The 55,768-nt window shown below is 68.8% G+C and carries 53 protein-coding genes, 1 tRNA gene, 1 other RNA gene and 1 riboswitch (1 of these 56 running past the window's edge); of the genes, 27 read left to right on the forward strand and 28 right to left on the reverse strand.

All coding sequences use genetic code 11. The features are described 5' to 3' along the window. Nucleotides 1–56 precede the first annotated feature (56 nt). Complete coding sequence (locus U1F38_RS06295; protein WP_409986203.1) at nt 57–326, forward strand: DUF4212 domain-containing protein; 270 nt, start codon at nt 57–59, stop codon at nt 324–326. Next, nucleotides 307–2,394 (forward strand): VC_2705 family sodium/solute symporter, encoded by a 2,088-nt coding sequence (locus tag U1F38_RS06300; RefSeq protein ID WP_409986204.1) that lies wholly within the window; start codon nt 307–309, stop codon nt 2,392–2,394. Before U1F38_RS06295 ends, U1F38_RS06300 begins: the two co-directional genes overlap by 20 nt. On the opposite strand, the gene U1F38_RS06305 is transcribed toward U1F38_RS06300, so the two are convergent. Both U1F38_RS06305 and U1F38_RS06310 read right to left on the reverse strand, forming a co-directional pair. Next, nucleotides 2,368–2,937: a DNA-3-methyladenine glycosylase gene (locus U1F38_RS06305; protein ID WP_409986205.1), complete on the reverse strand. Its 570-nt coding sequence runs from the start codon at nt 2,935–2,937 to the stop codon at nt 2,368–2,370. The two genes, U1F38_RS06300 and U1F38_RS06305, sit on opposite strands and share 27 nt — an antisense overlap. Before the next feature lie 28 nt (nt 2,938–2,965). Continuing rightward, nucleotides 2,966–3,886, reverse strand: coding sequence for a YicC/YloC family endoribonuclease (locus tag U1F38_RS06310; protein WP_409986206.1), 921 nt, complete (start codon nt 3,884–3,886; stop codon nt 2,966–2,968). A gap of 89 nt (nt 3,887–3,975) precedes the next feature. Between U1F38_RS06310 and U1F38_RS06315 the strand changes: the two genes are divergently transcribed. From U1F38_RS06315 to hemW, 5 genes are all read left to right on the forward strand, one after another. Then, the gene (locus tag U1F38_RS06315) at nt 3,976–4,983 is read left to right on the forward strand and encodes a serine/threonine protein kinase (protein WP_409986207.1); all 1,008 of its coding nucleotides are present in this window, start codon (nt 3,976–3,978) and stop codon (nt 4,981–4,983) included. A gap of 170 nt (nt 4,984–5,153) precedes the next feature. Continuing rightward, nucleotides 5,154–6,059 carry a PP2C family protein-serine/threonine phosphatase gene (locus U1F38_RS06320; RefSeq protein ID WP_409986208.1) on the forward strand — a complete coding sequence of 302 codons (906 nt, stop codon included), beginning with the start codon at nt 5,154–5,156 and terminating at the stop codon, nt 6,057–6,059. Between the two features lie 66 nt (nt 6,060–6,125). Then, on the forward strand, nt 6,126–6,860 hold the full coding sequence (gene rph, locus U1F38_RS06325; protein WP_409986209.1) for a ribonuclease PH: 735 nt from the start codon (nt 6,126–6,128) through the stop codon (nt 6,858–6,860). 45 nt (nt 6,861–6,905) lie between these two features. Then, on the forward strand, nt 6,906–7,508 hold the full coding sequence (rdgB, locus tag U1F38_RS06330; RefSeq protein WP_409986210.1) for an RdgB/HAM1 family non-canonical purine NTP pyrophosphatase: 603 nt from the start codon (nt 6,906–6,908) through the stop codon (nt 7,506–7,508). 162 nt (nt 7,509–7,670) lie between these two features. Next, a complete protein-coding gene (gene hemW / locus U1F38_RS06335) occupies nt 7,671–8,867 on the forward strand; it encodes a radical SAM family heme chaperone HemW (protein ID WP_409986211.1) in 1,197 nt (398 codons plus the stop codon). Nucleotides 8,868–8,951: 84 nt separating this feature from the next. Here the strand turns inward: hemW and U1F38_RS06340 are convergent, their stop codons facing one another. The 6 genes from U1F38_RS06340 to U1F38_RS06365 all read right to left on the reverse strand — a co-directional run bounded on the left by U1F38_RS06340 (nt 8,952) and on the right by U1F38_RS06365 (nt 12,247). Beyond that, a complete protein-coding gene (locus tag U1F38_RS06340) occupies nt 8,952–9,554 on the reverse strand; it encodes a TIGR00730 family Rossman fold protein (RefSeq protein WP_409986212.1) in 603 nt (200 codons plus the stop codon). Between the two features lie 8 nt (nt 9,555–9,562). After that, entirely contained in the window at nt 9,563–9,970 is a 408-nt protein-coding gene (locus tag U1F38_RS06345; protein WP_409986213.1) for a diacylglycerol kinase, read from the reverse strand. After that, the gene (locus U1F38_RS06350) at nt 9,970–10,437 is read right to left on the reverse strand and encodes an RDD family protein (RefSeq protein WP_409986478.1); all 468 of its coding nucleotides are present in this window, start codon (nt 10,435–10,437) and stop codon (nt 9,970–9,972) included. The genes U1F38_RS06345 and U1F38_RS06350 overlap by 1 nt, the downstream gene beginning before the upstream one ends. Nucleotides 10,438–10,572: 135 nt before the next feature. Next, on the reverse strand, nt 10,573–11,193 hold the full coding sequence (locus tag U1F38_RS06355) for a DUF3106 domain-containing protein (RefSeq protein ID WP_409986214.1): 621 nt from the start codon (nt 11,191–11,193) through the stop codon (nt 10,573–10,575). Further along, entirely contained in the window at nt 11,193–11,684 is a 492-nt protein-coding gene (locus U1F38_RS06360) for a DUF3619 family protein (protein ID WP_409986215.1), read from the reverse strand. Before U1F38_RS06360 ends, U1F38_RS06355 begins: the two co-directional genes overlap by 1 nt. Beyond that, complete coding sequence (locus tag U1F38_RS06365) at nt 11,681–12,247, reverse strand: RNA polymerase sigma factor (protein WP_409986216.1); 567 nt, start codon at nt 12,245–12,247, stop codon at nt 11,681–11,683. The genes U1F38_RS06360 and U1F38_RS06365 overlap by 4 nt, the downstream gene beginning before the upstream one ends. A 299-nt stretch (nt 12,248–12,546) precedes the next feature. On the opposite strand from U1F38_RS06365, the gene U1F38_RS06370 reads away from it, so the two are divergent. From U1F38_RS06370 to U1F38_RS06395, 6 genes are all read left to right on the forward strand, one after another. Beyond that, nucleotides 12,547–14,337 (forward strand): acetolactate synthase 3 catalytic subunit, encoded by a 1,791-nt coding sequence (locus tag U1F38_RS06370; RefSeq protein WP_409986217.1) that lies wholly within the window; start codon nt 12,547–12,549, stop codon nt 14,335–14,337. A gap of 258 nt (nt 14,338–14,595) precedes the next feature. Then, nucleotides 14,596–15,087 carry an acetolactate synthase small subunit gene (gene ilvN / locus U1F38_RS06375; RefSeq protein WP_409986218.1) on the forward strand — a complete coding sequence of 164 codons (492 nt, stop codon included), beginning with the start codon at nt 14,596–14,598 and terminating at the stop codon, nt 15,085–15,087. Nucleotides 15,088–15,162: 75 nt separating this feature from the next. Beyond that, nucleotides 15,163–16,179, forward strand: a complete 1,017-nt coding sequence (gene ilvC, locus U1F38_RS06380) for a ketol-acid reductoisomerase (protein WP_409986219.1) — start codon at nt 15,163–15,165, stop codon at nt 16,177–16,179. A gap of 143 nt (nt 16,180–16,322) precedes the next feature. Next, nucleotides 16,323–18,326, forward strand: coding sequence for a molybdopterin oxidoreductase family protein (locus tag U1F38_RS06385; protein WP_409986220.1), 2,004 nt, complete (start codon nt 16,323–16,325; stop codon nt 18,324–18,326). A 3-nt stretch (nt 18,327–18,329) separates the two neighbouring features. Further along, nucleotides 18,330–20,186: an NAD(P)H-dependent oxidoreductase subunit E gene (locus tag U1F38_RS06390; RefSeq protein ID WP_409986221.1), complete on the forward strand. Its 1,857-nt coding sequence runs from the start codon at nt 18,330–18,332 to the stop codon at nt 20,184–20,186. After that, nucleotides 20,183–21,142, forward strand: a complete 960-nt coding sequence (locus U1F38_RS06395) for a 2Fe-2S iron-sulfur cluster-binding protein (RefSeq protein ID WP_409986222.1) — start codon at nt 20,183–20,185, stop codon at nt 21,140–21,142. The genes U1F38_RS06390 and U1F38_RS06395 overlap by 4 nt, the downstream gene beginning before the upstream one ends. 26 nt (nt 21,143–21,168) lie before the next feature. On the opposite strand, the gene selB is transcribed toward U1F38_RS06395, so the two are convergent. From selB to U1F38_RS06440, 9 genes are all read right to left on the reverse strand, one after another. After that, nucleotides 21,169–22,968, reverse strand: a complete 1,800-nt coding sequence (selB, locus tag U1F38_RS06400; protein ID WP_409986223.1) for a selenocysteine-specific translation elongation factor — start codon at nt 22,966–22,968, stop codon at nt 21,169–21,171. Then, a complete protein-coding gene (locus U1F38_RS06405) occupies nt 22,965–23,234 on the reverse strand; it encodes a hypothetical protein (protein WP_409986224.1) in 270 nt (89 codons plus the stop codon). Before U1F38_RS06405 ends, selB begins: the two co-directional genes overlap by 4 nt. A gap of 36 nt (nt 23,235–23,270) precedes the next feature. Continuing rightward, nucleotides 23,271–23,363 (reverse strand) — tRNA-Sec (locus U1F38_RS06410). Nucleotides 23,364–24,007: 644 nt separating this feature from the next. Then, nucleotides 24,008–24,832 (reverse strand): sulfite exporter TauE/SafE family protein, encoded by an 825-nt coding sequence (locus U1F38_RS06415; protein WP_409986225.1) that lies wholly within the window; start codon nt 24,830–24,832, stop codon nt 24,008–24,010. A gap of 166 nt (nt 24,833–24,998) precedes the next feature. Next, nucleotides 24,999–25,181: non-coding RNA, 6S RNA (ssrS, locus tag U1F38_RS06420), on the reverse strand. A gap of 24 nt (nt 25,182–25,205) precedes the next feature. After that, a complete protein-coding gene (locus tag U1F38_RS06425; protein WP_409986226.1) occupies nt 25,206–25,541 on the reverse strand; it encodes a cell division protein ZapA in 336 nt (111 codons plus the stop codon). Beyond that, nucleotides 25,538–25,798, reverse strand: coding sequence for a DUF904 domain-containing protein (locus tag U1F38_RS06430; RefSeq protein WP_409986227.1), 261 nt, complete (start codon nt 25,796–25,798; stop codon nt 25,538–25,540). Before U1F38_RS06430 ends, U1F38_RS06425 begins: the two co-directional genes overlap by 4 nt. A 158-nt stretch (nt 25,799–25,956) precedes the next feature. After that, entirely contained in the window at nt 25,957–27,279 is a 1,323-nt protein-coding gene (locus U1F38_RS06435; RefSeq protein ID WP_409986228.1) for a lipase family protein, read from the reverse strand. 126 nt (nt 27,280–27,405) lie between these two features. Continuing rightward, nucleotides 27,406–28,635: an MFS transporter gene (locus U1F38_RS06440; protein ID WP_409986229.1), complete on the reverse strand. Its 1,230-nt coding sequence runs from the start codon at nt 28,633–28,635 to the stop codon at nt 27,406–27,408. Between the two features lie 121 nt (nt 28,636–28,756). Here U1F38_RS06440 and U1F38_RS06445 point away from each other — a divergent pair, with 121 nt between their 5' ends. After that, complete coding sequence (locus tag U1F38_RS06445) at nt 28,757–29,818, forward strand: LysR family transcriptional regulator (RefSeq protein WP_409986230.1); 1,062 nt, start codon at nt 28,757–28,759, stop codon at nt 29,816–29,818. Between the two features lie 174 nt (nt 29,819–29,992). On the opposite strand, the gene U1F38_RS06450 is transcribed toward U1F38_RS06445, so the two are convergent. After that, a complete protein-coding gene (locus U1F38_RS06450) occupies nt 29,993–30,325 on the reverse strand; it encodes a thioredoxin family protein (RefSeq protein WP_409986231.1) in 333 nt (110 codons plus the stop codon). Nucleotides 30,326–30,457: 132 nt separating this feature from the next. On the opposite strand from U1F38_RS06450, the gene U1F38_RS06455 reads away from it, so the two are divergent. Continuing rightward, on the forward strand, nt 30,458–30,871 hold the full coding sequence (locus U1F38_RS06455; protein ID WP_409986232.1) for a group III truncated hemoglobin: 414 nt from the start codon (nt 30,458–30,460) through the stop codon (nt 30,869–30,871). Here U1F38_RS06455 and mobA read toward each other — a convergent pair. Beyond that, nucleotides 30,841–31,524 carry a molybdenum cofactor guanylyltransferase MobA gene (mobA, locus tag U1F38_RS06460; protein WP_409986233.1) on the reverse strand — a complete coding sequence of 228 codons (684 nt, stop codon included), beginning with the start codon at nt 31,522–31,524 and terminating at the stop codon, nt 30,841–30,843. The two genes, U1F38_RS06455 and mobA, sit on opposite strands and share 31 nt — an antisense overlap. Before the next feature lie 3 nt (nt 31,525–31,527). Next, complete coding sequence (gene moaA / locus U1F38_RS06465; protein ID WP_409986234.1) at nt 31,528–32,676, reverse strand: GTP 3',8-cyclase MoaA; 1,149 nt, start codon at nt 32,674–32,676, stop codon at nt 31,528–31,530. A gap of 132 nt (nt 32,677–32,808) precedes the next feature. Here moaA and U1F38_RS06470 point away from each other — a divergent pair, with 132 nt between their 5' ends. The 10 genes from U1F38_RS06470 (at nt 32,809) to U1F38_RS06515 (ending at nt 43,082) form a co-directional block, all read left to right on the forward strand. Beyond that, nucleotides 32,809–33,336, forward strand: a complete 528-nt coding sequence (locus U1F38_RS06470; RefSeq protein WP_409986235.1) for a TlpA disulfide reductase family protein — start codon at nt 32,809–32,811, stop codon at nt 33,334–33,336. 133 nt (nt 33,337–33,469) lie between these two features. Beyond that, nucleotides 33,470–33,734: riboswitch (cobalamin riboswitch) on the forward strand. Between the two features lie 93 nt (nt 33,735–33,827). Next, nucleotides 33,828–35,678: a TonB-dependent receptor domain-containing protein gene (locus U1F38_RS06475; protein WP_409986236.1), complete on the forward strand. Its 1,851-nt coding sequence runs from the start codon at nt 33,828–33,830 to the stop codon at nt 35,676–35,678. 234 nt (nt 35,679–35,912) lie between these two features. Then, nucleotides 35,913–37,331: a cobyrinate a,c-diamide synthase gene (locus U1F38_RS06480; RefSeq protein ID WP_409986237.1), complete on the forward strand. Its 1,419-nt coding sequence runs from the start codon at nt 35,913–35,915 to the stop codon at nt 37,329–37,331. Then, on the forward strand, nt 37,328–38,170 hold the full coding sequence (locus U1F38_RS06485) for an ABC transporter substrate-binding protein (protein WP_409986238.1): 843 nt from the start codon (nt 37,328–37,330) through the stop codon (nt 38,168–38,170). Before U1F38_RS06480 ends, U1F38_RS06485 begins: the two co-directional genes overlap by 4 nt. Next, on the forward strand, nt 38,163–38,753 hold the full coding sequence (locus tag U1F38_RS06490; protein WP_409986239.1) for a bifunctional adenosylcobinamide kinase/adenosylcobinamide-phosphate guanylyltransferase: 591 nt from the start codon (nt 38,163–38,165) through the stop codon (nt 38,751–38,753). Before U1F38_RS06485 ends, U1F38_RS06490 begins: the two co-directional genes overlap by 8 nt. A 137-nt stretch (nt 38,754–38,890) precedes the next feature. Then, nucleotides 38,891–39,745, forward strand: a complete 855-nt coding sequence (locus U1F38_RS06495; RefSeq protein ID WP_409986479.1) for an ABC transporter substrate-binding protein — start codon at nt 38,891–38,893, stop codon at nt 39,743–39,745. 161 nt (nt 39,746–39,906) lie between these two features. Further along, nucleotides 39,907–40,980, forward strand: a complete 1,074-nt coding sequence (locus U1F38_RS06500; RefSeq protein WP_409986240.1) for a FecCD family ABC transporter permease — start codon at nt 39,907–39,909, stop codon at nt 40,978–40,980. Nucleotides 40,981–41,172: 192 nt separating this feature from the next. Beyond that, nucleotides 41,173–41,955, forward strand: a complete 783-nt coding sequence (locus U1F38_RS06505; RefSeq protein WP_409986241.1) for an ABC transporter ATP-binding protein — start codon at nt 41,173–41,175, stop codon at nt 41,953–41,955. Further along, nucleotides 41,945–42,526, forward strand: a complete 582-nt coding sequence (gene cobO, locus U1F38_RS06510) for a cob(I)yrinic acid a,c-diamide adenosyltransferase (RefSeq protein WP_409986242.1) — start codon at nt 41,945–41,947, stop codon at nt 42,524–42,526. Before U1F38_RS06505 ends, cobO begins: the two co-directional genes overlap by 11 nt. A gap of 22 nt (nt 42,527–42,548) precedes the next feature. Then, on the forward strand, nt 42,549–43,082 hold the full coding sequence (locus U1F38_RS06515) for a methylated-DNA--[protein]-cysteine S-methyltransferase (RefSeq protein WP_409986243.1): 534 nt from the start codon (nt 42,549–42,551) through the stop codon (nt 43,080–43,082). 44 nt (nt 43,083–43,126) lie between these two features. On the opposite strand, the gene U1F38_RS06520 is transcribed toward U1F38_RS06515, so the two are convergent. Genes U1F38_RS06520 through U1F38_RS06530 form a run of 3 tightly spaced genes read right to left on the reverse strand, consistent with a single transcriptional unit; the run spans nt 43,127 to nt 49,004 of the window. Further along, nucleotides 43,127–46,210 carry an efflux RND transporter permease subunit gene (locus U1F38_RS06520; protein WP_409986244.1) on the reverse strand — a complete coding sequence of 1,028 codons (3,084 nt, stop codon included), beginning with the start codon at nt 46,208–46,210 and terminating at the stop codon, nt 43,127–43,129. Between the two features lie 10 nt (nt 46,211–46,220). Then, nucleotides 46,221–47,426, reverse strand: coding sequence for an efflux RND transporter periplasmic adaptor subunit (locus tag U1F38_RS06525; RefSeq protein WP_409986245.1), 1,206 nt, complete (start codon nt 47,424–47,426; stop codon nt 46,221–46,223). 30 nt (nt 47,427–47,456) lie between these two features. After that, nucleotides 47,457–49,004 carry an efflux transporter outer membrane subunit gene (locus U1F38_RS06530; protein WP_409986246.1) on the reverse strand — a complete coding sequence of 516 codons (1,548 nt, stop codon included), beginning with the start codon at nt 49,002–49,004 and terminating at the stop codon, nt 47,457–47,459. A 354-nt stretch (nt 49,005–49,358) separates the two neighbouring features. Between U1F38_RS06530 and U1F38_RS06535 the strand changes: the two genes are divergently transcribed. After that, nucleotides 49,359–50,735 (forward strand): chloride channel protein, encoded by a 1,377-nt coding sequence (locus tag U1F38_RS06535; RefSeq protein ID WP_409986247.1) that lies wholly within the window; start codon nt 49,359–49,361, stop codon nt 50,733–50,735. A 10-nt stretch (nt 50,736–50,745) separates the two neighbouring features. Here the strand turns inward: U1F38_RS06535 and U1F38_RS06540 are convergent, their stop codons facing one another. From U1F38_RS06540 to U1F38_RS06560, 5 genes are all read right to left on the reverse strand, one after another. Then, the gene (locus U1F38_RS06540; protein WP_409986248.1) at nt 50,746–51,768 is read right to left on the reverse strand and encodes an amidohydrolase family protein; all 1,023 of its coding nucleotides are present in this window, start codon (nt 51,766–51,768) and stop codon (nt 50,746–50,748) included. After that, nucleotides 51,738–52,301 (reverse strand): 3-hydroxyanthranilate 3,4-dioxygenase, encoded by a 564-nt coding sequence (locus tag U1F38_RS06545; RefSeq protein WP_409986249.1) that lies wholly within the window; start codon nt 52,299–52,301, stop codon nt 51,738–51,740. The genes U1F38_RS06540 and U1F38_RS06545 overlap by 31 nt, the downstream gene beginning before the upstream one ends. Before the next feature lie 34 nt (nt 52,302–52,335). Next, on the reverse strand, nt 52,336–52,767 hold the full coding sequence (locus U1F38_RS06550) for a RidA family protein (protein WP_409986250.1): 432 nt from the start codon (nt 52,765–52,767) through the stop codon (nt 52,336–52,338). A gap of 11 nt (nt 52,768–52,778) precedes the next feature. Continuing rightward, nucleotides 52,779–54,266: a 2-hydroxymuconic semialdehyde dehydrogenase gene (locus tag U1F38_RS06555; protein ID WP_409986251.1), complete on the reverse strand. Its 1,488-nt coding sequence runs from the start codon at nt 54,264–54,266 to the stop codon at nt 52,779–52,781. Nucleotides 54,267–54,343: 77 nt separating this feature from the next. Then, a complete protein-coding gene (locus U1F38_RS06560) occupies nt 54,344–55,342 on the reverse strand; it encodes a LysR substrate-binding domain-containing protein (RefSeq protein WP_409986252.1) in 999 nt (332 codons plus the stop codon). A 68-nt stretch (nt 55,343–55,410) separates the two neighbouring features. Here U1F38_RS06560 and U1F38_RS06565 point away from each other — a divergent pair, with 68 nt between their 5' ends. Next, a protein-coding gene (locus tag U1F38_RS06565) for a DNA methyltransferase (protein ID WP_409986253.1) crosses the window boundary here: on the forward strand, nt 55,411–55,768 show its 5' end (the start). 2,720 nt of this gene lie beyond the right edge of the window; the window shows 358 of its 3,078 coding nt (coding positions 1–358); its start codon is at nt 55,411–55,413; its stop codon lies off the right edge, out of view.

The following is a 55,768-nucleotide window of genomic DNA, read 5'->3' on the forward strand; positions in this document are numbered from 1 at the left end:
TGGGGTCTTTGGGTTCCAGCCGCTGCGGGTGGCGGGCAGCGCTCTCGGTAGCTGACATGTCGGCTCCGCGCCCTGCACCCACGCATCGCGCCCGCGCGGCGTGGTGGCGTGGCGGGCTGCTGGTGGTGTGGGCGCTGGCGTCATTTGGGGTGGCGTTTTTTGCGCGCGACCTGACGCAGGTGGTGGCCGGCTGGCCGATCAACTACTGGTGGATGGCGCAGGGCGGCGTGCTGGTGTTCATCGCCATCGTGGCGGGCTATGCGTGGGCGATGAACCGCCGCCCCGACGCGGAGGACGAGGACCTTCATGAGCCGGCGGGCGAGTAACCCGACCGCGTCGGGCGATGGGCGCTATCACCGCCTGATGGCGCTGTTCATCGTCGGCTTTTTGGCGTTTCTGGCGCTCATGGCCTGGGCCGAGCGCAAGGGCCTGTCGCGTGACTGGATCGGACCGATCTTTCTGTTTCTGTCGGTGATGTCGTATGCCGGCGTCGGCATCTACGCGCGCACCACCGATCCGCAGGAGTTCTACGTCGCCGGCCGGCGCATTCCGGCCATGTACAACGGCATGGCGACGGCAGCCGACTGGATGAGCGCGGCTTCGTTCATCAGCCTGTCGGGCGCCATTTATCTGCAAGGGATGTCGGGCACGGCCGCGCAGCCGGGTGGACTGGCCTATGTGCTGGGCTGGACGGGCGGCTTTTGCCTGGTGGGCCTGCTGATCGCGCCGCGCCTGCGGGCGATGGAGCTCTACACCGTGCCCGACTTCTTTGCCGCGCGCTTTGGCCAGGGGTCGCGCCTGGTCGCCGCTCTGGGGGCGGTGGCGTGCTCGTTCATGTACGTGGTCGCGCAGATCTACGGCATCGGCTTGATCGCCTCGCGCCTGACGGGCGTTCAGTTCGAGATCGGCATCCTGCTGGGCCTGGGCGGCGTGCTGCTGTGCTCGTTTCTGGGCGGCATGCGTGCCATCACCTGGACGCAGACGGTGCAGTACGTGGTGCTGCTGCTGGCCTTTCTGATCCCGGTGTCCTGGCTGGCCTACAAGCAGCTGGGCACGCCGCTGGCGCCCGTGGTGTACGGCGAGCAACTGCCCAAGATCGCGCAACTGGAGAACGAGCTGATCGCATCGGCTGCCGAGCTGGAGGTGCGCGAGGTGTTCGCGGCGCGTGCGCAGGAGTATGCGCAGCGCCTGCAAGACCCGGCCACCGCGCTGATGCGTGAACGCGCCCGGCTCGACGCCCGCCTGCGCCAGCTCAAGGCGCAAGGCGCCGATCTGTCGCAACTGATGCAGGTGCGGCGCGAGCAGGCCGCGTTGCCGCAGGGCGCCGAGCAGGCGCGCGAGACGTGGACGCGCGCCATGCAGGAGGCGCAGGAGCGCGCCAGGCCCCTGGGCGGATTGCCGCGCCAGGGCCAGGCCTTTGTGGGCAACCCCGACGGCACGGCGGCCGAGCGGGCCGAGTTCAATGCCTCGCGGCTCAATTTTCTGGCCCTCATGTTCTGCCTGATGGTGGGCACGGCCAGCCTGCCGCACCTGCTCACGCGCTTCTACACCACGCGCAGCGTGGCCGACACGCGCCGCTCGGTGGCCTGGTCGCTGGTGTTCATCGCGCTGCTGTACCTCAGCACGCCGGCGCTGGCGGTGCTGGTCAAGTACGAGGTGATGCAGCACCTGGTGGGCAGTCAGTTCGGCGAGCTGCCCAACTGGATCGCCCAATGGGCGCGCGTGGATCCGGCGCTGATTTCGGTGCAGGACGTCAATGGCGACGGCATCCTGCAGTTTGGCGAAATCCGCCTGGGCGCCGACATGATCATGCTGGCCACACCCGAGCTGGGCGGCTTGCCCTATGTGGTGTCGGGTCTGGTGGCCGCGGGTGGCCTGGCGGCGGCGCTGTCCACCGCCGACGGCCTGCTGCTGACGATCAGCAACGCGCTGGTGCACGACACCTCGCCCATCCGCGACAAGGTGGTCGTGGTGTCCGAAAACCGCGTCATCCTGTCCAAGTTCGCGCTGCTGGCCGCGGCCATGGTGGCGACCTTTGTCGCGGTGCTCAAGCCAGCCGAGATCCTGTCGCTGGTGACGGTGTCGTTCTCGCTGGCGGCGGCCACCTTCTTTCCGGGGCTGGTCACCGGCCTGTTCTGGCGGCGCGCCAGCGCGCGCGCGGCCACGCTGGGCATGCTGGCCGGCGCCGGCGTGACGGTGGGCTACATGCTGTGGGCCCACCCCGGCCTGCGCGCCTGGTGGGGCCTGGCGCCGGGCGGGCTGTGGTGGGGCATTCACCCGATTTCAGCGGGCGTCTTCGGCGTGCCGGTGGGCTTTGCGGTGATCGTGGCCGGCTCGTTGTGGCAGCGGCGCGCGGCCAGGTCGGGCTCAGAAGCGGCGGCTGAGGTAGCGTGACCCCGCCAGGCCAAAACGCCAGGGCAGCTCCTGCGCCTTGCTGATGCCGACGCGCGGGCCAGCGATCACTTCGATGGCGCCTGCCGCATCGGGCGCGCGCAGGGCAAACGGCGGTTCGTCCAGCGGCAGCCCGTAGAGCGCCTTGGTGATGCCCAGCGCCTGCCCCACGCGGCCCGGGCCGGCGCACAGCAGGCGCTCGTCATCCAGACCCCGCCGCTGGCGCATGCGCTCGAGCCCCTCCGTGGGTTGCAGCGCGCGAATCAGCACGCCGGCACCGTGCCCGCTTTCGCGGCAGACAAAGTTCAGGCACCAGTGCAGCCCGTAGTTGAAGTACACATAGGCATGGCCGGGCGGGCCGAACATGGCGCGGTTGCGTTCGGTCGGGCCGCGGTGGGTGTGCGCGGCCGCGTCCGCCATGTCATAGGCCTCGACCTCGACGATGAGGCCGCCCACGCCATCGACCAGCAGCGTGGCGCCGATCAGCGATCGCGCCACGTCCACCGCGTCACCGGCAAAGTCCTGGCGTTGGAGAGCCCGTGTCATGAAACTGAAACTGCGGCGACGGGTGCGCTCACTCGATGTTCTGCACCTGCTCGCGCATCTGCTCGATCAGCACCTTCATGTCCACGCTGATGCGCGACAGATCGAGTGCAGCGGATTTGGAGCCCAGGGTGTTGGCCTCGCGGTGCAGCTCCTGGATCAGGAAGTCCAGCCGTTTGCCGACTTCGCCGCCCTGGGTCAGCACGGCTTCGATTTCATCCAGGTGCGCGCCCAGGCGCTCCAGCTCTTCGGCCACGTCGATGCGGATCGCGAAGGCGGCGGCTTCGGACAGGGCGCGCTCCTGCGCCGCCGTGCCGGCGATTTGCGCGCCGGCGTCGGCCAGGGCTTCGTTCCAGCGCGCGATGAAGCGCTGCTTCTGCGCTTGCACGGCTTGCGGCACCAGGGGCTCGGCCTGGCGGGCGAGCTGGCGCAGTTCGCGCACGCGATCTTGCAGCAACTGGCTCAGGCGTTCGCCTTCGCGGGCGCGGGCCGCCATGAAATCGTCCAGCACGGTTCGCGTCAGCGCCAGCACGGCCTTGGCCGGCCAGTCGCGCGGCACGTCGGCCGCGGCGCCGGCCAGGCGCTGCACGTCGGCCACGCCCAGCGGCGCGGCGTCGGGCAGCCAGGCGCGCACCTTGTCTTGCAGGCTCGACAACTGCTGGAGCAGGGCGGCGGACGGGTCGCCCACCAGGCTTGCGGCGCGCCCCTCGAACGTGGCGCGCAGCTCGATCTTGCCGCGCTTGACGCGCTGGCCCAGCAGCTCGCGCAGCGGCATTTCGTGCTGGCGCAGCTCGTCGGGCAGTCGAAAGGCGAGGTCGAGGAATCGGCTGTTGACCGAACGCAGCTCGATCGTCAGGCCGGCGGACCGCGGCATTTGCAACGCGGAATCGCCGGCGGCCTCGGTGGCGCCGAGCCGGCCGCTGGCGAAGCCCGTCATACTGTAAACTGGCATGTAACATTCCTTGGGTTGCAGGGCGGCTTTGGGCCTCGCGGTTGGCGGGTTCCAGTGCGCAACGTCGATGCAACCGAAGCCCTCAAATTATGGCAAAGCCCAAGCCCGCCCCCTTGCCGCCCGACACCATGATCGGCGGTTATCGCGTCCTGCGCAAGCTGGCAGGCGGCGGTTTCGGGCTGGTGTATCTGGCCGTCGATGCGTCGGGCCAGCAGGTGGCCATCAAGGAATACTTGCCCACGGCGCTGACGCTGCGCGCGCCGGGCGAGTTGGTGCCCCAGGTGGCGCCCGAGAAGCTCTCGCTGTATCGCCTGGGGCTGAAGAGCTTTTTCGAGGAAGGCCGCTCGCTGGCGCAGATCTCGCACGCCTCGGTGGTCAGCGTGCTCAACTTCTTTCGCCAGAACGAGACCGTGTACATGGTGATGAACTACCTGGAGGGCGCCACCCTGCAGGACTTCATCGTGACGGCGCGCGAGCTGAAGAAGGACAAGGTGTTTCGCGAATCCACCATTCGCTCGCTGTTCGACGAAATCCTGCGCGGCCTGCGCGTGGTGCACCAGCACAAGATGCTGCACCTGGACCTGAAGCCGGCCAACATCTTCATCACCGACGACAACCGCCCGGTGATGCTGGACTTTGGCGCGGCGCGCGAGGTGCTGAACAAGGAAGGCAGCTTCACGCGGCCGATGTACACGCCCGGTTTTGCCGCGCCCGAGATGTACCGGCGCGACGCCACCATGGGGCCCTGGACCGACGTGTACGCGATCGGCGCGTGCATCTACTCGTGCATGCACGGCTACCCCCCCAACGAGGCGCCGCAGCGGCTGGAGAAAGACCGCCTGGCGCTGTCGCTCACGCGCATGCGAGGGCTGTATTCGGACAGTCTGATCGAGATGGTCGAGTGGTGCATGGCGCTGGACCCGCTGTCGCGCCCGCAGTCGGTGTTTGCGCTGCAAAAGGAGCTCTCGCGCGAGGGCGAGCGGCGCTATACCAAGCTGTCGGTGACCGAGAAAGTCCGCCTGGGGCTGGACAACGTGCTGACCGACACCAAGAAGAACATCAAGCGCGCCACCCATTTCGCCACGCGGATGAGATAAATGGCCCACCCCCAGGCTTCACACGCGGCGCGTTGTTGCGCATCCCCCGTGCGCGGGGGCATCGCCGGCGGCCGCGCCAAGCCGGCTCACGGTGATTGCCCGGCCGGCCGGTCCCGCGGCCATGGGCTTTGTGCCGCTGCGGTCGGCATTCAGCGGCATGGACGGCAGGAATGAAGTTTTCCATTTTTCAGCTCAGCCGCATCGGTGGGCGCGAGAAGAACGAAGACCGCATGGGCTATTGCTACACGCGCGACGCGGGCCTGTTCGTGCTGGCCGACGGCATGGGCGGGCACCCGGACGGCGAGGTGGCGGCGCAGATTGCCTTGCAGACGTTTTCCGCCCAATTTCAGCGGCGTGCGCATGCGCGCCTGGCCGTGGTGCCCGATTTCCTGTCGATCGGGGTCATGGCCGCGCACCACGAGATCATCCGTTACGCCAGCGCGCAGGCCCTGCTGGACACGCCGCGCACCACGGTGGTGGCCGCGGTGGTGCAGGACGGCGTGCTGCATTGGGTGCACTGCGGCGATTCGCGCCTGTACGTGCTGCGCGAGGGCAAGCTGCTCGCTCGCACGCGTGACCATTCCTACGCCGAGACGCAGCAGGCCCATGCCGGCGCCGCGCCCGAGATTCTCAACCGCAATGTGCTGTTCACCTGCCTGGGCTCGGTCGCGCGGCCCATGTATGACTTGGGCGGGCCGATTCCGCTGCGCGAGGGCGACAAGCTGATGCTGTGCTCGGACGGCCTGTGGGACAGCGTGGACGAGGCCGACATCATCGAAACCCTGGCGACGCTGCCCGTGGCCCAGGCCGTGCCGGCGCTGGTCGAGCAGGCGCTGGTGGAGGCCGGCGAGCGCTCGGACAACGTCACCGCGCTGGCACTCGAATGGGAAACGGCCCAGCCGGCCTTTGCCGACAGCGGCTTCACGCAGACCGAGATGATGGACCGCGACAGCTTTGCCTCCACCATCCAGGCCGCCGAGATCGATCCGCTGCTCGACGAGTTGGACGAGCAGGCCATCGAGCGCTCGATCGCCGAGATCAACGACGCCATCCAGCGCAGCGCCGCGCGGCGCTGAGTGCGCCGCCCAAGGCGCGTGCCGCGACCCGCCGGCACCTGTTTCTTTTTTTGCACCCCCACATTCATGACGGAAACCACTGCCCATCACCGCGAAGGCCGCGCCTTCGACGCCCTGCGCCCGGTGCGCATCACGCGCCACTACACCGCTTATGCCGAGGGCTCGGTGCTGATCGAGTTCGGCGGCACGCGCGTGCTGTGCACCGCCTCGGTCGAAGAAAAAGTGCCCCCGCACAAGCGCGGCAGCGGCGAGGGCTGGCTGACGGCCGAATACGGCATGCTGCCGCGTGCCACCCACACGCGCGGTGACCGCGAGGCTGCGCGCGGCAAGCAAAGCGGGCGCACGCAGGAGATTCAGCGCCTGATCGGGCGCAGCCTGCGCGCCGTGTTCGACCTGAAGAAACTGGGCGAGCGCACCATTCACCTGGACTGCGACGTGATCCAGGCCGACGGCGGCACGCGCACCGCCAGCATCACCGGCGCCTTCGTGGCCGCGCAGGACGCGGTGAGCTGGCTGCTGGCGCAAGGGCGCATCGCGGCCTCGCCCATCATCGGTCCGGTCGCCGCCATCTCGGTGGGCATCGTCGCCGGCGTGCCGCTGCTGGATCTGGACTATGGCGAGGACTCGGCCTGCGACACCGACATGAACGTGGTGATGACCGGCGCCGGCCATTTCGTGGAGGTGCAGGGCACGGCCGAGGGCGCGGCGTTTTCGCGTGCCGAGATGGACCGGCTGCTGCAACTGGCCGACAAGGGCATTGGCGAGCTGATCGAGCTGCAACGCCAGTCACTCTTGAATTGATAGCTGCTTGCGCTTGCTGGTCAAGCGCTGGGTTTGGATTTGACCATGAAAATCGTGCTGGCCTCCAACAACGCCGGCAAGCTGGCCGAGCTGCAAGAGCTGCTGGCGCCGCTGGGCATGAGCCTGGTGCGCCAGTCGGACTTGGGCGTGGGCGAAGCCGAGGAGCCGTATCGCACCTTTGTCGAAAACGCGCTGGCCAAGGCGCGCCATGCGAGCGCGGCCACCGGCCTGCCGGCGCTGGCCGACGACGCCGGCCTGTGCGTTGATGCCTTTGGCGGCCAGCCGGGCGTGGACACGGCCTTCTACGCCACGCGCTTTGGCTATCCCAAGGGTGATGCCAGCAACGTGCGCGCGTTGCTGGAGCAGATGCAGGGCGTCCCGCAACGCCGCGCCGCCCTGGTCAGCACCCTGGTCGCGCTGAGGAGCCCCGATGACCCCGAGCCCTTGATCGCCGTCGGCCGCGCGATCGGCGAGATCACGCGCGAGCCGCGCGGGGCCGGCGGCTTCGGCTTCGATCCGGTGATGTTCATCCCCGCCCTGGGCAAGACCTTTGCCGAGCTGCCGGCCGAGCTGAAGAACGCCCACAGCCACCGCGGCCAGGCGGCGCGCGCGATGCTCGAATTGATCAAAGAGCGATGGATGACGTGAAACAACCCCCTGCGTCGCTTCGCGCCTTCCCCCTTCTCTCGCGCTGCGCGCGGGAAGGGGGACGCAGCCAGCGCTACGGGGCGGCCCTTGCGCGGCTGCCCGCGCAAGGGCCGCGCCGCTTTCATTCGCTGCGAGTGGCGCGCAGTGCCATGAACCGCTGAAATGGACGTTGCTGGCTTGATGGGCCCGGGGCTGTTGCAGTTGCCCGCGCTGCCGCCGCTGTCGCTGTACGTGCATCTGCCCTGGTGCATTCGCAAGTGCCCATACTGCGACTTCAACTCGCACGCGCTGCGCCCAGAGGTGGACGCCGATGCGCAGGAGCGGCGCTACGTGGATGCGCTGCTGGCCGACCTGGAGGCCAGCCTGCCGCTGATTTGGGGCCGGCCGGTGGTCAGCGTGTTCTTCGGCGGCGGCACGCCCAGCCTGTTTGCGCCCGAGAGCATCGAGCGCCTGATCGAGGGCATTCGCGCGCGCCTGCCGCTGGCGCCCGCGTGCGAGATCACGCTGGAGGCCAACCCCGGCACCTTCGAGCGCGCGCGCTTTGCCGCCTTTCGCTCTGCCGGCGTCACGCGCCTGTCGGTGGGGGTGCAAAGCTTCAACGACGCGCACCTCAAGGCCCTGGGCCGCGTGCACGACGGCGCGCAGGCGCGCGCGGCCCTGGAAGAGGCGGCCCGCGCCTTCGACACCTTCAACCTCGACCTGATGTACGCGCTGCCGGGCCAGAGCCTGGCCGAGCTGGAGCAGGACGTGCGCAGCGCGCTGGCCTTTGCGCCGCCGCACCTGTCGATCTATCACCTGACGATCGAACCCAACACCGTGTTCGCCAAGCACCCGCCGCGCCTGCCCGAGGAGGACGTGGCCTGGGACATGCTGGATCGCATCACCGAGCTGACCGGCCACGCGGGCATGACGCGCTACGAAGTGTCGGCCTACGCGCGGGCCGGCCACCGCTGCGTGCACAACCTCAACTACTGGAGCTTTGGCGACTATCTGGGCATTGGCGCGGGGGCGCACGGCAAGCTCAGTTTTGCCCATCGCATCGTGCGCCAGGAGCGCTATCGCCTGCCCGAGCGCTACATGCAGCAGGCGCTGGCGGGCGACGCGGTGGCACGCACGCACGAGGTGGCGCCCAGTGAGCTGCCGTTCGAGTTCATGCTCAACGCCTTGCGCCTGAAGGGTGGTTTTGCCTTGCAGGACTTTGGTGACCGCACCGGCCTGCCCATCGACCGCCTGACCGAGTCCCTGCGGCAGGCCGAAAGCAAGGGTTGGCTGGAGCGGGTGGGCGAGGGCGTGCGGCCGACCGAGCGCGGATTTGATTTCCTGAGCGACCTGCAGCAGTTGTTTTTGCCGCCGGCCTGAAATCAGTCATCCATGGCGCTGCGCACCACCCGCAAGGGGGTGGGCGAAACATCGCGCAGCGAGTGGAGACTGGGGGTTTGCATCTCACACCGCACCGAGCCGCATCGGCGCCGGAAAGCCGGTGCGGTGGATCAGCTCCTCCAGCAGCGGCTGCCACTGGCTGCCGGTGGCCACGAAGCGCATCTGCTCCTCATCCATGAAGCCGCCGCGCACGCCATCGCGCATGAATTGCAGCAGCGCGTCGTAATATCCGTCCTGGTTGAGCAGGCCCACGGGCTTGTCGTGATAGCCCAGCTGGCGCCAGGTCCAGATCTCGAAGAACTCCTCCATGGTGCCGATGCCGCCGGGCAGGGCCAGGAACGCGTCGGCGCGCTCGGCCATCAGGCGCTTGCGCTCATGCATGGTCTGCACCACGTGCAGCTCGGTGCAGCCGCGGTGCGCGTGCTCGCGGTCCACCAGCGACTGCGGGATCACGCCGACCACGCGCGCGCCGGCGGCCAGCGCGGCGTCGGCCACCTGGCCCATCAGGCCGCTGCGCCCGCCGCCGTACACCAGCTGGCCACCATGCTCGCCGATCCAGTGCCCCACGGCGCGGGCGATTTGGGCATGACCCGCTTGGACGCCGGGGCGCGATCCGCAATATACGCAGATGGAAAAGGCGGCTTGGGCGGGGGAGGCAGCGGTCATGTTGGTGGTCAAGACAAAAAACGGTGATAGAGCGCTGCGCACCAGACGGCAGTGCACAGCAGCAGGGCCAGCAGCACCGCGGCCGAGCCCATGTCCTTGGCGCGCTTGGACAGCGGGTGCCAGTCGGGGCCGATGCGGTCGATGGCCGCCTCGATTCCGCTGTTGAGCAGTTCGGTGATCAAAACCAGCAGCGCCACACCGGCCAGCACGGCGGTTTCGACCCAGCTGGCGCCCAGCCAGAGCGATGCCGGCAGCAGGACCAGCGCGGCCAGCGCTTCCTGGCGAAAGGCGGTTTCACCCCAGCCGGCGCGCAAGCCCTGCAGCGAATAGCCCGTGGCATGCCACAGGCGCGACAGGCCGCGCCGGGCCTTTTGCGGGTTGGCCGACGGGGTGGGAGGTGGCTCGTGCGGTGGCATCAGGCGGTGGCGCCGGCGGCCGGCGGGCGCACGTCGATCAGGCGGGTGCCCGCCAAGGCGTCGTGCCAGAACTGCCGGTCGGCGCGAAAACGGCTGAGCAGCGCCCACACCAGCACCCAGCCGACCATCAGCACCGTGACCTCGCCGGCACGCAGCGGAAAGGGCGCCATCACCGCCAGCGGCGGCAGGAACCAGACCCAGCCCAGCAGGTAGCGCAGCAGGGCCCGGCCCTGCGACAGGCGCTGGCCGTGGCGGTCCACCATGCGGATGTGCCAGGTCTTCATGGCCAGGGTCTGGCCTTTTTGCCAGAACCAGACGAAATAGATGCCGATCACCACGAAGCAGAAAATTTGCAGCCCGTGGCGGTTGTTCAGCGCATTGCGGGTCTGCGTGAGCGTGCCAAACAGGTAGCCGGCGATGAACACCACGCCGAACAGCAGCATGCCCTCATACAGCCAGCAGGCCATGCGCCGGCGCAGAGGTGGGGCCGTCAGGCGGGGCGTTGTGGTGGTTTCGGCGGGAGGAGAGGCGGTCACGGCAGGCAATGAAGGGCGGGCGGCTTGCCGCACCCCAAGCAAACGGCGCGCCGCAGACGCCGGCGCTCAACGACGGGCGCCCTCGGGTGCGGGCGTCAGAGGCAGGAGTGTATTGCGGTTCAGCGGCACGTTGATCCGCAGGCCGCGGTTGTTGGAGTCCTCCGGCGGGCTCGACGCGGCGCGCACCGGGCGGCTGATCGGGCTGGGGGGCGTGGGGCGCAGCGCCGGAGCGATGGTGACAGGGGGTTTGGGGCGGTCGCTGGCCAGGCGTTCGCGCTCCTGCTCGGGCAAGGCCTGGTATTGCTCCCACTTGGCGCGCTTTTCGTCCGTGGGAACCCGGCGCACCTCGTTGAAGTTCAGGCGGGCGCGGGCGCGCTGCGAGGGGCTGAGCTGGGCCCATTCGCTCATGCGGCGCTGCAGCGTGGCTTGCTCGGCCGGCGGCAGGCGGTGGTAGTTGCGCGCCAGGGCCAGCCATTTGCGCTGGTGCGACGCGCTCAAGGTGTGCCAGTGCTCCTTCAGGGGGTCCAGAGCGGTTTGCTGCTGCGCCGTGAGGCTGGACCAAGGGGTGCCGCTGGTGGCCGCATTGGCGGCGGGCGGGCGGCTCGCCCCCGCTCCTTGTGCGATTGCGGGTGCTGCTGCCGTCAGCGCGAGAACCAGCGAAGCGAGGGCAACCAAGGGCTGACGCATCAGGTCTCGGGGCGCTCCGCCGGCTGCGGGGCCGTGCGCTCGTTGGATTGGGTCTTGAGAAACTGCAGGAACCCGGGGTCCGTATACGCCTGCGGCGGCAGATCATCGGTCAGCAGGGCTGCATCCAGGTCGGCCACATCGACCGCCCGGTCGTCGTTTTGCACGATGTTGATGGCGATCAGGCCCACGGCCAGGGCGGCCAGCAGGAACGCCGAGCTGGCGCGCCCCCAGAAGCCCAATCGGTCGCCGCCGCCAAACCCCAGCACGGCGGTGTGACCCGGCTGGAGCACCACCGGCGCGTCAGCGGTCGCCTTGCGCGCCAGCGCCTGCGGACGCTTGCGCCGGGTGAGCGCCTGCTGACGCGCCACCCGCAGGCGCTCGGACACGTCGTGCGACACCTCATTGGCGCCGGCGGACAGCCGCGCGGCAATGCGCAGGCCCATGCGGTTTTGCAGGATGTCGTCGTGTTGCAGCTGGTGGTTGGTGCTCATGGCGTGATTCCCTTGGCGCGCAGTGCCTTGGCCAGCGCTTGCACGGCGCGAGAACAATGCGTCTTGACGCTGCCTTCGGAGCAGCCCATCGCGGCTGCCGTTTCGGCGACGTCCATTTCCTCCCAGTAACGCATCAGAAAGGCTTCCCGTTGACGCGCCGGCAGGGTCTGGACCTGCATTTCGATGGCCTGCAGGATTTGCGCGCGCCGGGTGGTGTCTTCGGCGCTTTCGACGGCTTCGCCGTTGGCGCTGCCGGCAAAGGCCTCCAGCAGGTCGAATCCGCTGTCCTCGCCCTCGGACTCGAAGTCGCTCAGGTTGGAAAACAGCGCGTTGCGCGACTTCTGGCGCCGAAACCAGTCCAGCGTGGTGTTGGACAGGATGCGCTGAAACAGCAGGGGCAACTCGGCGGCCGGCTTGTCGCCGTAGTGCTCGGCCAGCTTCATCATGCTGTCCTGCACGATGTCCAGCGCCGCGTTTTCGTCGCGTACGTGATAGAGCGCGCGCTTGAACGCGCGCTTTTCCACGCTGCGCAGCAAATCGGAGAGTTCTTGTTCGGTCGCCAAGGGCGTCAGTCGGTGCGGGGCGCGAGGCACGCGCGCTTGAGGGCAAGCGCTGGCGCGAGGGCGGCCAAAGCAAGGATTATTGCATCGGTGCGCGCGGGCGATTGATGCGCTGCAACATTCGGTCGCGGCCGGTGTCATAATGCGCGCTTGCAGTCAAAGTGGCAAACGGGTCACCGTCCGGCGGGCTTTACAGCTTCCCGTCCATGGCGTGTGGTCTCAAGTCCTGAAGCGGCCCCACGAGGGCTGGCAAGGGGCACCCAAGGTTTTTCGTCAGAGAAATTCTCGAAAGGTTGATCAAAATGGAAATCTCCAAAGCCGAACTCAAATCGGCCGCCGCTGCCGCGTCGGCACGCAGCGATACCCCCCATTCGCAAGAGTTGCGCGGCGCCGAAGTCCTGGTCAAGGCCTTGCAGGCCGAAGGCGTGAAGTACGTCTGGGGTTACCCCGGCGGCGCGGTGTTGCATATCTACGACGCGTTTTACAAGCAGGAATCCATCCAGCACGTGCTGGTGCGCCACGAGCAGGCGGCCGTGCACGCGGCCGACGGCTATGCGCGTGCCACGGGCGACGTGGGCGTGGCCCTGGTCACCTCGGGTCCGGGCGTGACCAACGCCGTCACCGGCATTGCCACGGCCTACATGGACTCGATCCCGATGGTGATCATCTGCGGGCAGGTGCCCACCGCGGCCATCGGGCAGGACGCCTTCCAGGAGTGCGACACCGTCGGCATTACGCGCCCCATCGTCAAGCACAACTTCCTGGTCAAGGACGTGCGCGACATGGCCACGGTGATGAAAAAGGCCTTCCACATCGCGCGCTCGGGCCGCCCGGGCCCGGTGGTGGTGGACATTCCCAAGGACGTGTCCTTTGCCAAGACGGCCTACAAGGGCTATCCCGAGACCATTGAGATGCGCTCGTACAACCCCGTGCGCAAGGGCCACAGCGGGCAGATCCGCAAGGCGCTGCAGTTGCTGCTGGCGGCCAAGCGCCCCTACATCTACACCGGTGGTGGCGTGCTGCTGGCCAACGCCAGCGCCGAGCTGCGCACCCTGGTCGACCTGCTGGGCGCGCCCGTCACCAACACGCTGATGGGCTTGGGGGCGTTTCCGGCCTCGGACAAGCGCTTTGTCGGCATGCTGGGCATGCACGGCACCTGGGAAGCCAACAACGCCATGCAGAGCTGCGACGTGCTGCTGGCCGTGGGTGCGCGCTTTGACGACCGCGTGATCGGCAACCCCAAGCACTTTGCGCAGAATGAACGCAAGATCATCCACATCGACATCGACCCGTCGAGCATTTCCAAGCGCGTCAAGGTGGACGTGCCGATCGTCGGCGACGTCAAGGACGTGCTGACCGAGCTGATCGCCATGCTGCGCGAATCGCCGGTCAAGCCCAACGCGGCGGCGCTGGCCGACTGGTGGAAGGCCATCGACGGCTGGCGCGGGCGCGACTGCCTGGCCTACGACCGCAGCAACACCGACGTGATCAAGCCGCAATACGTCGTGGAGACGCTGTGGAACATGACCCGGGACGCCGATACCTACATCACGTCCGACGTGGGCCAGCACCAGATGTGGGCGGCGCAGTACTACCGCTTCGACGAGCCGCGCCGCTGGATCAACTCGGGCGGGCTGGGCACCATGGGCGTGGGCATTCCGTACGCCATGGGCATCAAGCTGGCCAGGCCCGACAGCGAAGTCTTTTGCGTCACCGGCGAAGGCTCGGTGCAGATGTGCATCCAGGAGCTGTCCACCTGCCTGCAATACAACACGCCGATCAAGATCGTCTCGCTCAACAACCGCTACCTGGGCATGGTGCGGCAGTGGCAGGAAATCGAGTATTCGGGCCGCTACAGCCAGAGTTACATGGATGCGCTGCCCAACTTCGTCAAGCTGGCCGAGGCCTACGGCCACGTCGGCATGCTGATCGAGCGCCCGCAGGACGTGGAGCCCGCACTGCGCGAGGCGCGCAAGCTCAAGGACCGCACCGTGTTCATGGACTTCCGCACCGACCCGACGGAAAACGTCTTCCCGATGGTGCGCGCGGGCATGGGCATCACCGAGATGCTGCTGGGCTCGGAAGACCTTTGATGTCCAAAACCGGACGCAGAGGACGCAAAGAATCCGCAAAGAACGCAAAAGAGACCGAAGAAAATTCATGAATTTTTTTGCGTCCTCTGCGCAACTTTTGCGTCCTCTGCGTCCGGTATTTGAATCTTTATCCCCCTGAAGACGAATCTATTGCCCGCCAAGCCCGTCGCTTACCGGCTGCGGGGGAGGGCGGCGAAAACGGCAGTTTCTGCGACCACTTTTTAGGTCGTTTGCCGTCGCAAAAAGAGGAATCGAAACATGAAACACATCATTGCCGTACTGATTGAAAACGAGGCGGGCGCGCTGTCCCGCGTGGTGGGCCTGTTTTCGGCCCGGGGCTACAACATCGAGTCGCTCATCGTGGCGCCCACCGAGGACGCCAGCCTTTCGCGCATGACCATCCAGACCACCGGCTCGGAAGAAGTCATCGAGCAGATCACCAAGCACCTGAACCGCCTGATCGAGGTGGTCAAGGTGGTCGAGTTGACCGAGGGCGCCTACATCGAGCGCGAGCACATGATGGTCAAGGTGCGCGCCGTCGGCAAGGAGCGCGAGGAGATCAAACGCACCACCGACATCTTCCGCGGCCGCATCATCGACGTGACCGACAAGAGCTACACCATCGAGATGACGGGCGACCAGGCCAAGCACGACGCCTTCCTGAGCTCCATCGACAAGAGCGCCATCCTGGAGACCGTGCGCACCGGCGCCAGCGGCATCGGGCGCGGCGAGCGATTATTGAAGGTTTGAGCCTGCAGCGCTTGCCCTTCCTGCGCAAGGCGCTTCATTTTTGATAGTAATCCAGACAACCCAAGGAGAAAACCCGTGAAAGTGTTCTACGACAAAGACTGTGACCTGTCCCTCATCAAGGGCAAGACCGTGGCCATCATCGGCTACGGCAGCCAGGGCCATGCGCACGCGCAAAACCTGAGCGACAGCGGCGTCAAGGTGGTGGTCGGCCTGCGCAAGGGCGGTGCCAGCTGGCCCAAGGTCGAGAAGGCCGGCCTGAAGGTGGCCGAGGTGGCCGAGGCCGTCAAGCAGGCCGACGTGGTGATGATCCTGCTGCCCGACGAGCAGATCGCCAAGGTGTATCGCGACGAGGTCGAGGCCAACATCAAGCAAGGCGCCTCGCTGGCCTTTGCCCACGGCTTCAACGTGCACTATGGCCAGGTCGTGCCGCGCGCCGACCTGGACGTGTGGATGGTGGCGCCCAAGGCGCCCGGCCATACCGTGCGCAGCACCTACACCCAGGGCGGCGGCGTGCCGCACCTGGTGGCCGTGCACCAGGACCAGAGCGGCAAGGCGCGCGACCTGGCGCTGTCCTACGCCATGGCCAACGGCGGCGGCAAGGCCGGCATCATCGAGACCAACTTCCGCGAAGAAACCGAGACCGACCTGTTCGGCGAGCAGGCGGTGCTGTGCGGCGGCACCGTCGAGCTGATCAAGGCGGGTTTTGAAACCCTGGTCGAGGCTGGCTACGCGCCCGAGATGGCCTACTTCGAGTGCCTGCACGAGCTGAAACTGATCGTCGATCTGATCTATGAAGGCGGCATCGCCAACATGAACTACTCGATCAGCAACAACGCCGAGTACGGCGAGTACGTGACCGGTCCGCGCATCGTCACCGACGAGACCAAGAAGGCCATGCGCCAGGCGCTGCGCGACATCCAGACCGGCGAATACGCCAAGAGCTTCATTGCCGAGAACCTGGCCGGCGCGCCCACGCTGCAAAGCCGCCGCCGCCTGAATGCCGAAAGCCAGATCGAAGTGGTGGGCGAAAAGCTGCGCGCCATGATGCCCTGGATCAAGGCCAACAAGCTGGTGGACAAATCCCGCAACTGAGCGGCGCCTTGCCAGAACAGGGCCACGCCGGGCGGCGTGGCCTTTTTTTGGCCCCGAGCCATTTCACCGCGTTTCTTGCCGATGAAGGCCGCCACCGGATGCCTGATTTGAAGCCGTGGCATAGTTGACTCCACAGACAGGAGATGAACATGGTCAAGGCCCGCAAACAGCCCTATACCCGGCTCACCGAACCGCTGGTACGCGACAACGGCGTGCTGCGTCCCGCCACGTGGGACGAGGCACTTGATCGCGCGGCTGAAGGCTTTCTGCGCAACATCGAGGCGCATGGCCCCGACGCTTTTGGCATGTTCTCGTGCTCGCGCGCCACCAACGAGATGAACTTCATCGGCCAGAAGTTCACCCGCGCGGTGATCGGCACCAACAACATCGACTCCTGCAATCGAACGTGACACGCACCCAGCGTCGCCGGTCTGGTGACGGTGTTTGGTGCGGGCGGTGGCACTTCGTCCTATCGAGAGATCGAGGACGCGGATCTGATCGTCTTCTGGGGCTCCAACGCCCGTGAAGCGCATCCGATCTTTTTCCACCATGCCCTGAAGGGCATTCACAAGGGCGCCAAGGTCTACGCGGTCGATCCGCGCCGCTCCAAGACGGCCGAATGGGCCGACACCTGGCTCGGACTGGACGTCGGTACCGACGTGGCGCTGGCCTATGGCGTGGGCCGCGAGATCATCCACGCCGGCCTGGTCAACGAAGCCTTTGTTGCCAACGCCACCATCGGGTTCGAGGAATACGTCGCCGCCTGCGAGCCATGGACACTGCAAGTCACCGCGCGCGAGACCGGGGTGCCGGCCGAGCTGATCCGCGAGTTCGCGCACGACTATGCCAGGGCCGAGCGTGCGCAACTGTGCTGGACGCTGGGCATCACCGAGCACCACAACGGCACCGACAACGTGCGCGCGCTGTGCAACCTCGCGCTGCTGACGGGCCAGGTCGGCCGCTGGGGCGCGGGACTGGTTCCGGTGCGCGGCCAGAACAACGTGCAGGGCGGCGGCGACATGGGGGCCATCCCCAGGAATCTGCCCGGGTTCCAGAGCGTCGAGAACCCCGAGCACCGGGCCAAGTTCGAGCGCATGTGGGGGGTCACGCTGCCATCGAAAGGCGGCTTGACGCTGTCCGAAATGATGGAGGCGATGGACGAGGGCCACCTGACCAACCTCTACATCATCGGCGAGAACCCGGTGCAGTCCGACGCCGACACCGCGGCGGTGACGCGGCGGCTGGAGAACCTGGATCACCTGGTGGTGCAGGACATCTTCCTGACCAAGACCGCGTCCCTGGCCGACGTGGTGCTTCCGTCGGCGGCGGCGTGGTGCGAGGGCGAGGGCACCTTCACCAACAGCGAACGGCGCGTGCAGCGCGTGCGCAAGGCATTGGAGCCGCCGGGTGGGGCGAAGGACGACATCGAGATCATCCGCCTGGTGGCCGAGCGCATGGGGCATGTGTGGCCGGTGCAAACGGCGCAGCAGGTCTGGGACGAGTTGCGCGCGCTGTCGCCGGCGCACCATGGCATGACTTACCGGCTGCTCGAGCAGCGCGGTGGCTTGCAGTGGCCTTTCCCCGAGGAGGACAGTCCCGAGTCCCCGTTCCTGCATGGCCGGCTGTGGGAGAAGGATCCCGCCAAGCGCGGGCGCCTGGCGCCGTTCGGCATCATCGAACACCGGCTGCCGGTGGACAAGCTGGACGACGAGTTCCCGCTGCGCCTGACGACCGGGCGGCGCCTGACCGACTACAACACCGGCGTGCAGTCCGGCGGCTTCAATTCGCCCATCCGCTTTGGCGGCTGCGTCGATTTTTCGCCCGAGGATTTGACGCGGCTCGGCATTGATGAGGGCGAGGTGGTCCGGGTCAGCTCGCGGCGCGGCACCGTGCTGGCGCCTGCCCGGCTGGACCCGGGCCTGCGGCCCGGGCTGCTGTTCATGGCATGCAACTTTCCCGACGACGTGGACGTCAACTCGCTCACCATCGAGGCCAACTGCCCGATCGCCAAGACCGCGGAGTTCAAGGCGACGGCCGTCAAGGTGGAAAAGGCGGGCGGCGATGCGACGCGGGATCAGCGCGATGCCGGCGCGGCCGACCCCGGAGCGCGAGACGGCGAACCCGCGCGTGCCAGGCAGGAAGGATGAATTGTGGACCTGAAGTTTTCCAACGCCGAGCCATTCGCGGAGGAACGCGAGGCCATTGATCGGCGGTTGGGCGTGCCCGACGAGGGTGGCTGGCACGGCGGTGAACGCGATGAAAAGGACCACCGCCGCTCGCACGGCGGCCACGCGGCGCGCGCGCGGCGGCACCTGGTGCTGGAGGCGCTGCACGCGGTCAACGACCGCGTGGGCTGGATCAGCCCCGGCGCGCTGAACTACATCGGCAAGCGGCTCAGCGTCGCGGCCGCCGATGTCTACAGCGTGGCAACGTTTTATGCGCTGTTCTCCACCAACCCCCGGCCCAGGCGCATCGTCCACGTCTGCACCGACATCGCCTGCAAGGCGCGCGGATCGGACGATGTCTGTGCCGGGCTGGAGGCGCGGCTGGGGCCGGCCGCGGCCGACTCCGGCTGGAAGCACAGTCCCTGCCTCGGTTTGTGCGAGCGTGCCCCGGCCGCGCTGGCGGTGGAAGCCGGCGAAACACCCCACGAGCACCTGATCGGCTTTGCCACCGTCGACGAGATCGTCCGCGCACTGGCGGTCGGCCCGGGGACACTCGCGGCCGAGGCGCCACCGGTCACGGCGGTGCCACAGGCCGGTGACGAGGGTCTGATGCTGCTCAAGCGCATTGGCCGCGTCGACCCGCAGAGCATCGACGACTACCTCGCCGCCGATGGTTACGTCGGACTGCGCCGGGCGTTCGAGCAGGGGCCCGAGTGGATCATCGGCGAGATCAAGGACTCGCGGCTGATGGGGCGCGGGGGCGCCGCGTTCCCGACCGGCGTCAAGTGGGAAAGCACCGCCAGGCAGCCGGCCACGCCGCGCTACATCGTCTGCAACGCCGACGAGAGCGAGCCCGGCACGTTCAAGGATCTCATCATCCTCGAAGGCGACCCGTTCTCGTTGATCGAGTCGATGACCATCGCCGGCTACGCCATCGGCGCCGAGCGCGGCTACATCTACCTGCGTGGCGAGTATCCCGGCGCCTACCGCCTCCTTCGCAACGCCATCCAAGCGGCCCAAGAGCGCGGACTTCTGGGTGCCAATATCCTCGGCAGCGGGTGGAGCTTCGAGCTGGAGATCCGGCGCGGCGCCGGTGCCTACATCTGCGGGGAGGAGACCGCCATCTTCAACTCGATCGAGGGCTACCGCGGCGAGCCGCGCTCCAAGCCGCCGTTCCCGTTCGAGCACGGCCTGTTCGGCAAGCCGACGGTGGTCAACAACGTCGAGACCCTGTGCAACGTGCCGCTGATCATGCGCATCGGCGGCGCGCAGTACGCCAGGATCGGCACCGAGGGCTCCACCGGCCCCAAGCTGTTCTGCGTATCGGGCAACCTGGTACGCCCCGGCGTCTACGAGGTGCCGTTCGGCGCGACCCTGGGCGAGCTTCTCGATCTGGCTGGCGGCGTTCCGCCGGGCCGCACCCTGCAGGCGGTGTTGCTGGGCGGCGCCGCCGGCGGATTCGTGCGCCCGGACGAACTCCAGATTCCGCTCACCTTCGAGGGCGCCCGCGCCAACAACACCACGCTGGGCTCGGGCGTGGTGCTGGCTTTCGACGACACCGTCGATCTGCCGGCCATTCTGCTGCGCATCGCGCGCTTCTTCCGCGACGAATCCTGCGGCCAGTGCGTGCCCTGCCGCGTGGGCACGGTGCGGCAGGAAGAGGCGCTGCTGCGCATCATTCACAAGCGCCGCGACGCAGCTGCCAAGGAGCGCGACATCGTGGTGCTGCGCGATGTCGGCCAGGCGATGAAGGACGCCTCGATCTGCGGCCTCGGCCAGGCCGCGTGGAACGCCATCGAGTCGGCCATCGACCGCCTCGGCGTGCTCAAGGAGAGCCCATGAACGCGCGCGATCCACGCTATCCGCCCGAAGCGAACCCACCCGCGCAGCCGGTCACCATCACGGTGGATGGCGAGGCGGTGAGCGTGCCGCAGGGCAGCACCATCCTGGACGCCTGCAAGGCAGCCGGCAAGGACACGCCGACGCTTTGCTACGGCGACACGCTCACGCCCAAGAACGCGTGCCGCGTCTGCATGGTCGAGCTGAAAGGCGCGCGCGTGCTGGTGCCTTCGTGCTCGCGCAAGGTCCAGCCCGACATGGTGGTCATGACCGACACCGAACGCGTGCGCCACAGCCGCCGCCTGGTGCTCGAGATGTTGGGCTCCTCGGTCGATCTGTCCACCACGCCGCGCATCCCCGAGTGGATGGCGCGTTACGACGCCTGCCCAGACCGGTTCGGCGAAAAGGCCGGCGAGAGCCTGCGGCGCGACATCCATGAGCCCGGCGAGCACCACGCGGGCGATGGCAGCGTCGCCGCCACGATGAGCCAGCCCGACAAGGTGGACAACGACCTGTACGTGCGCGAATACAGCAAGTGCATCCTTTGCTACAAGTGCGTGGACGCCTGCGGCACCCAGTGGCAAAACAGCTTCGCGATCCAGATCGCGGGTCGCGGGTTCGACTCGCAGATCTCCACCGAATACGCCGTCGATCTGCCCGATTCGGCCTGTGTCTATTGCGGCAACTGCGTCGAGGTTTGCCCCACGGGGGCGCTGTCGTTCAAGTCCGAATACGACATGCGCGCCGCGGGCACCTGGGACGAGTCAAGACAAACCGAGACCACCACCGTGTGCACCTATTGCGGGGTCGGCTGCAACCTGAACCTGCACGTGCAGGACAACCAGATCGTCAAGGTGACCTCACCCCACGACCACCCGGTCAGCCACGGCAACCTGTGCATCAAGGGCCGGTTCGGTTTTCAGCACGTTCAGAGCCGCAAGAAGGGCGAGAGCGAATAGCCGGCGAGTGCTCGGGCGGCCTGCCTTCAGCGCAGCACCTGGCGGTGATCTTGATCGACCCGTCGGGTCAAGCCGCATCGATCCAGGTGCTCCAGCAGCGGGATCGCCACCCGCCGGGAAGTGTCCAAGGCCTGCCGTGCCTGGCTGGTGGTAAAGGGCTGCGGCAGTTGTGCCAAGGCCCGCAGCGCCAGCGCGGGCGCGGATGGCAGCAGCACCACGCCACCGGGCAGGCGCAGCACGCGCCGCGCGCGCTCGGCGGCGGCCAGTTCACGCGCGCCCAGGGCGAGCGCTGCCAGCTCGTCGGCCTTTGGCGCACCGAAGGGGTTGGCGGCCAGCCGCGCCTCCAGCCTGGCCACAGCGGCCTCGGCATGGCCAAGGTCGGCGCGAACGCGCGGCAGCCGAATGTGGCCGTTGTGCAGCTCGAGCCTGGCATCCGTGGCCAGCCGATTGATGAAGGGCCCCGCCGGTGCGGGGAGGGCGTCGCGTGCCGCACCTTCGGAGACGCCCGGCGTGAGCGCATCGCGCTGGTCGTCGCGTTCGACCAGAACCCGCAGCTGGCGCGCCCAATCGTCGTAGCTGGGCTGGTGCACCCACCAGCGGCCCAGCTCGCGGATCTGGGGTGGCGGTGTCGCGTCCGGGCCCAACAGGCCGATTCGGCGCAGATCTTCCACCGCCACCGCGCCGCGCTCTGCCACCTTGACGAGCACGTCGCCTTCGAGCGGCATCGCGGCCAGGGCCCGCGCGCGCCGGTTGCCGTCGCCGCGGCGTTTGAGCGGGGGCGGCTCGGCGTCCAGCACATGGACGCCGCCCACCACCAGGCGCCGGCCCGGATCGCGCAGCAGCAGCCGGTCGCCCACGATCAGCGGCAGCGGCCAGGCCAGGGTGATGCGGGCATGCTCGGCGTCAAAGCAGCGCAGCCGAGCCGGCACGGCGGCCGTGCCCACATGCACGACAAGTTGCGCGGGCACATCGCCCAGCGCGGCGCCACCGCAGCAGCGCGCGTCGACGGTGGCGGTCATGGGCCATGCATCGGGCGCCACCAGCGCCTGGCCGCGACGAACGTCCGCTGCGGGCACGCCGCGCAGGTTGACCGCGACCCGGTTCACGGCTTTCAGGCTGTCTGCGGGGGCGTCGCGCGACTCCAGCCCGCGCACTGCGACCTGGCGTCGATCGCGTCCATGGCCGACCACCTCGAGCACATCGCCCTGGGTCAGCGTGCCCGCCGCCAGCGTTCCGGTGACCACGGTGCCCGCGCCGGAGATGCTGAACGAGCGGTCGATCCACAGCCGCAGCCGGTCGCGGGCGTCCGGCGCCGGGGTTACGGCCAGGACCTGATCGAGCGCCTGTTTGAGTTCGTCCAGTCCGTTGCCGTGCGCGGCCGACACGGCGACTGCGGGCGCGTCCCGCAGACCCGTGTCCGCAAACTCGCTTCGAGCGCGCGCCATCGCCTGCGCCACCCGCTCGGGCGCGCGGTCGACCTTGGTCACCACGATCAGCCCGTGGCGGACGCCGAACGCCGCAATCGCATCGCGGTGCTCGCTGGACTGCGCCGACCAGCCTTCGTCCGCCGCCACCACAAAGCACACCACCGGCGCCGTTGCCAGCCCGGCCAGCGCATTGCCGATGAAGCGCTCGTGGCCGGGGACATCGACAAAGGCGACTTCGCGGCCCGAGGGCAATGTCGTCCATGCAAAGCCGAGATCGATGGTGAGGCCGCGCCGGCGCTCTTCAGCCCAGCGATCCGGCTCCATGCCGGTGAGCGCGCGGATCAGCGTGCTTTTGCCATGGTCCACGTGACCAGCCGTTGCGACGACGTGCGTCGTCATGATGTGTCGCGCGGCCCGTTGCTTGCGTCGGCCACCGGCCGCAGCGGGGAGGGTGATCGGCTCGATACGGCGGCCATCAGGGCGGATTGCACCCGCCCTGGGGCCGACTCGCCGGCGCGGGCTCGCCGCCGGACAGCTTGCACGAGCGCGCGCGCAGCCGCATCGCCGGGACGCGCATGGACCGCAGCGACCGCTGGCAGGGCGAGCAGCAGGTCGGTGCGCGCAATCATCCGGTGCACATCGTCGCGGTGGGGCTTGCGGGTCATTTCGCACTTCGGTGGTGCCGGCATGGTGGCAGTCGGCGGAGGCGGACGGGAATCGAACCCGCCAGGCCGAGATGCTCGGCCTCTCCGATTTTGAAGACCGGGGGGACCACCAGGAACCCAGACACCTCCCTGCGGCGCGGATACTAGCACCCCCAATCGGGGGCTGAGAGCTTGAGAGTCTTTTGCCCACGCCCGCTGATCACGCCAAAACACGCCCACTCTTCGTTGCAAATGCTCGCCGTAGCCCCAGCTACGACTGCGCTTTGCCCTTGCAGGGCGCGGGTCAGCCACAGGCTGACCCTCTTCGTGCCGTCCAATGGCGCGCAGGCGCCATTGGAGCCGCGGCACTCAGCCTCGATTGGCCGCGTTTTGACGCGCTCCTCGGGCACGTCCAAAAAACTCTCAACCTCTGAGATCAAACATCCCAGTCTTCACTCGCAGCGCGATGTCGCGCCCACCCTCTTGCAGGGGACATCGCCCGTGACCGGGGAGACCCCGGCCACGGCGATCGCTGGCTTGGCTTGTTCCGCGGCCATTGGGCTCTTTGCGTTTCATCGGCTGCGCGCGGCGCGCAGCGCCATGGACAACTGGCATGCGTCGGCACCGGTTCATGTCGGGTGCGAATCATTGCAAGGCAGGCATGCCAATGCGAGGCGATGCATCGGCAATCATGGCGTCGCGACGGGTCTTGGGCCGCTTTTGAATCGATGGCTGTTTTCGATGTGTCTGAAATCGCTGCAGCCGTTGGTTGACTTCAAAACGGCAGGCTGCACTCAAGCGCCCAGCGCGTTGATGCCCTTGTAGAACATGTACAGCGCCAGCGCGATCAGCACCACGGCAAAGGCGCGCTTGAGCTTGCCGACCGGCAGCGCATGCGCGGCGCGCGCGCCCAGCGGCGCCATCAGCACGCTGCAGCAGGCGATCACGATGAGCGCCGGCAGCCACAGGTAGCCGATCGAGTGGGGCGGCAGATAGTGCAGGCCCTGGCCGGCCGCGATGTAGCCCGCCACGTTGGCCAGTGCGATCGGAAAGCCCAGCGCCGCGCTGGTGGCCACGGCGTTGTGAATGGCCACGTTGCACCAGGTCATGAACGGAACGCTGACAAAGCCGCCGCCTGCACCCACCAAACCCGACAGGAAGCCGATGACCCCGCCCGTGCCCAGCAACCCGGGCATGCCAGGCAACTGGCGCGTGGCGGCCGGCTTCTTGTTCAGGAACATCTGCACGGCCGAAAAGCTGACGAAGCTGGCAAAGATGAAGTACAGCAGCGCACCCTTGAGCAGCGAGAACACGCCCAGGCTGGCCACCATGGCGCCACCCACGATGCCGGGCGCCAGTCCGCGCACGATGTCCCAGCGTACGGCGCCCTTCTTGTGGTGCGCGCGCACGCTGCTGATCGAGGTGAAGATGATGGTGGCCATCGAGGTGGCGATCGCCATCTTCACGGCCAGGCCCGGCGCCACGCCGCGCGCGCCCAGCATCGCCGAGATGAAGGGCACCATGATCATGCCGCCGCCGATGCCCAGCAGGCCCGCCAGAAAGCCGGTCGTGAGGCCGAGCGCGGCCAGTTCGAGGATCAGCAAGGGTTCGATCGGCATCAGAGGCTTCGCCGCTTCAAGGCGGTCAAGTCATTCAAGGAACAAGCGGCCGCGCAGCAGGCCCTGCCAGCGGACGCCGTGGCCGGACCTGCGCCGGCCACTGGCGTTGTCCCCCCTTGTCGAAAGGGGGGATGGCGCGCCAGCGCCTCAGGGGGGAACGCCGAATAAGGTGTCTGCGAATGCCGCCGGACCGTCATCCTGAACGCGGGGGTTCAGGTGGGCGAGGTCAGACTGGTCTTGGGTTCATCTGACGCGAGATGATCACGCCGACCAGACGATGTTCCAAGCCCGGGCTCATATGAGCATTGGTTCAAGGAAATATAAAGCCCGACGCGCACCGCAGACAAGGGCGATTCTAAGGCTTTGCGGCCTTCTACAAAAGCTGGCCGTCGTCGGACAGCGCCCGATCGAGCTGCTGCAGCAGCCCGGCCAGCGCGGCCTGGTCGCCGGGCGCGCCGGCCGGCGCGGGGCCGGGGGCGGGCACCGATGCAGGGGGCGCTGGCGTGGGCGCGGGCTCATTCAATTCGAAGGCCAGATTCAGCGCGGCCAGCACGGCGATGCGGTCGCGCGCGCGAATCTTGCCGGCGTCGCGAATCTTGCACATGGCGGCGTCCACGCGCTGCACCGCCGCATGCAGGCGCGCCTCGCCGCCTTCGGGGCAGCCCAGCAGGTAGCCTTGGCCCATGATCTGAACTTCGAGCTGCTTCATGGCTTGTCATCCGTTGGAGCCAGGGAGGCGGGCTGGGAGGCGGGCTGGGAGGCGGGCTGGGAGGCGGGCAGCTTGTCGATCAGCGCGTCCACGCGCGCGCGCGCGGCCAGCAGACGCGAGCGCAGGCTGTCGCGTTCCTGCGTGAGGGCTTGCACCTGCTGGGCCAGCAATTCGTTGGTGCGGCGCAGTTCGTCGTGACGCACAAGCAGGCGCTCGACGCGCTCGGCAATCTGGTCGATCAGGGGCACAGAGGTCATGGGGCGCCGGCGGGGCAGACAAGGAGGCGCTCGATTGTACCGGCCTGGTGCGGCGCCATTCCGGTGCGCTCGCCGCCAGCGCCCGGGTCATCGGCCTGCGCCGCGGCACGCAAAAAAAGCCGGCCCGCGAGCCGGCTGGGGGTGGCTTGCCGCCTTGGTCAGCGCACCTGGTCGAAGAACTGACGCGCCGCCGCCATGCAGAACGGCGGCTCGTAGGTGCCGTGGTAGTTGGCGTAGTAGGTGGCGAACGCGGCCGAGTTCGGGTCGGTGGGTGCCACGCCGCCGGGACCAAAGGCCTTCTGGACCTGCGCGTCGACGTCGACCGAGCCGACGTTCTTCAGGCCGTTGTTCACGAAGTTGTTGAACATCGGTGTCTGATGCACGGCATAGACCACGGTCGGGTCGCCCGCACCGCCGCACAGCAGGGTGGGGGCCTTGGGCTTCCAGTTGAACAAGGTGTTGGCCTGCGCGTCCACGCTGATGCCGGCCTTGTCGTCGGTCATCATGCTTTGCAAAAAGGCCGGCTGCATCAGCGCGTCGCGCGCCTGGTTGGGCGTGCCTCCGGGCAGCTTGCCGGTACTGATCAGGGTGGTGGTGGTCAGCGTGGGGCTGGGCAGCAGGTTCTCGATCCAGTCGGAGTAGGGCGCCTTGAACGCGTCCTGCGGCTTGGCGTAGACATTGCCGTAGACCTTTTGCCAGGCGGTGATGATGAAGGGCACGAAGAACTGGTAGCCTGCAATGGCGTCGGGCACCTTCATCGATCCGGCCAGGTTGTAGGGGCCCGCCAGGTGGGCGCTGGCCACCACGTTGAACTCGCTGCCGTAATTGCTTTCGGCGGCGCGCTGCGAGGCCATGGATGCGTGCCCGCCCTGCGAGTAGCCGCTGAACATGACCTTGCCCGACAGCGTCACATCCACCGGCTTGACCGCAATGCGCGCGGCGCGCACCGAATCGATGACGGATGTGGCCTCGGAGTCGGCGTGCAGATAGGGGTGAAAGGGGTAGGTGGACTGTGCGTAGCCCAGGTAGTCGGTGGCCACCACCGAATAGCCCTGCGCGGCGTAGAAGGCCGCCAACATCAGTGTCTCGCCGTCTTGGGGGTTGGCCATGGTACGCGTCTTGGACAGGTCGGTGCCGCGCGAATAGGCCACCAGCGGCGTGGGCTTGGTGGCGCAGTCCGAGCCCAGCGGGCCGGTGGGCACCAGCAGCGCGCCCGATGCGTTGGCCCCTTTTTCGCCCTTGGCGCCCACGGTGACGTAGTTCAGCAGCAGGATTTTCACGCCGCACTTGGCCGTGCCGGTCAGCGCCTGTAGGCCGCTGGATGCCGTGGCCGCGTCGATCTGGGCGGGCGTCAGCTCGCCGACCACGCGGGCCGGGTCGATCAAATCGCCCCGCTTGGGCCCCGAATCGTCGTCGGAGCCGCCGCAGGCGACCAACAGCGCCGCGGCCGCGGCCATGGCAGACAGTTGAAGCAATTTCATGATGAACCCTCTCGTTGTTGAAGCCAGGCAAACAGCTCGCCATCGTGCGCACGCGAAGGCCGTGCATCCATTGGGGAATACGCGCGGTTCGCGTCCCGGGGGCGACGCCTGCCAGGCCCCGGCCCATCAGGCTGCTGCGGCGGCGGCTGCGCGCGGCATGCGCGCCTCGCGGATCGGCAGGTTGATGACCGCGGCCATCAGCGCCAGCGCGATGTCGGCGCCCCACATCCAGCCGTAGTTGCCAAAGCGGGTGACGGCCAGCCCGCCCAGCCAGGCGCCCAGAAAGCCGCCGATCTGGTGGCTGAGCAAGGTCAGGCCAAACAACGTGCCCAGGTAGCGCACGCCGAACAGCTTGCCGATGATGCCCGCCGTGGGCGGCACGGTGGCCAGCCAGGTCAGGCCCAGGCCGATGGCAAAGACATAGAACACCCAGGGCTCGCTGGGCATCAGCAGATACCAGCCGATCAGCGCCGCGCGGCTGGCGTACATCAGCGCCAAGATCATCTTGCTTCGGTATACGCCCACCAGATGGCCCACCCACAGGCTGCCGACGATGTTGGACAGCCCGATCAGCGCCAGCGCCGTGCTGGCCACCGTGGGCGCCAGGCCGCACAGGTCCACTTCGGTGGGCAGGTGCGTGACCAGAAGCGCGATGTGAAAGCCGCAGGTGAAAAAGCCCGCGTGCAGCAGCCAGTAGCTGCGGTCGCCCAGCGCCTGGCGCAGCGCCTGGCGCAGGCCGCCGGCCGGCGCCACCGCGTGCGCCGGGTGGGCGTGTCCGTGGCCGCCGCGCGTCAGCTTGCCCACCAGCGGCAGCGCGGCCAGCACCAGCACCGCCAGGCTGTACAGCGCGCCCATCCAGCCCAGCAACTGGATCAGCTTTTGCGTCACCGGCGCGAACACGAACTGCCCCAGCGAGCTGCCGGCATTGATCACCCCCGCGGCCGTGCCGCGCGCCTCGTCCGACATGCGCTGCGCCGCCGCACCGATCAGCACCGAGAAGCTGCCCGCGCCCGCGCCCATGGCCACCAGCAGGCCTTGCGTGAAGATCAGGCCCCAGCTGGAGCCCCACAGCGGCGTCAGCGCCATGCCCAGCGCCATCACCACGATGCCGGTCAGCAGCACCGGGCGCGCGCCCCAGCGGTCGGCGGCGGCGCCGGCCAGCGGCTGGATCGCCCCCCAACTGAACTGGGCAATGGCGAAGGCAAAGCTGATGGTGACGATGCCCAGGCCGGTGGAGGTGTTGATCGGCCCCAGGAACAGGCCCAGCGACTGGCGCGCGCCCATGGTCACCATCAGGATGCCGGCCGCGGCCAGGGTGATGGCCAGGGCGCCGGGTTCTTTCAGTTTGGAGAGCATGGAAGGTTTTGAAGTTTGAGCCGCGACTCGACACGAGAGCATCGGTTGGCCCAATCATAGGGTTCGATCGGCGATCGAATAAGCCCATAATCGGGCGCAATGCGTCAATGATTTGTTGACAATGAACCTGCGCAGCACCGCTTCCTCATCGCTTCGAGCCGCCGGCGCCACGCCGCCCGAGGCGTTCTGGCTGCCGTCCTGGCACGCCTTCATCAAGACGGTGGAGCTGGGCAGCATGGCGGCGGCCGCGCGCGCGCTGGACTGTACGCGCGCGCAGGTCAGCCGGCAGATGGCCGAGCTGGAGGCGCAGTTGGGTGCGCGCCTGCTGGAGCGTTCCACCCGCCGCCTGCGGCCCACGCCGGCCGGCGAGGTGTTCTTGCAGCACGCGCGCCAGGCGCTGGACAGCGTGGCCGCCACGCAGACCGCCCTGGGTCAGCAGGAGGGCAGCCCGCGCGGCGTGCTGCGCATCAGCGCCACCATCACCTTCGGACGGATTTACGTCGCCCCGCTGCTGCCGGCGCTGCTGGCGGCGCACCCGCAACTGGTGTGCGAGCTGATCCTGACCGATCAGCTGGTGGACCTGGTGCAAGACCAGATCGATCTGGCCCTGCGCATGACGCGCAATCCGCCGCAGGATGCGGTGGCGCGGCGCATCGCCCCTATCGAGCGTGGCGTGTTTGCCGCGCCCGACTACCTGGCCGCGCACGGCGTGCCCGCCAGCGTGCCCGATCTGGCGCGCCACCAGACCCTGAGCTACCTCCTGACCGATGACGACCACTGGCGCCTGCAAGATGCGGGCGGCACCGAGCACCGCCTGCCCACCACCAGCCGCTTGCGCCTGAACAGCACCGACGCGCTGCTGGATGCCGCGCTGGCCGGCCTGGGCCTGACCATCCTGCCGGCCTATCTGGCCGCGCCGCACGTGGTCGCCGGCCGTCTGCAGCGGGTGTTGCCGCAGGTGCAGGCCATCACCCCGCACGGCAACGCCATCTACGCCTGCTACACCCCCAGCCGCGTGCGCAGCCCCAAGGTGCGGGTGCTGCTGGATGCGCTGCACGCGCGCTTCGAGCCGGTGCCGCCGTGGGAGCGGGGCGTTGACGATTCCAAACAGCCGAACGCAGAGGGCGCAAAGGATTCGCAGAGGACCCAAAAAACATCCACTCAAATGCTTTCAAAAAGATAGCGATTCGCGCCCGTTGTACGGGTGCTTTGACTGATGCGAGGCTTATTGCTTCGGCACTTCGACACGCCCGGGGCGAACGGTTCAAACTTCACGGACCCACAATCAATCGTTTGGACTTTTCTGCGTCCTTTGCGCTCTCTTTGCGACCTCTGCGTTCGGCTGTTTTGAAGGGATTCAGCCCGCCGCGATCTGCCGCAGCGCCTGCTCCACCTCGGTGGCCGCTTGCGGCCGCACCACGCGGGCTACCTCACGGCCGTCCTGCAGGAACACCAGCGTCGGCCACAGCTTGACGCGAAAGCTGCGCCCCAGCGGCCGCCCCGGGCCGTCCTCGACCTTGACGTGCGGCACCTGGCTGCCCGCCTGCGCAAAGGCCGAGGCGATGCGCGGCTGCGCGCCCTGGCACCAGCCGCACCAGTTGGCGCCAAACTCCAGCACCAGCGGGCCGGGCGTGGCGTCCACGTCGGCGCGGGTGAAGGTTTCGGGGACGAAGGTGGCGGTGTAGGGCATGGTTTGGCGCACGGTGTGGGGCGACGCCTTCGGCCGCCATGCCGGCGATGGTATCCCCACCCGGGGCGCGGGCAAGCGGGGCTGCGCCAGCGCCGTGGTGCCAAGGCGCTATGGTTGAACCCGATGAGAGCCATGGATGATCTGTCCCAGTTGCCCGACCGCGCGGCCATCGCGCGGCTGGTGGCGCGCTTTTACGTCGACGTGCGCGCCGATGAGCTGCTGGCCCCCGTGTTCGAGCCGCTGCTGCACGACCGCTGGCCGGCGCACCTGACGCGCATGACGGACTTCTGGTGCACCACGCTCAAGCTGGAGCGCAGCTTTCGCGGCGACGTGCACCACAAGCACATGGCGCTGGCCGGCATCACGCCGGCGCACGTGCAGCGCTGGCTGGCTCTGTGGCAGCGCGACACGGCGCTGGAGCTTCAGCCGGCCGCCGCTGCCCGCCTGCAGGACGTGGCGGTGGGCATTGCGCGGGTGATGCACCTGGGCTGGTTTGGCCAGCTGCCCTCGCGCGATCAGTTGCTGGAGGAGTTGGCCTCGGCGTGATGCGGGCCGGCCACGGCGTGCGCGGCGCGCAAGTCGTCCAGCGTGTTGAGGTTGGCAAAGGCCTGTGGATCGTCGCCGGGTCTGTCGAAGGCTGCCAGCGCCGTGCGGTGCCGCGCGCTCCAGTCCAGGATGCGGCGCCCGCCGGTTTGCAGGTACCGCTGCAAACTGCCCGCCAGGCTGGCGCGCAGCAGGCAGAACACCGGCTGGACTTGCAGGTATTGCCGGCCTTTCCCATCACGCTCGGGCGTGGCCACCATGGCCAAATCGGCCTCTTGCGCTTGCAGCGCGTGCGCCAAGCGCTCGCAAAGCGATAGCGGAAAGCGCGGCGTGTCGCAAGGCACGGCGAGCAGCAGCGGCGTGCTGCTGTGCGCCAACCCCGCCAAAAACCCCGCCAGCGGACCGGGAAAATCGGGCCAGTGGTCGGCCAGCACCGGCACGCCGAAGGCCTCGTAATCAGTCCGGTGACGATTGGCGCTGATGCAGATTTGCGCCGGCGGCAGGCTCTGTGCGCGCAGGCGCTCCAGCGCGTGCAGCACCAGCGGCCGGCCCTGGAAGGTTTGCAGGCCCTTGTCGGCGCCGCCCATGCGCGCGCCGCGGCCGCCGGCCAGGATCAGGGCGGTGATGGGCGGCGTTGGCGTCACGAGCGGGCGCACGGATCACCCGCCGATGTAGCTCATCTCCACGCGCGGCGCGGCTTTTTCGGTGTCGGGCGGCAGGCTGGCGCGCAACTCGCTGTAGCGGTCGCTGCGGCCCTGCCAGATGCCGGCGATCGCCTCGCCGATCTGCGCGTCGTCGGCGCCGCCGCGCAGCAGGGCGCGCAAATCGTGCCCCTGGGTGGCGAACAGGCACAGGAACAAGCGTCCGTCCGTTGACAGGCGCGCGCGGTTGCAGGCGCCGCAAAACGGGTGGGTCACGCTGCTGATCACGCCGACTTCGCCCAGCGGGGGGTCGTGCCGGCCATCGGAGCCGACGTAGCCCCAGCGCTCGGCGGTCTCGCCCGGCGCGCTGGCCTGCAGGGGCGCCAGTGGGAATTCGGTTTGCAAAAGGCGGATCACTTCGGCGCCGGGCAGCACCTCGTCCATGCGCCAGCCGTTGGTGGCGCCCACGTCCATGAACTCGATGAAGCGCAGCGTGATGCCGCGGCCGCGAAAATGCCGCGCCATCGGCAGGATCTCGTGGTCGTTGGTGCCGCGCTTGACCACCATGTTGACCTTGATCGGCCCCAGGCCCGCGGCCTGCGCGGCGTCGATGCCGGCCAGCACCTTGTGTACCGGAAACGCCACGTCGTTCATGGCCTGGAACACGGCATCATCCAGACTGTCCAGGCTCACCGTCACGCGCTTCAGGCCCGCTTGCGCCAGCGCCTGGGCCTTACGCTCCAGCAGCGATCCGTTGGTGGTCAGCGTGATGTCCAGCGGCTCGCCGTCGGGTGCGCGCAACGCGGCCAGCTGCTCGATCAGGCCCTCGACGTTCTTGCGCACCAGCGGCTCGCCGCCGGTCAGGCGCAGCTTGCGCACGCCGACGTGGACGAACAGCCGCGCCAGCCGCGTGATCTCTTCAAAGCTCAGCACTTCGGCGCGCGGCAGAAAGGGGTAGCCGGTGCCGAACACCTCCTTGGGCATGCAGTAGGTGCAGCGGAAGTTGCAGCGGTCGGTGACGCTGATGCGCAAGTCGTGCAGCGATCGCCCGCGCGTGTCGCGCAGCGTGCCGTCGGCCGGCGCCAGCGCCCGTGCAGGGACGGCAATGCCAGGCGCCGGAGCGTGACTTCTGCGTCGGGCGGAATACGAAACCGTGTTTGTCCCCATGCAAGCGATTATGCGCAAGCGCCGAAAACGCGCTGCCGGTGGTGGCTTGGCGCGCTGGCGGCGCGCCCGCGCGGGATGCGCCAACACGCTACGATGGATGGCTGCTTGCAATTCAAGGCGCGAATGAACCGCATGTCCTCCCCGTCCAACACCACCCGCCGCCGCTGGCTGCAAACCGCCGCTGCGGGCTTGGCGCTGCCGGCGTCGGCCATGGCTCAGACCAAGCCCGCCAAGGAGCCCCCGCTGCCCGCCGTGGGCAGCGCGCTGGCTCTGGCGCCGGCGCCGCTGCTGGGCGGCGGCCAATTCGAGCCGGCGCAGGCCGAGGGCCGCGTGCTGGTGCTGTACTGGTGGGCCAGCTGGTGCCCGTTTTGCGCCGAGCAAAGCCCCGAGATGCAAAAGCTCTGGCAGGCGCAGCAAGGCCGCGGCCTGCAGATGCTGGCGCTGTCGATCGACAAAAAGCCCGAGGAGGCGGTGGCCTACCTGCGCAAGAAGGGCTACACCTTCCCGGCCGCCTGGCTCTCGCCCGAGTTGCTGAAAACCTACCGCAAGCCCGAAGGCCTGCCCGTCACCGTGGTGCGCGGCAAGGATGGGCGCGTGGCGCAGGCCGAAAAGGGGCAGCTGTTTCCGGAAGACGTGGCGCTGTTGGCGCGGTGGCTGTGAGGGACTGCCTCAACAAACTATCGATTGGATAGCTGCTGGCGCAGATTTGATGTGCCCGATGGGTGTTTTTCATCAAGACCTCCGTTGTTTTGGCGCCTCGGGATCTGCCGGTCCGGGGGCGCCGATCGCGCCGGTACAATTCGACGCTGTTGGTGCTCGCGCGTCGTGGTTCGCACGGCCGCAGTTCAACGGGAAGCAGGAGGGCGCGCCTCGCCATGAGCGCCGCCCAACCTGCGCTGCCCCCGCAACGGTAAGCGGATGCGGCGTCTGCGGATCGTCCGTGGGCGCCGACCGGCTCCTCACACGCCACTGGCCGCGCTGAAACACGCGGTCGGGAAGGCGAGGCGCCGGCTTCTCATCCGTCAGCCCGGATACCGGCCAACAAGGCGGCTTGGCGCTGCCCGCTGCGCGTGCGGTGGAAGGCGCCCGGCCATGTGGGTCCCATTGCCGGCGGGGAAGCCGGTCGGGACGCTTGTCTTGTGTTTCTCATCATGAATCCTGGGTTCTCTTTCTGCCGGCCGGCCGCGTTGCCGCTGGCCCTGGCGTGCGCGTTTTCGGCTGCGGCCGGTTCGGCGTGGGCGCAGACCGATGCCACCACCGTGGCGCAGCTGGGCGCCGTCAATCTGCCCGACACCGTGGTCACCGCCACGCGCGTGGCGCAGCCGTTGACCGACGTGCTGGCCGACGTCACGCTGATCGACCGCCAGCACATCGACGACAGCGGCGCCGTCAACATCAGCGACCTGCTGGCGCGCCAGCCGGGGCTGGAGCTGTCGCGCAACGGGGGGCCGGGCACGGCCTCCAGCATGTTCCTGCGCGGGGCCGAGACGCGCTTTACCGCCGTCTACATCGACGGCGTGCGCGTCGATTCGCAAGCCACCGGCGGCGCGCCCTGGGAGGCCATCAGCCTGTCGCAGGTCGAGCGCATCGAAATCGTGCGCGGGCCGGCGGCGGCGGTGTATGGCTCGGACGCCATTGCCGGCGTGATCCAGATCTTCACCCGCAAGGGCGAGGGCCCGTTCACGCCCTACGTCGGCGTGGGCGCGGGCAATCGCCGCACCGGCAAGCTGGAGGCGGGCTTTTCCGGCGCCAACGGCGCGCTGGACTACTCGCTGGGCGCCGCGCGCGAAGTCAGCCGCGGCTACAACAGCCGGCCCGGCGCCAACCCCGATCTGGACGGCTATCGCCAAAGCTCGGCCAGCGGCCGGCTGGGCATGCAGCTGAACCAGGAGCACCGCATCGACCTGACGGGCACCTACACCAACATGGATGCCCAGTACGACGGCTTTGCCCCCGGCCTGGACGACCACGGCCTGAACCGCCTGAGCACGCTGGGCGCGCAGTGGTCGGCGCAGTGGAGCAAGAACTACAGCACCCGGCTGTCGGTCAGCGAGTCGCAGCAGCGCTACGAGACCGTGCCCTCGCCCTACCTCACCAAGACCACGCTGCGCAACTACCTGCTGCAAAACGAATGGCGCGAGGGCAATCATCTGCTCACCGCCGCACTCGAGCGGCGCGAGGACCATTTGCTGAACGATCCCATCGACCGCAGCCGCCATCAGGACGGCATTGCCCTGGGCTATGGCTATACCGGCGGGCCGCACACGCTGCAGGTCAACCTGCGCCACGACCGCGACAGCGAATTCGGCGGCCAGACCACCGGCGGGGTGGCCTACGGCTATGGCTTTGCGCCGGGCTGGCGCGTGACGGGCGCGGTGGGCACGGCGTTTCGCGTGCCCACGCTGTACCAGCGCTTCTCGGAATACGGCCAGCCGGCCTTGCAGCCCGAGAAAAGCCGCAACGTCGAGCTCGGCCTGCACTGGGCGCAGGGTGCCAGCCGGTTTGGCGTGACGGCCTATCAAAACCGCGTGAAGAACCTGATCAACTTCGGCGCGCCGGGGCCGTGCGCCGGCCTGTTCGGCTGCTACGAGAACGCCGGCCGCGCCAGGCTGCAGGGCGTGACGCTGTCCGGCGCGCACCGCCTGGGCGCCGTCAACCTGAGCGGCTCGCTGGATTTGCAGCAGCCCAAGAATGCCGACACCGGCAATCTGCTGGCCCGGCGCGCGCAGCGCCTGCTCAAGCTGGCGGCCGACACGCGCGTGGCGGACTGGACGCTGGGCGCCGAGTGGCAGGCCGTCAGCCACCGCTGGGACAACGCGGCCAACACCAAGCGCCTGGGCGGCTACGGCCTGGTCAACCTGTACGCCAGCACGCGCATTGCCCGCCAGTGGGACCTGCTGGCGCGCATCGACAACCTGGGCGACAAGTCCTACCAGCTGGCCGGCGGCTATGCCACGCCGCCGCGCACCTTCTTCGTCGGCCTGCGCTGGACGGGGCGCTGAATAGGGCCTGTCAATGCTATTTTTGGCGGATGCGTTGCGTTCAAAAAGGCCACTTGCCAAGGCGCCAGCCGCAGCCAAGGTGCCAACCTTGGCAAGGCTGGCAACGCCGGCGATGGCCTTTTTGGTCGCAACCCGAAGGGAACATGCTCAAAACGGCGTCACTCTTCGTTGCGCTCCTTGCGCAGACACCCAGTCTGGGCGGCGTCGCACGCCTCGATTGACGCCGTTTTGAGTATGTTCGCACCGCCAAAAATAGCGTCAACAGGCCCTGCCGTGCGCTGCCCCGCGCTGCTGGTGTCGGCCCCGGCCTCGGGCCAGGGCAAGACCACCGTGGTGGCTGCGCTGGCGCGGCTCTTGGGGCGGCGCGGCGCGCGGGTGCGGGTGTTCAAGTGCGGGCCGGACTTTCTCGACCCGTTCTGGCATGAGCTGGCCAGCGGGCACGCGGTGCATTCGCTCGACCTGTGGATGACGGGCGAGATGGATGCGCGCGCGCGCCTGCATGCCGCCGCGCAAGCGGCCGACGTGATCCTGGTCGAAGGTGTGATGGGCCTGCACGACGGCACGCCCAGCAGCGCCGATCTGGCGCGCGCCCTCGGCCTGCCGGTGCTGGCCGTGATTCAGGCCGGCGCCATGGCGCAGACGCTGGGCGCCATTGCTCACGGTTTGAGATACTACAAAAGCGAGAGCGCCGGCGCCTTGCCCTGGGCCGGCGTGCTCGCCAACGGCGTGGCCGGCGAAGGCCATGCCGCGCTGCTGCGCGCGTCGCTGGATGCGCCGGCGCACTGGCTGGGCGCGCTGCCGCGCAGCGAGGCCATGCAGCTGCCCGAGCGCCACCTGGGCCTGATCGCCGCGCACGAGCTGGGCCACGCCGCCGCGCTGGCGCGGCTGGACGCCGCCGCCGACGCGCTGGCCGCCACGCCGCTGGGCGCCATGACGCTTGCCGACTGGCGCGCGCGCTGGAGCGTGGCCTTTGCTGCTCCGGCCGCCGTCCCGGCAGCGCCGGCGCTGCTGGCTGGCCGCACGGTGGCCGTCGCGCGCGATGCGGCCTTTGCCTTTGTCTACCCGGCCAACCTGGAGTGCCTGCGGGCGCTGGGTGCGCGGGTGGTGTTGTTCTCGCCGCTGGCCGGCGACGCGCTGCCCGCCTGCGACGCGCTGTGGCTGCCCGGCGGCTACCCCGAGCTGCATGCCAGCGCCTTGGCCGCGCGCACCGACCTGCGCGCCCAGTTGCAGGCCCACGCGCAGGCCGGACGGCCGGTGTGGGCCGAGTGCGGCGGCATGATGTGCCTGTTCGACGAGCTGCTCACGCGCGATGGCACGGCGCACCCGATGTGGGGCCTGCTGCCCGGGCGCGTGCGCATGCAGGACCGGCTGATGGGCCTGGGCATGCAGTCGTTGGAAATGGCGGGTGGGGCGCCCGCGCTGCGCGGCCACAGCTTTCATTTTTCGGCCTGCGAGACGCCGCTGGCGCCGCTGGCCTGCACCACGCCCGCGCCCGGCAGCGCGCGGACGCAGGGCGAGGCCGTGTATGCGCAAGGGGCCGTGCGCGCCAGCTACTTTCATGCCTGGTTTGCGTCCAGCGCACCGGCCACGGCCGCGCTGTTTTCAAACGATTCATGCCCGCAGCGCTTGTCTGACGGGCGCAAGCAGCTATGAATACAGAAGTATCGTGGTTGCCGGCGGCGCTCACGGGCCCCGAGCGCATCGTCTGCCTGACGGAAGAAACCACCGAGTGGCTCTACCTGCTGGGCGAAGAGCGGCGCATCGTCGGCATCAGCGGCTTCACCGTGCGCCCGCGCCGCGCGCGGCAGGAAAAGCCCAAGGTCAGCGCCTTCACCAGCGCGCGCATCGAGCAGATCGTGGCCCTGCAGCCTGATCTGGTGCTGGGCTTCTCCGACATCCAGGCCGACATTGCCGCCGCACTGATTCGCGCCGGCGTGCCGGTGATGGTGTTCAACCAGCGCAGCGTGGCCGAGATCTTCGGCGTGCTCGATCAGGTGGCGGCGCTGGTGGGGGCGCAAGAGCGCGGGCGCGCCTGCTTGCTGCAATTTGGGGAGCGGCTGGCGCAGATGCAGCAAGCGGTACAGGCCCGTTTGACTCAAGGCCGGCGGCGCCCGCGCGTGTACTTCGAGGAGTGGGACGAGCCCCAGATCAGCGGCATCCGCTGGGTGTCCGAGCTGATCGGCATTGCCGGCGGCGAGGACTGCTTTGCCGAGCTGGCAGCCCAGCCGCTGGCCAAGGGCCGCATCATTGCCGACCCGATGGAGGTGGTGCGGCGCGCGCCCGACATCATCATCGGCTCGTGGTGCGGCAAGAAGTTTCGCGCCGAGCAGGTGGCCGCGCGCGCCGGCTGGCAGGACGTGCCCGCCGTGCGTGACGGTCAGCTGTTCGAGATCAAATCGCCCGAGATCCTGCAACCCGGCCCGGCCGCGCTGACCGATGGCGCCGACGCGCTGCACCGCATCGTGACGCAATGGATGGACCGGCATGCCTGAGCGTATGGCCATCGCCCGCAGCGAGTTCATTCTGGGCGGCCAGAAGAGCGGCAAGTCGCGCCGCGCCGAAAGCTTGGCCGGCGCCTGGCTGGCGCAGGGCGCTGCGCACCGCGCCGTGCTGATCGCCACCGCCCAGCCGATGGATGCCGAGATGCGCGCGCGCATCGCCCGCCACCAGCGCGAGCGCGCCGAGCGCGCGCCGGGCCTGGCCACTGTCGAATCACCCTACGACGTGGCCGCCGCCATCGCCGGCGCGGGCGGGGCCGAGACCTTGCGCATCGTCGATTGCCTGACGCTGTGGCTGACGCAGCAGCTCATGCCGATCGATGGATTTGAACAAAATGAGGCTGCGGCGCGCTCCCAGTCGGCGCAGACAGCTATGCTTTTGCAAGCAATCGAACGCTGCCCCGGCCCCCTCGTGCTGGTCGGCAACGAGATCGGCCTGGGCGTGATCCCGCTGGGCCGCGAGGTGCGCGCCTTCGTCGATGCGCTGGGCCAGCTCAATCAGCAGGTGGCCGCACGCTGCGAGCGGGTGACGCTGATGGTGGCGGGGCTGCCGGTGACCATAAAGGATGCTCCATGACGGCAAGGGCCTGGATTTGGATTTTCTCCCTCTCCCTCTGGGAGAGGGCAGGGGTGAGGGCAGCGACGCATCCCTCATCACCGCGCGCACCCTCACCCCAACCCTCTCCCGCACGCGGGAGAGGGCGTCGGGCCGCGCTGCTCGGCGCGCTGCTGGCCTGCACGTTCGCGGCCGCTCACGCCTTTGAAATCCACGACGACGCCGGCCAGACCACGCATTTCGACGTCGCGCCGGCACGCATCGTCAGCCTGCTGCCCTCGCTGACCGAGACGGTGTGCGCGCTGGGCGCCTGCGACCGCCTGGTGGGTGTGGACCGCTATTCCAACTGGCCCGCCAGCGTGCAAAAGCTGCCGCAGGTGGGCGGCGGGCTGGACCCGAACGTCGAGGCGGTGGTGGCCCTCAAGCCCGACGTGGTGCTGATCGGCGTGTCCTCGCGCGCCAGCGTGCGCCTGCGCGCGCTGGGCTTGCGGGTGGTGGCGCTGGAGCCCAAGACCCTGGCCGGCATGCGCCGCGCCACCGAGCGGCTGGGCGCGCTGCTGCAGCAGCCCCAGGCGGCGGTCGCCCTGCTGCGGCAGATCGACGCCGGCGTGCAGGCCGCGGCCCAATCCGTGCCCGCCGCCGCACGCGGCCAGCGCGTGTACTACGAGGTGGACGCTGCGCCACACGCCGCCGGGCGCGGCACCTTCATCGACGAGCTGCTCACAACCCTGGGCCTGGTCAACATCATCGACGCCAGCCTGGGCCCGTATCCCAAGATCAACCCCGAGCTGGTGGTGCGCGCCGACCCCGACCTCATCATGGTCAGCCAGCAGGGCGCTGCCCAATTGGCGCGCCGCCCCGGCTGGGCGCAGCTGCGCGCGCTGCGGCAGGGCCATGTGTGCGCCTTCGACGCCGAGCAGCGCGACATCCTGGTGCGCCCCGGCCCGCGCATCCCCGAGGCGGCACTTCTCATGGCCGACTGCGCGGCGCATCGAATGCCGGCGGAAAAATGAGGTGCCCATGAAAATACCGGACGCTGAGGACGCAAAGAATGCGCAAAGGACGCAAAAGAAACAAACACTCCATCTCGTGTTTTTCTTTTGCATCTTCTGCGTCTTCTGCGTCTTTTTTGCGTCCTCTGCGTCCGGCTGTTTGTAGCGTTTCCAGGCACCCCATGACGCCGGCTTGCACTGCCCCTGACGCTTCGCCCACGGCTCGCGCCGGCGCGCGCGCCTGGGCGTTGGCACTGGGTCTGCTGGCGTTGTCGCTGCTGGGCCTGGCCTGGGGCGCCAGCGTGGGCAGCACGGGGTTTGACAGCCTGCTGCGCGCGCGCCACGACCCGGTGGCCTGGCAGATCGTGTGGGACATCCGTCTGCCGCGCACCCTGGGCGCCTGGCTGGCCGGCGCGCTGCTGGGCCTGGCGGGGGCGGTGGCGCAGGGCCTGTTTCGCAACCCGCTGGCCGACCCGTTCTTGCTGGGCAGCGCCTCGGGCGCCGCGTTGGCGGTGGCCGTGGCCTATGCCGCGCTGGGCACCGGCAGCATGGTGGCCGGTGGCGGCGGCGTGGCGCTGCTGCAGGCGGCGTCGCCGTGGCTGGCGCGCCTGGGCATGACGGGGGCGGCCTTTGTCGGCGCCCTGGGCGGCGTGTTGCTCGCGCTGGTGTTGGCGCGCGGCGTGCAGCAAACGCTGCGCCTGCTGCTGGCGGGCGTCGTTGTCGGCTTTGTGCTGGGCGCCGTGCGCGACCTGGTGCAACTGGCCCAGCCCGACGTGCTGCAGGCCATGCAGGGCTTTACCCTGGGCATCACCGGCATGGTGGGCTGGGGCGCGTGCGCGGTCATGGCCGCCGTGCTGGCGCCGCTGCTCGTCGCGGCCTGGGTGCTGGCGCGCGTGCTCGATGCGTTGAGCCTGGGCGAGGCCACGGCCAGAAGCCTGGGCCTGCCGCTGGGCCCCTTGCGTGCGCTCTTGATCGCCGTGCTGGCGCTGGCCACCGGCGCCGCCGTGGCGCAGACCGGGCTGATCGGCTTTGTCGGCCTGGTGGCGCCGCACCTGGCGCGGGCGCGCGCGCGCAGCACGCACGGGCCGCTGGTGCTGCTGTCGGCGCTGGTGGGCGGCCTGCTGCTGATGCTGGCCGACATCGCGTCGCGCCTGGTCATCGCGCCGCAGGAGCTGCCGGTGGGCGTGCTGACTGCCGTGCTGGGCGGGCTGTACCTGCTGTGGCTGATGCACCGCCGGTCGGGCTTGGGCGGGTGAAATGGCACACCCCCAGTCTCCACTCGCTGCGCGATGTTTCGCCCACCCCCTTGCAGGGGGCATCGCCTGTGGCCGGGGAGACCCCGACCACGGCGATCACGGGCGTGGCCTGCTCCGCGGCCTTTCGGTCCTTTGGGGTTCATGCTTTGCGGGTGGCGCGCAGCGCCATGGACAACTGAGATGTTGCGCGCTATGCAAAAGATAGCTATTGGCACGCACGGGGTAAGCGCCAGCATCGGAAACACCCCCATATTGCACGACGTTGACCTGCAACTGTCCGCGGGCCGCTGGTGCGCCATCGTCGGCCCCAACGGCGCGGGCAAGTCCACCCTGCTGCGCGTGCTGGCCGGCCTGCTGCCCAGCGACGGCCAGGTGCTGCTGCAGGGGCGCGCGCTGCACGACTGGCCGGCGCGCGAGCGCGCGCGGCAGCTGGCGTGGCTGGGCCAGGCCGAGACGGGCGGTGAAGACCTGCTGGCCTGGGACGTGGCCATGCTGGGCCGCCTGCCGCACCGCGCCTGGCTGGCCGCGCCCAGCGAGCACGATCATGCGGCTGTGGCCCAGGCGCTGCGTGCCACGCAAGCGTGGGACTTGCGCGCACGCCGCCTGGGCGAGCTTTCGGGCGGCGAGCGCCAGCGCGTGCTGCTGGCGCGCGTGCTGGCCACCGAGGCCCCGCTGCTGCTGATGGACGAGCCGCTGGCCCACCTCGATCCGCCGCACCAGGCCGACTGGCTGGCCACGGTGCGTGCGCGGGTGGCCGCCGGCAGCACGGTGGTCAGCGTGCTGCACGAGCTGAACATGGCCTTGCAGGCCGACGAGCTGCTGATCGTCAAGGCCGGGCGGCTGCTGCACCACGGCGCCTGCCACGCGCCCGATACGCACCGCGCGCTGGAGGCAGCGTTTGACGGCCGCATCGGCGTGCACCCGGTCCAAGGGCAATGGATTGCCTTGCTACAGGAGTTGAGTCATGCAGATTGAAACCCCACCCACCGAACGCCGCTACGAGCGCCCCGAGGGCGAGCGCCGCGGCCTTGTCATCTTGAACACCGGCGACGGCAAGGGCAAGAGCACGGCCGCCTTCGGCCTGGCGCTGCGCGCTTTTGGGCGGCAACACGTGCACGGCAAGCAGGTCAGGATCTTCCAGTTCATGAAGGTGCCCACGGCGCGCTTTGGCGAGCACCGCATGTTCGAGCAGATCGGCCTGCCCATCGAAGGCCTGGGCGACGGCTTTTCGTGGAAGAGCAAGGACCTGGAGCACAGCGCTCAATTGTCCCGTGATGGCTGGGAGCGCGCGCGTGCCACCATCATGGACGGCAAGCACTTTCTGGTCGTGCTCGACGAGATCACCTACCCGCTGATCTACGGCTGGCTGCCGCTGGACGAGGTGTTGGCCACGCTGCGCGAGCGGCCGAAAGATGTCCACGTGTGCCTGACGGGCCGGCGCTGCCCGCCCGAGCTGGTCGAGCTGGCCGACACGGTGACCGAGATGACGCTGGTCAAGCACGCCTTCAAGGCCGGCATCCCGGCGCAGCGCGGCATCGAGGATTGAGCGGCGTAGGATGGCGGCTCCCATGCCTGCATTGATCCAACACACCTACCCCACGCCCCTGGGCGACCTGGTTGCCCTGTTTTCGCCCCAAGGCCTGTGCCTGCTTGAATTCGGCATCGACACCAAGGGCCTGTCACGCGAGTGGCGCGACGTGGAGCGTCACGCGGGGGCCGCGGCGGTGCCGGGCGAGGACGCGCGCACGCGCGCGCTGGGTGAGCAGATCGCGGCGTACTTCAAGGGCGAACTCACGCACTTCGACGTGGCGCTCGACCTGGTGGGCACGCCGTTTCAACAGCAGGTGTGGCAGGCCTTGCTCAAGATTCCGTATGGCCAGACGCGCAGCTATGGGGAGCAGGCGCGCGGCATCGGCCACCCGACGGCGGTGCGCGCCGTGGCCGCCGCCAATGGCGCCAACAAGGTGTCCATCGTCGTGCCCTGCCACCGCGTGATCGGCAGCGACGGCAGCCTGACGGGCTATGGCGGCGGTCTGCCGCGCAAGACCTGGCTGCTCGCTTTGGAGCGCGGCGAGCGGGACCTGGTCGACTTCGGCTCCTGAGCGGCGCGCGCTGGGGCGCAGCCGGGCGTGCGCTCGGCGTGCGGTCAGGCTGTGCGCGGCGCCTCGTCCGCCGGGGCGAGAGTGGCGGCGTCGCTGCCTCGGGGTGCCCGCTGTTTGCTGCGGTCCGTGGCCAAAAACAGGTACATCGCCGGCACCACGAACAGCGTGAACAAGGTGCCGATGGCCATGCCGGTGAAGATCACGATGCCCATGGCCTGGCGCCCGGCCGCGCCGGCGCCCGAGGCGATCACCAGCGGCACCACGCCGAACACCATGGCGGCGGTGGTCATCAGGATGGGGCGCAGGCGCACGCCGGCGGCCTGCACGATGGCGTCGAGTTTGCTTTTGCCCTCTTGCTGCAAGCTGTTGGCCACCTCGACGATCAGGATGCCGTGCTTGCTGATCAGGCCCATCAGGGTGACCAGGCCGACCTCGGTGTAGATGTTCATCGACGAAAAACCGAGAAACACGAAGATCATCGCGCCGAACAGCGCCATCGGCACCGACACCAGGATCACCACCGGATCGCGAAAGCTCTCGAACAGCGCAGCCAGCGCCAGAAACACCACGATCAGCGCAAAGGCAAAGGTCAGCGCAAAGCCGCCCGACTCCTGCACGAACTGGCGCGAGGGGCCGGCGTAGTCCACCTGATAGCCGCCGGGGGCGAGCTGCGCGATCTGCTCGCGCAGGTATTGCAGCGTGTCGCCCTGCGAGCCGCTGGGCACGCCGGAGAGGGTGACCGAATTGAGCTGCTGAAAGTGGTTGATGGTCTCGGGCTCGACCGAGTGCTTGAGGGTGGCCACGGTGCTGGCCGGCACCAGGCCGCCCGGGGTCTTGATGTAGAAGTCCAGCACGTTCGAGGGGTTCAGGCGGTCCACCTGCTGCACCTGCGGAATGACCTTGTAGGAGCGCCCGGCGATGGAAAAATAGTTGACGTAGCCGCCGCCCAGCGCGGCCGTGAGCGCGTTGCCCACGTCCTGCTGCGTCATGCCCAGGGCGGCGGCCTTGTCGCGATCGATCTCCAGCGTGGCTTGCGGCAGGTCGTACTTGAGGTCGGCGTCGATGTAGTAGAACTTGCCGTCGGCCTGCGCCTTTTCCATCAGCTTTTGCGCCAGCGTGTTGAGGTTCTGGAACGGCTCGGTCGTCTTGATGACGACCTGCACCGGCAGGCCCGACGAGCCCGGCAGCGGCGGAAACTGGAAGGCCGCCACGCGTGCGCCGGCAATCTTGGCCCAGCGCTGCTGCAACTCCATCTGCACCTCGTGCGCGCTGCGCGTGCGCTGGTCCCAGGGCTTGAGCACCACCCCGCCAATGCCGGTGTTGGGCGAGGGCTGACCGGTGAGCTGGAACATCTGATCGTACTCGGGCATGGCCCTGGCCTGCTGGAACACCTGGTCGGCGTAGGTCTGCATCTGGTCGATGGTGGCCGTGGCCGGGCCTTGCACCATGCCCAGCACGATGCCCTGGTCCTCCTCGGGCGCCAGCTCGTACTTGGACATCTTGAACATGATCCCCAGGCAGGCGATCAGGATCACGCCCATCACGATCAGCACCGGCCAGGTCTTGAGCAGGCTGGTGAGCAGGCGCGAATAGCCGCCATGCACGCGCTCGAACGTGTGCTCGATCAGCGTGGCGAAGCGGCCGGCGTCCTGCTCGGGCTTGAACACGCGCGAGCACATCATGGGCGAGAGCGTCAGCGCCACCAGGCCCGACACCGTGACCGCGCCGGCCAGGGTGAACGCGAACTCGGTGAACAGCGCCCCGGTCAGCCCGCCCTGAAAGCCGATCGGCACGTACACCGCCACCAGCACCACCGTCATCGCCAGGATGGGGCTGCCCAGCTCGCGTGCGGCGATCAGCGCGGCCTGCAAGGGCGTTTTGCCCTCGCGCATGTGGCGGTCCACGTTCTCGACCACGATGATCGCGTCGTCCACCACCAGGCCGATGGCCAGCACCAGCGCCAGCAGCGTCAGCAGGTTGATCGAATAGCCCAGCAGCAGCATCACGAAGAAGGTGCCCACCAGCGACAGCGGCATGGCGATCACCGGCACCAGCACCGCGCGCAGCGAGCCCAAAAACAGGTAGATCACCACGGTGACGATTAGCAGCGCCTCCACCAGGGTCTTGACCACCTCGGTGATCGAGCTGTTGATGAAGTCCGTCGAGTCGTAGACGATCTTGCCCGTCAGGCCCGCGGGCAGCTGCGCCTGCAAGTCGGGAAAAGCCTTGCGCACGCTGTCGGCCACGGTGAGGATATTGGCCTCGGGCGCGACCTTGATGCCGATGAACACCGAGCGCACGCCGTTGAAGGCCACGTTGAAGTTGTAGTTCTCCGAGCCCAGCGTCACGTTGGCCACGTCCTGCAGCCGCACGATGGCGCCGCCCGCGCTCTTGATCGCCAGCTGCTTGAACTCATCGACGCTGTGCAGCGAGGTGTTGGCGTTCAGCGGCACGGTCACCATGTCGTTCTTGCTCTGGCCCACCGCTGCCAGGTAGTTGTTGGCGGTCAGTGCGCCGGCCACGTCGGCGGCGGTGACGCCCATCGCGGCCATGCGCGATGCATCGAGCCAGGCGCGCAGGGCGAAGGTGCGCGCGCCCAGGATTTCGGCGGTCTGCACGCCCTCGATGGAGTTCAGCTTGGGCTGCACCACGCGCACCAGGTAGTCGGTGATGCTGTTGTTGGGCATGGCGTCGCTGTAGAAGCCGATGTACATCGCGTCGGTGGTCTGCCCGGTCTGCACCGCCAGCACCGGCTGCTGGGCTTGCGCCGGCAACTGGTTGCGCACCGAGGCCACCTGCGTGTTGATCTCGGTCAGCGCGCGGTTGGCGTCGTAGTTCAGGCGCAGCGTGGCGGTGATGACCGACGCGCCCAGGCTGCTGGAGGACGACAGGTAGTCGATGCCCTGCGCCTGCGAGATCGCCGCCTCCAGCGGCTGCGTGATGAAGCCGGCCACGGTGGCCGCGTCGGCGCCGAAGTAGGCCGTGGTGACGGTGACCACCGCGTTTTGCGTCTTGGGGTACTGGTTGATGGGCAGGCTGCCGGCCGCGCGCAGCCCCAGCACGACCAGCAGCAGGCTGATCACCATCGCCAGCACGGGCCGGCGGATGAAGGTGTCGGTGAAGTTCATGGCCCGCCTCTTACTTTTCTTGCGGCGTCGGGTTGGGGTTGTTGGCCGGCTGCACGCGGTTGTCCACCACCACCGGCGTGCCGTTCTTCAGCTTGATCTGCCCGCTGCTCACCACCTGCTGGCCGGCCGTCAGGCCCTTGGTGATGGCCACCTGGTCGCCGCGCGTGGGGCCGGTCTCGACAAACACCTGCTGCGCGACGAGCTGCTCGCCATTGGCCGCCGAGGCCGCCGGCGCCGGTGGCGTTGCCGCGGCCGTCGCCGCCGGCGCCGCCGACGCCGCCGACGCCGCCGCCCGGGCCTGCACCGCGCTGGCCTTCTCGACCACGAACACGGTCGAGCCGTAGGGGTTGTAGGTGATGGCCGTCTGCGGCAAGGTCAGTTGCGGCTGCGCGCTGCCCAGGTTCACGCGCACTTCGGCAAACATGCCCGGCAGCAGGTCGCGCCGGGGGTTGGCCACGGTGGCCTGCACCTGCACCGTGCGCGTGGCCGGGTCCACCTTGGGGTTGATGGCGTTGATGGTGCCGGCAAAGCTCTGGCCCGCGAAGGCGTCGACCGCCAGCGTCACCGCCTGGCCCACCGCCAGCCCGGCCAGCTGCTGCTGGGGCAGGCTGAAGTCCACGTGGATCGGGTCCAGCGTTTGCAGCGTCACCAGCGTGGCGCCGGCGTTGACGTACTGGCCCGGCTGCAGCGCGGTGATGCCCAGCCGGCCGGCAAAGGGCGCGCGGATCGCCTTCTTGGCGACGTTGGCCGCCTGCTGCGCCACCTGGGCGCGCGCGGCTTTCAGGTTGCTGGTGTCGGCGTCCACCTGGGCCTGGCTGACGGCGCGCACGGCCAGCTGGGCCTGGTCGCGCTTGAGGGCCGTTTCGGCCTGGTCGGCGGCGGCTTGCAGCGCCTGCAATTGCGCCGCGTCCGAGTCGGCGCTGAGCTGCACCAGCAGCGCACCGGCGGGCACGTCCTGCCCCGACTTGAAGTTCACGCTGCGCACCAGCCCCGCGACTTCGCTGGCCAGGTCGGCGCCGCGCACCGGGCTGAGCGTGCCCACGGACTTGAGCTGCGACTGCCAGGGCTGCGCCTGCACCTCGATGGTCGAGACCGTCTGCGGCTGCGGCTTGGGGATGGAGGCGATCAGCTTTCTGATCTGGAGGTACTTGCCCCCGGCCAGCGCCGCGATCAGCACGATGACGGCGCCGATCATGATCAGCATGCGCTTTGTCATTGTCGAGTTCTCCTGCGCCCGCTGGCGCGATCATTTTTGTTGCGAGACGGAGGCGGCAACCGCCTCGGTTTGAGCGGCCTGGTTCCACCAGCCGCCGCCCAGCGCCTGAAACAGCGCCGCCGTGTCGGCATAGCGCGCGGCCTGGGCCTGGGCCAGGGCGGTGTGCGTTTGCAGCCAGGCCTGCTGCGCGCTCAGCAGTTGCACGTAGCTGACGGCCCCGTTCTGGTATTGCGCCGTGCTGATCTGAAGCGACTGGCGCGCTGCGCCCTCGGCCTGGGCCTGGGCCGCCAGCGTGTCGGCGTCGAACTGCAGGGCGCGCAGCGCGTCGGCCACGTTTTGAAAGGCCACCAGCAGCGTGCCCTGGTACTGCGCCGCGGCGGCGTCAAAGCCGGCAATCGCGGCGCGGCGCTGGGCGTTCAGCGCATCGCCGTGAAACAGCGGCTGGGTCAGCCCGGCCGCCAGGCTCCAGAAGGCCCAAGGGCCCTTGAACAGGTCGCTCAGCTCCAGCGCCGTGCTGCCCAGCGTGGCACTGAGCTGGATCTGCGGGTACAGGTTGGCGGTGGCCACGCCCACCTGGGCGCTGGCCTGGTGCAGCAGCGCCTCGGCGGCCCGCACGTCGGGGCGCTGGCGCGCCAGATCGGAGGGCAGCGACAGCGGCAGCGTCTGCGGCAGGTGCAGGTCGGCCAGGGTGAACGCGGGCAGGTCGGGCTCGCTGGGCAGGCGCCCGGCATACACCGCCAGCTGGTGGCGCGTTTGCGCCAGCGTCTTGTCCAGGGCCGGCAGCGAGGCCTGGGTTTGCGCCACCTGCGTCTGCTGTGCCAGCACCGTCGAGCGCGGCGTGGCCCCGGTGTCGAACTGCTTTTGCAGGATGTCCAACTGGTCCTGCTGGGCTTGCAGCACCTCGCGCGTGGCCTGCAACTGCGCGCGCAGCCCGGCCTCGCGGATGGCGGTGGTCACCAGGTTGCCGACCAGCATGAGCTGGGTGGCCTCGAGCTGCAGGCGCTGGGCATCGACCTGCGCCTGCGCGCCTTCCAGCTGGCGGCGCACGCTGCCGAACAGATCGACGTTGTAGGACACGTTGACCTGGGCATTGAACAGCGTCAGCAACTGGCCGCCGGCCTTTTGCGTCTGCACCGCCGAGGCGCGCTCGCGCTCGGCGCCCAGTTGCGCATCCACGCTGGGCAGCGTCAGCTTGCCTTGCTGGGCGGCCAGGTTTTCCTGCGCCTGGCGCAGCGTGGCCTGGGCCGCAGCCAGGGTGGGACTGCGCGCCAGGGCATCGCGAATCAGCGCGTCCAGCGCCGTGGACTGAAACACGCTCCACCACTGCGCCGGAATGTCGGCGCCCGCCACCCATTGCTGTGCGGCGCCTCCTGCGACGGGCGCTTGCGCCGTCGTGGCCGGCAGCGGTGTGGCGGTGTAGTCGGCGCCCTGGGCGGCTGCCGGCAGATCGGGGGGCTTGAAGTCGGGCCCGACGGCGGCACAACCGGCCAGGGCGAGGCTGACCGAAAGACCCAGGGTGGCCAGGGGCGGCGCCACGCGGCGGCGCGCTGGCGAAGGGATGGCGCAAGAGGTTTTCATGATTGCCGGGGCTTCGCCACGGCGTTCGTTGCGCCTGGGCGGTGACGTGCAAATCAAAGGGACCAAACATTATAGGGTTATTCGCCCAGGCGCGTCGGCCGGCGTTGCGGGCACGGCGCGCCGGTCGCGCCGGCACCGCCTTTCAGGGACCCGCTGAACAATTCCCTCGCGGCGCTTGCATCCCGGTCTCGGGCGATCCGCGGCGCTGCAAATCCTCGCGATGGCAACGGCGATCGCGGCGGTTTGCGCCTTGCGGCCCATCCCGATATCGGGCGCACGCATGCACGAAGAATCATTCAGCGCTTCCTTAGAATTGCCGGGCCGGCAGCGGCCGATCGGCCCGCCGGCCGCCCCATGCGCCGCCTGTCCCCCGCCGAACCCCTGGTCATGCTGGCCACCATTGCCCTGTGGCTGGTGCTGGCCATGGCCACCGGCGCGCTGGTGGGCAGCGCTTGCAGCGTGTTCCTGCGCCTGCTGTTTGCCAGCGAGGGGCGGCTGTACAACGCGCCCTGGGCGCTCGTGGCCGCGCTGCTGCCGCTGGCGGGGCTGGCCAACGGCCTGTTGCTGCACTACGGCTATCGGCTGAACACCAGCGGCCTGAAGGACGAGCCCATCGAGGCCGTCAACGAGCAGCAAGGGCGCATGCCCTTCGTCACCCTGTGGATCAAGCCGGTGGCGGCACTCATCACCCTGGGCTGCGGCGGCTCGGCCGGCAAGGAAGGGCCGTGCTCGCACATCGGCGCCGGCGTGGCCGCGGGCCTGGGGCGGGCGCTGCACCTGAATGCCGAGCTGCGCAAGCGCCTGGTGGCCTGCGGCGTGAGCGCCGGTTTTGCCAGCGTGTTCGGCACACCGATCGCCGGCGCGATCTATGGCGTGGAGATGCTGGCCATCGGCCGCATCCGGCACGACTTTCTGTTTCCGGGCATCGTCGCCGGCGTCACCGCGTTTGTCGTCAGCCGCTTCTGGGGCGTGCCTTATCCCGAATACCACATCGCCTTCGACACCCGCTTCACCGAACTGCTGTTTCTCAAGACGGTGCTGATCGGCGTGCTGTGCGGCGTCGCGGCTTCATGGTTTGTCGAGGCCTTGACCCTGGCGCGCCAGGGCTTTGCCTGGCTGGGGCGGCGCTTGGCGCTCTGGCCGCCGCTGCTGCCGCTGCTGGGCGGGGTGGTGCTGGCGCTGCTGCTGGCCGTGCTGCCGCGCGAATACATGGGCCTGTCCCTGCCCGTGATGGAGCGCGCGCTGCAGGGCGAGGCCATGCCCTGGCTGGGCTTTCTGTTCAAGATCGTGCTGGTGGCCGTCACGCTGGGCTCGGGCTTTTATGGCGGCATCGTCACGCCGCAGTTCGTCATCGGCGCGGTGCTGGGGGGCGCGCTGGCGCCGCTGCTGGGCATGCATGCGGCCCAGGGGGCGGCGGTGGGCATGGCGGCGGTGGTGGCCTCGGCCTCCAACACGCCGGTGGCGGCGGTGCTGATGGGCGTGGAGCTGTTTGGCGGGGGCTCCACGCTGTACGTGGCCGGTGCCTGCGTGTCGGCCTATTTGATGGTCGGCCACCGCAGCGTGTACCCGGCGCAGCACCTGGCCTATCCCAAGGCGGCGTGGTTCACCGCGCCGGCCGACCAGCCCGTGGGGCACGAGAAGGTGCAGCTGTCCTACGGCCTGTTGCGCTGGTGGCGCGAGGTGGTGCTGCCCTCGTGGCGGCGCGTGCGCGACTGGGTCCGACGGCGCTGAGCGCGGCAGCCTATGCCGGCAGGCCGAAGAATGCGCGCGCGTTGCCGCCCAGGATGCGCTGCTGCGCCTCGGATCCCAGAAAGTCGCACGAGCGCACCAGCGCGCCGGGTTGCTGCTCGCCCAGCGGAAACGGCGCGTCGGTGCCCAGCATCACGCGGTCAATCCCCATCACCTCGGTCAGCAGCTTGAGCGCGCCGGGGTCGAACACGGCGCTGTCTGTGTACAGGCGCCGCGCGTAGCTGGAGGGCAGCTCGGGGCAGTCCTGGCGCACGATGTCGCGGTGCTTCCAGGCGTTGTCGACCCGGCCCAGGGTGTAGGCAAAGCTGCCGCCGCCGTGGGCAAAGCAGATCTTGAGCGACTTGGGAATGCGCTCCAGCGCGCCCGACAGGATCAGCGAGAGCATGCCCAGCTGCGTCTCGGCCGGCATGGCCACCAGCCAGGGCATCATCCACTTCTTCATGCGCCCGTCGGTCATCATGTCCCAGGGGTGGACAAAGACCGGGATGGCGTTGTCGGCGCAAAAGATCAGGAAGTCCACCATGTCGGGGTGGTCCAGGTCCTTCTTTTCCATGTGGTTGCCGATCTGCACGCCCACCGCGCCGGCTTTCATGGCGCGGGCGGCCTCGGCCGTGGCCAGCTTCACGTCCTGCAGCGCCACCTGCGACAGCCAGCGCAGCCGCGTGGGGTGGGGCGCGCAATAGGCGGCGGCCTTCTCGTTCATGCGCGTGGCCCAGTCGGCGGCGCGCGGCGCCTCCCAGGCGTAGCCGAACATCACCGGCGTTGCGCAGATGATTTGCAGGGCTATGCCGGCGCCGTCCAGCCCGCGCACGCGCGCGTCGGGGTCCCACAGCTCGTCGTGCACGGGCCGAAACGGCTTGTCGCCCAGCATGATCTGGCCGGTCTTGCCGCCTTCGTCCACCGTCAGCCAGGGCGCGCGCTGGGCGTCGACGGCATGGGCCTCGGCCTGGCTGATGCGGGGGAAAAAATGCGAGTGGATGTCGATCATGCGTGGGCCTGCCGAATTGCGTGCCATGCGGCGTAGTCCTTGCCCGGGTGCACGGTGCCGCAGTGCGGGCAGGTGCGCTCGGCGTCGCTGGTGGCGTAGAACTGCGCATAGGCCTTGGGCAGGTCCGCAACCAGGTCTTGCAGCTGCACCCTGATTTCCCACACCAGCGTGGCGCATTGAGGGCAGTACCAGCGAAAGCCGTCCTGCGCGCCGGGCGGGCGCGGCTTTTCCACCAGCAGGCACAGGCCGTTCGGGTCGGGGCGCTGTGGCGAATGCAGCAGGTGCGGGGGCTGCAGGAAGACGTCGCCCTCCTTCAGGTCGATGCGGTCGAAACGCCCGTTGTCCCACACATCCAGATAGGCCGTGCCGCGCAGCTGATAGAAGATTTCTTCCGTCGGGTTGTCGTGAAAGTCGGTGCGGGTGTTGCCCCCGCCCACCATGTTGATGATGTAGTCGCCGTCCGGGAACAGCGCCGCGTTGCACACCGGCGGCTTGAGGCGGCTTTGGTTTTGCTCGACCCAGCCCATCAGGTTCTTGGGCAGTCCGTACTTGGGGTTCATCGCAGGTCTCCTTGTCGGGTTGATCGGTCGGCCATCAAGCCTGCACCGGCTTGTAGGCCACGGCCTTGATCTCGATCAGCAGGTGCGGGTGCGGCAGCTGGTGCACCGCCACCGTGGTGCGGGTGGGGCCGTCGTAGTCGAAGAACTCGCCCCACACCTCGTTGTAGCCGCCAAAGTCGTTCATGTTGACCAGAAACGCCTGGGCCTCCACCAGGTCGCTCAAATCGGCGCCGGCGCTTTGCAGGATGCCCTGGATGTTCTCGATCACGGCGCGCGTCTGCACGCGGATGTCCAGCTGGGTCACGCCCAGCGCGTCGGCCTGGGCACCGGCAAAGCTGTTGTCGGGCCGGCGCGAGCTGGTGCCCGAGACATACAGAAAATCGCCCGCGCGCTTGATGTGCGGAAACTTGCCGCGCGGCGTGGCCTTGCCTTGGACCACCGTGGCCTGGTTGGATGGGTTGCTCATGCGTGATCCCTTCAGACTTTGATGCAGATGTTGCTGGTCTCCGAGTAGAAGTCCAGCGACCAGCGCCCGCCCTCGCGCCCGATGCCCGAGAGCTTGACGCCGCCAAAAGGCGTGCGCAGATCGCGCGAGAACCAGGTGTTGACCCACACGATGCCCACGTGCAGGCGGGGGCTGACGCGGTGCGCGCGCGACAGGTTCGTCGTCCACACGCTGGCGGCCAGGCCGTAGTCGGTGGCGTTGGCGCGGGCCAGCACCTCGTCCTCGCTGTCAAAAGGGGCGATGTGGCACACCGGGCCAAACACCTCCTCGTTCAGGCAGCGCGCGCTGTCGGCAAGGCCCGTCCAGACGGTGGGCTGCACAAAGGCGCCGCCGTCGCGCTCGTCGCCAAAGTGCGGCACGCCGCCGCCGGTGACCACGGTGGCGCCTTCCTCGACGGCCAGCTTGTAATACGACAGCACCTTCTCGCGGTGCTCGCGCGAGATCAGCGAGCCCATGTCCACGCCCGGCTCGTCGGGCCAACCGATCTTGAGGGCTTCCGTTTTAGCCTTCAGCGCGGCGACGAAGCGCTCGAAGATCGGGCGCTCCACGTACACCCGCTCCGAGCACAGGCAGACCTGGCCGGTGTTGGTGAAGCTCGAGCGGATCACGCCCTCCACCGCGGCGTCGAAGTCGCAGTCGGCAAACACGATGGCCGCGTTCTTGCCGCCCAGCTCGAAGGACACCTCCTTCACCCCGTCGGCCACCGCCTTCATGATGGCCGCGCCGGTGCGCGACTCGCCCGTGAAGGTCACCGCGTCGATGCCGGGGTGGCGGGTCAGCGCCTCGCCGGCCGAGCCGGGGCCAAAGCCGTGCACCACGTTGAACACGCCCGCCGGCACGCCCGCCTCGTCAAAGGCCTCGGCGATCAGCGTGGCCGACGACGGTGTTTCCTCCGACGGCTTGCAGACGATGGCGTTGCCGCAGATCAGCGCCGGCGCGGCCTTCCAGGTCAGCGACAGGATGGGCAAATTCCACGGCGAGATGCTGGCCACCACGCCCAGCGGCTTGCGCGTGGTGTAGTTGATCAGCTTGGTGCCGTCGGCCAGGTCGGTTTCATAAAAATCGCCGTGCGCCGTCTTGCCCAGATCGGCAAAGGTGCGGAAGTTGGCGATGCCGCGGTACACGTCCAGCTTGCGCGCCTGCGCCAGGGGGCGGCCGGTGTCGGCGATCTCGGCGGCCAGAAAGTCGTCGAAGCGCCGCTCGATCACGTCGGCCACGCGGTGCAGGGCGGCCGCGCGCTCCTGCACCGTCGAGCGGCCCCAGGGGCCTTCATCCACCGCCCTGCGCGCGGCGCGCACGGCACGGTCCACCAGCGCGGCGTCGGCCTCGTGCACGCGGGCCAGCACGCGGCCGGTGAGCGGGCTCACGTTGTCAAAGGTCTGGCCGGTGGAGACGAAGGCGCCGTCCACGTAGTTGCGGGTGTCGGCCAGCGAGGGCGGCAGGGCAAAGCGTTCGGTCATGGCAGCTTCAGTCTAGGCCGCGGACGCTTGCCTTACAAGCGAAGATTTCGCCCCTTGTTATAACCAACAAGAATAGTTCAACGCCCGCGCCCCAGGGGCTCGCCCGCCGCGCGCAGCGCCGCCAGAAAGCGCTCGGTGGCCGCGCTGGGCGCGCGGTCGGCGCGCACCGTGTAGCCCACGGCGCCGAACGCGCCCAGGCCCCGGATCGGCAGCACCGTCACCTGACCCAGATGCGCAAAGCGCTCGGCCGCGGCCTGCGGCATCAGCGCCACCATGGGACTGCTGGCCAGCAGCGCCAGGTTGGTCAGGATCGACACCGACTCGATGCGCCGCGCCGGCAGCCCGGTCGCGCCGAAAAAGGCGCGCACCGACGGCCAGGCCATCGAGTCGGGCGTGGGCACGATCCAGTCCAGCCCCATCAGCTCGGCCAGCGCCAGCTTGCGCCGGCGCGCCAGCGGGTGCTGGGCGCCCACCACCACGCGCAGCGCCTCCTCGTACAGCGGCTGGCTGGCCAGGCGCGCGCGCTCGGCGCCCGCCACCGCCGTCGCGCCGGGCAGGGCGCCCACCACCACGTCCAGCTCGCCGCGCGCCAGCAGCGGAAACAGCAGCGTATTGGGCCCCACGCGCACGGTCACCACCACGTCCGGCGCGTCGCGGCGCAGCCGCTCGATGGCCGCCGGCAGCAGCGCGGCCGAGGCACTGATCAGCGTGCCCACCACCACCTGGCCGCGCGTGCCGGCCTGCGTGGCGTTCAGCGTCTCGGCCAGCTGGCGCAGCTCGGCCAGCATGCTGGCAGCGTGCGGCTCGAAGCGCCGGCCCAGCTCGGTCAGCACAACGCCGCGCTTGCCGCGCACGAACAGCGGCCCGCCCACCTGCGACTCCAGCTCGTGCAGCGACTTGCTGATGGCCGGCTGCGTCATCGCCAGCTCGCCGGCCGCCGCCAGCAGCGAGCCCGAGGCCCGCACCTGCTCGAAGAGCATCAGCTGCTGCAGCCGCAGCCGCCGCGCCAGCGACGCGCGCGAATGCGCCGGCCGCGCGGGCGGCGCGGGGGCGTCGAAGGCGTCGGGTTCGGCCATGGCGGCATTGTGTGGCAAGCCGCCCCGGTATAAACGCGGGGCCGCCGCCATTCAACCGCCCACTCGACATGCCGCTTTCCTGGAACGAAATCAAGTCCCGCGCCATGGCCTTTTCGCGCCAGTGGGCGGACGCCGCCGACGAAAAGCAGCAAAGCGCCGCGTTCTGGGTGGACTTCTTCGAGATCTTCGGCATCAGCAACCGGCGCGTCATCAGCTTCGAGCACGCCGTCAGCAAGCATGGCGGCGGCCAGGGCTACATCGATTTGTTCTGGCCCGGCCAGATGCTGGTGGAGCAAAAGTCGCGCGGCAAGCCGCTGGAGCCCGCCTACGACCAGGCCATGGGCTACTTTCCCGGCCTGGCCGAGCGCGATCTGCCGCACACCCTGGTGCTGTGCGACTTTGCCCGCTTTCGCGTGATCGACCTGG

Source organism: Ottowia sp., from assembly GCF_046348305.1.
Taxonomy (GTDB): domain Bacteria; phylum Pseudomonadota; class Gammaproteobacteria; order Burkholderiales; family Burkholderiaceae_C; genus Ottowia.

Coding starts and splice junctions, on each gene's coding strand:
- U1F38_RS06535 (WP_409986247.1), top strand. CDS start 49,359: ATGCGCCGCCTGTCCCCCGCCGAACCCCTGGTCATGCTGGCCACCATT.
- U1F38_RS06485 (WP_409986238.1), top strand. CDS start 37,328: ATGAATACAGAAGTATCGTGGTTGCCGGCGGCGCTCACGGGCCCCGAG.
- U1F38_RS06425 (WP_409986226.1), bottom strand. CDS start 25,541: ATGAAGCAGCTCGAAGTTCAGATCATGGGCCAAGGCTACCTGCTGGGC.
- U1F38_RS06500 (WP_409986240.1), top strand. CDS start 39,907: ATGACGCCGGCTTGCACTGCCCCTGACGCTTCGCCCACGGCTCGCGCC.
- U1F38_RS06450 (WP_409986231.1), bottom strand. CDS start 30,325: ATGCCCTACACCGCCACCTTCGTCCCCGAAACCTTCACCCGCGCCGAC.
- U1F38_RS06435 (WP_409986228.1), bottom strand. CDS start 27,279: ATGAAATTGCTTCAACTGTCTGCCATGGCCGCGGCCGCGGCGCTGTTG.
- U1F38_RS06310 (WP_409986206.1), bottom strand. CDS start 3,886: ATGCCAGTTTACAGTATGACGGGCTTCGCCAGCGGCCGGCTCGGCGCC.
- U1F38_RS06430 (WP_409986227.1), bottom strand. CDS start 25,798: ATGACCTCTGTGCCCCTGATCGACCAGATTGCCGAGCGCGTCGAGCGC.
- U1F38_RS06560 (WP_409986252.1), bottom strand. CDS start 55,342: ATGGCCGAACCCGACGCCTTCGACGCCCCCGCGCCGCCCGCGCGGCCG.
- U1F38_RS06525 (WP_409986245.1), bottom strand. CDS start 47,426: ATGACAAAGCGCATGCTGATCATGATCGGCGCCGTCATCGTGCTGATC.
- U1F38_RS06320 (WP_409986208.1), top strand. CDS start 5,154: ATGAAGTTTTCCATTTTTCAGCTCAGCCGCATCGGTGGGCGCGAGAAG.
- U1F38_RS06440 (WP_409986229.1), bottom strand. CDS start 28,635: ATGCTCTCCAAACTGAAAGAACCCGGCGCCCTGGCCATCACCCTGGCC.
- U1F38_RS06455 (WP_409986232.1), top strand. CDS start 30,458: ATGGATGATCTGTCCCAGTTGCCCGACCGCGCGGCCATCGCGCGGCTG.
- rdgB (WP_409986210.1), top strand. CDS start 6,906: ATGAAAATCGTGCTGGCCTCCAACAACGCCGGCAAGCTGGCCGAGCTG.
- U1F38_RS06550 (WP_409986250.1), bottom strand. CDS start 52,767: ATGAGCAACCCATCCAACCAGGCCACGGTGGTCCAAGGCAAGGCCACG.
- U1F38_RS06490 (WP_409986239.1), top strand. CDS start 38,163: ATGCCTGAGCGTATGGCCATCGCCCGCAGCGAGTTCATTCTGGGCGGC.
- U1F38_RS06445 (WP_409986230.1), top strand. CDS start 28,757: ATGAACCTGCGCAGCACCGCTTCCTCATCGCTTCGAGCCGCCGGCGCC.
- U1F38_RS06340 (WP_409986212.1), bottom strand. CDS start 9,554: ATGACCGCTGCCTCCCCCGCCCAAGCCGCCTTTTCCATCTGCGTATAT.
- U1F38_RS06395 (WP_409986222.1), top strand. CDS start 20,183: ATGAACGCGCGCGATCCACGCTATCCGCCCGAAGCGAACCCACCCGCG.
- U1F38_RS06475 (WP_409986236.1), top strand. CDS start 33,828: ATGAATCCTGGGTTCTCTTTCTGCCGGCCGGCCGCGTTGCCGCTGGCC.
- cobO (WP_409986242.1), top strand. CDS start 41,945: ATGCAGATTGAAACCCCACCCACCGAACGCCGCTACGAGCGCCCCGAG.
- U1F38_RS06415 (WP_409986225.1), bottom strand. CDS start 24,832: ATGCCGATCGAACCCTTGCTGATCCTCGAACTGGCCGCGCTCGGCCTC.
- U1F38_RS06540 (WP_409986248.1), bottom strand. CDS start 51,768: ATGGCACGCAATTCGGCAGGCCCACGCATGATCGACATCCACTCGCAT.
- U1F38_RS06300 (WP_409986204.1), top strand. CDS start 307: ATGAGCCGGCGGGCGAGTAACCCGACCGCGTCGGGCGATGGGCGCTAT.
- U1F38_RS06355 (WP_409986214.1), bottom strand. CDS start 11,193: ATGCGTCAGCCCTTGGTTGCCCTCGCTTCGCTGGTTCTCGCGCTGACG.
- U1F38_RS06370 (WP_409986217.1), top strand. CDS start 12,547: ATGGAAATCTCCAAAGCCGAACTCAAATCGGCCGCCGCTGCCGCGTCG.
- U1F38_RS06405 (WP_409986224.1), bottom strand. CDS start 23,234: ATGACCCGCAAGCCCCACCGCGACGATGTGCACCGGATGATTGCGCGC.
- U1F38_RS06480 (WP_409986237.1), top strand. CDS start 35,913: ATGTTCGCACCGCCAAAAATAGCGTCAACAGGCCCTGCCGTGCGCTGC.
- U1F38_RS06545 (WP_409986249.1), bottom strand. CDS start 52,301: ATGAACCCCAAGTACGGACTGCCCAAGAACCTGATGGGCTGGGTCGAG.
- U1F38_RS06530 (WP_409986246.1), bottom strand. CDS start 49,004: ATGAAAACCTCTTGCGCCATCCCTTCGCCAGCGCGCCGCCGCGTGGCG.
- U1F38_RS06345 (WP_409986213.1), bottom strand. CDS start 9,970: ATGCCACCGCACGAGCCACCTCCCACCCCGTCGGCCAACCCGCAAAAG.
- U1F38_RS06315 (WP_409986207.1), top strand. CDS start 3,976: ATGGCAAAGCCCAAGCCCGCCCCCTTGCCGCCCGACACCATGATCGGC.
- U1F38_RS06515 (WP_409986243.1), top strand. CDS start 42,549: ATGCCTGCATTGATCCAACACACCTACCCCACGCCCCTGGGCGACCTG.
- U1F38_RS06470 (WP_409986235.1), top strand. CDS start 32,809: ATGTCCTCCCCGTCCAACACCACCCGCCGCCGCTGGCTGCAAACCGCC.
- U1F38_RS06305 (WP_409986205.1), bottom strand. CDS start 2,937: ATGACACGGGCTCTCCAACGCCAGGACTTTGCCGGTGACGCGGTGGAC.
- U1F38_RS06350 (WP_409986478.1), bottom strand. CDS start 10,437: ATGGCCTGCTGGCTGTATGAGGGCATGCTGCTGTTCGGCGTGGTGTTC.
- hemW (WP_409986211.1), top strand. CDS start 7,671: ATGGACGTTGCTGGCTTGATGGGCCCGGGGCTGTTGCAGTTGCCCGCG.
- U1F38_RS06520 (WP_409986244.1), bottom strand. CDS start 46,210: ATGAACTTCACCGACACCTTCATCCGCCGGCCCGTGCTGGCGATGGTG.
- U1F38_RS06505 (WP_409986241.1), top strand. CDS start 41,173: ATGCAAAAGATAGCTATTGGCACGCACGGGGTAAGCGCCAGCATCGGA.
- selB (WP_409986223.1), bottom strand. CDS start 22,968: ATGACGACGCACGTCGTCGCAACGGCTGGTCACGTGGACCATGGCAAA.
- rph (WP_409986209.1), top strand. CDS start 6,126: ATGACGGAAACCACTGCCCATCACCGCGAAGGCCGCGCCTTCGACGCC.
- ilvN (WP_409986218.1), top strand. CDS start 14,596: ATGAAACACATCATTGCCGTACTGATTGAAAACGAGGCGGGCGCGCTG.
- U1F38_RS06295 (WP_409986203.1), top strand. CDS start 57: ATGTCGGCTCCGCGCCCTGCACCCACGCATCGCGCCCGCGCGGCGTGG.
- U1F38_RS06360 (WP_409986215.1), bottom strand. CDS start 11,684: ATGAGCACCAACCACCAGCTGCAACACGACGACATCCTGCAAAACCGC.
- moaA (WP_409986234.1), bottom strand. CDS start 32,676: ATGGGGACAAACACGGTTTCGTATTCCGCCCGACGCAGAAGTCACGCT.
- U1F38_RS06555 (WP_409986251.1), bottom strand. CDS start 54,266: ATGACCGAACGCTTTGCCCTGCCGCCCTCGCTGGCCGACACCCGCAAC.